Genomic DNA, 57671 nt, shown 5'->3' with positions numbered 1-57671 from the left:
TAGAACGTCGTGAGACAGTTCGGTCCCTATCTGCCGTGGGCGTTGGAAGATTGAGAGGGGTTGCTCCTAGTACGAGAGGACCGGAGTGAACGCACCACTGGTGTTCGGGTTGTCATGCCAATGGCACTGCCCGGTAGCTAAGTGCGGAAAAGATAAGCGCTGAAAGCATCTAAGCGCGAAACTTGCCTCGAGATGAGTCTTCCCTGGGCCTTTAAGGCCCCTGAAGGAACGTTTAAGACTAAGACGTTGATAGGCTGGGTGTGTAAGTGCAGCGATGCATTGAGCTAACCAGTACTAATGATCCGTGAGGCTTAACCTTACAACACCCAAGGTGTTTTAGAGAGATTGAAGTAGATTTTCAGCGAAGTTCCGAGATTGGTTTCGATGGCGACACGAAAGTGAAGCGGTTGGAATGAAACAGAATTTGCCTGGCGGCAATAGCGCGGTGGTCCCACCTGACCCCATGCCGAACTCAGAAGTGAAACGCCGTAGCGCCGATGGTAGTGTGGGGTCTCCCCATGCGAGAGTAGGACACTGCCAGGCATCAATTAAGCCAAGAGGCCATCCACAAGGATGGCCTTTTTGCTATGCGCAGAAAACAGGAAATAACAGTGAAAACCCCTCACCCCAGCCCTCTCCCAGAGTACCCACCGAGAACACCCTGAACACTTGTGTAGGGGGAGAGGGAGCTGTCCGGTTTCGTGGATAAGCCCGTGCAGATTCGACAGTGGTGAGTAATAAGAAATTTGAAGTATTACACAGAGAAACCAGCGGACTCGATCGGTTCCCTCTCCCTGTGGGAGAGGGTTAGGGTGAGGGGACTATGCCTTTGTCTGCTTTAGCCACTGAACGATAAACCCAGCGATCGTTTCAGGCTGGTTGATATCCAGTAACGGCGCAACACCTTCTATCTTCTTATCGCTGGCCACGGCAATAACGTGCTGATCCAACATGTCTGCAAGCGGTTTACCGACTTCCTCGCGATAGAGAACAATTTTGCTGATCGGCTCATGCTTGAACCCTTCCACCAGGATCAAATCCACCTTACTGTGATCGAATATGCTGGCTAGATACTGGAGATCTAAAGGCTGTTGCTCCGGTGTTTCGCTCATTAATGCCCAGCGCCGATCGCTGGCAACCAGCGTCTGGTCTGCACCGGCTTTGCGCAGTTCATAGCTGTCCTTACCCGGCGTATCTACATCCATATCATGATGGGTATGCTTGATCAGGCCAACGCGCACCTGCTGCTGTTTTAATAGCGGGATCAATTGCTTAAGCAGCGTGGTTTTACCTGTGCCGCTATAGGCGGCGATAGCCAGCAAGGGTGGCAATAACTCCGTCATTGATCGCCCCCCTTTTCCTGCTGCCACTGTTGGCAATCTTCCGGGGTATTCAAATTACGGAAGGCGTCTTGCTGCCCACTGAACACCACCTGTTGTGCACCGACAGCCGCCATGAACAGCATCAATTTGCGTTCCCCCCGGGCTAGATAACGGGTGAGTTCCTCTGCCAGACTGGTATGCAGTAAAGCGAAGGTAGGATGTTCACGCTCACCGTCGCTGGCATAGGAGGCCAAGGCATTGCCCTTATGCAGCCAAAGCTGTTCTACCAGGTTGAGAGGGAAGTCGGGTACGTCGCAGGGTGCGCAGACAATCCATGGTGTGCGGGCATAAGTGAGGCCTGCCAATATGCCGGCTAAAGGGCCGGGGTAATCTGCGGTCAGATCGCCGACGACCTCTAAACCGCTTTGCTGATAACATTGCTGATTGCGATTGGCACTGATGATCACCTGGCTCACTTGCGGTGTTAATCGGCCCAGTACGTGCTGGTACAGGGTTTTATCCCCCACTTGCACCAATCCTTTATCTTTCCCTCCCATGCGGGTAGAGCGCCCACCGGCCAGAATAACGCCGGTTATATTTGCATGCATAGTCATCATCCAACCCCTCTCCAATGTCCTGATTGTAGCGCTAAACCTGCTCAGACATCATGATTTACCTTTATTGACACGCTGGTTCTTTCACTACGTAGTCAAGCCTGATACTTTGTGGGTTTATCACTTCACTGGATGATATTTTGATATGAAAACGCATCGCGTAAACGAACTGATTGAGCTTTTGCAGCCGGCCTGGCAGCAGGATCCCGATCTCAACCTGATTCAGTTTCTGCAAAAGCTGGCGCAGGAAGCGGGTTTTCAGGGTGAGTTAGGCGATCTGAGCGATGACATCTTGATCTATCACCTGAAAATGCGCGGCAGTGCGGGCACAGAACAGATCCCAGGCTTGAAGAAAGACTACGAAGACGATTTTAAAACGGCGCTGCTGCGTGCCCGTGGCGTGATAAAAGATTAGCATTCATACGGTGCGGTCATCAGTGGCGGTGATTAGTGCTACTCATTCTTATTCTTGGCACGCTGTTGTCATCTGGCGAACTGAACGGTTGTTATGAACAACTCTGCATTTAATTTTGAAACCCTTTCTCCCGATCTGATTATGGATGCGCTGGAAGGGATAGGTTTGCGTGTTGATTCTGGGCTGACGGCGCTCAACAGCTATGAAAACCGCGTTTACCAGTTTATGGATGAAGATCGTCAGCGTTACGTGGTGAAATTTTATCGCCCAGAACGCTGGAGTGCAGAGCAAATCGGTGAAGAGCATCGGTTCGCGCTGGATTTATCGCACAACGAAATCCCGGCGGTCGCGCCACTGGTATTACAGGGAAATACGCTGCACACCCATGCAGGCTTTTTCTTTACCGTATTTCCGAGCGTCGGTGGCCGCCAGTATGAGATCGATAATCTGGAACAGCTGGAGTGGGTCGGGCGTTTTCTTGGCCGTATCCACCAGGTGGGTAGCGAAAGCCTGTTTACCGAGCGGCCGACCATTGGCATTGAAGAGTATCTCACGGAGCCACGGCAGGTTCTGGCCAGCTGTGATTTAGTCCCCAAGGCCCAGCGCGAGATTTTCCTGCGGGCTACGGATACGCTGATTGACGCTATCAAACCGCACTGGCAGCTGGATTGGCAACCGCTGCGTTTGCATGGCGACTGCCACCCAGGCAATATCTTGTGGCGTGATGGTCCGCTGTTCGTCGATCTTGACGATGCACGCAACGGGCCAGCAATACAGGATTTGTGGATGTTGTTACATGGCGAACGTCGCGATCGGCTGATGCAGCTGGATATCCTGCTGGAGGCCTATGGCGAATTTGCCGAATTTGATCAGCGCGAGCTGGCGTTGATCGAACCCTTGCGGGCCATGCGCATGGTGTATTACCTGGCATGGGTAGCACGCCGTTGGCAGGATCCCGCGTTTCCAAAAAGTTTCCCGTGGATGGCGGAGTCTGATTTCTGGTTATCTCAGACTGCGGCATTTACTGAACAGGTTAAGCTGTTGCAGGAACCTCCTCTGCAGCTCATGCCAATGTATTGAAGCGTTAACATAATGGAGAGTTTAGTGTTATGAAAAAAATTTGGTTGGCACTCGTTGGTATGGTGATGGCATTCAGTGCCTCCGCTGCGCAATTCAGTGACGGTACGCAATACATCACTTTGGATAAGCCGGTAACTGGCGAACCACAGGTGCTGGAATTCTTCTCTTTCTACTGCCCGCACTGCTACCAGTTTGAAGAGACTTACCATATCTCTGATGCGGTAAAAAAAGCGCTGCCTGAAGGCACCAAGATGACCAAGTACCATGTGGAATTCCTGGGGCCATTGGGTAAGCAATTAACTCAAGCTTGGGCAGTTGCCATGGCTCTGGGTGTAGAAGACAAAATTACTCAGCCAATGTTTGAAGCGATTCAGAAAACTCAAACCGTGCAAACGCCTGACGATATCCGCAAGGTATTCGTCAATGCTGGCGTAGCAGGTGAAGACTATGACGCGGCTTTAAACAGCTTCGTGGTGAAATCTCTGGTGGCTCAGCAAGAGAAAGCAGCAGAAGATTTGCAACTGCGTGGTGTGCCAGCGGTATTTGTTAACGGCAAATACATGGTGAAAAATGATGGCCTGGATACCAGCAGCATGGACGTTTACGTCAAGCAATTTGCTGATGTCGTTAAGTTCCTGACCGAACAAAAGTAACCCGTAGCAAGAAATCAACGCCGGTTAACCCGGCGTTTTTTTTAACTTATTAACGCTTGAGCCTGTCAAGCAAACCATCTTTTTCCTGCCACAACGTATTCAGCCAAATCTGGAATTTACGTTTAAACAGTTTGTCATTGAAGTAATCCCCATGCAGCGATCCATCAATCGGCAGGCATTCAATCCTGACGACAACCCTTTGCAAACGGCCACACAACATATCCCTAAAGGGATGTTCACGGTTATCCGGATAGCATAAGGTGACATTCAGGATCTTATCAAATTGCTGACCAAGCGCGCTAAGCGTAAAGGCGATCCCGGCAGCTTTGGGGGCGAGCAAATTGCGATAGGGTGAGCGGCTTTTAATTTTCTTGGCCTCGGTGAAACGAGAGCCCTCAACGAAATTGACGATGGTGGTCGGGCGCAGGCGAAACTTCTCGCAGGAACGCCGTGTGGTTTCGATATCCTGCCCGCTTTTCTCCGGATGTCTGTGCAGGTAGGCCCGCGAGTAGCGCTTCATAAAGGGCATATCCAGCGCCCAGCAGGCAAGGCCGACGAAGGGGATCCAGGCCAGTTGCTGTTTCAGGAAGTACTTATTCATAGGTATATGGTGACGGAATAACACACACAGCACCACAATGTCCGACCAACTTTCATGGTTGCTGATCAGCAAATACCAATTCTTTTTCTCCAGCCCGTGCAGCCCTTGAATATCCCATTGCAAGCGGGGGTTAATTCGTAACAATACCGCCAGGCATTGGCACCAGCACCACATCATCAGGTCAGCAAAGGCTGAAATGTATCGCCAAACCGCGGGTATGGGGATCAAAAGCTTAATGATACCGGCCAAAACAATGGGAATGGAGCACAGCATCGTTACGCCAATGGCAAGCAGCGCAGAAAAGATAAAAATAACAGGGGCTAGCAACTTTGGCATGGGTTTAGTGCTGACGGTTGAAGGAAACATAGTTAGATACGTCAGTACGTACCAACAAAAAAATATTTTAACAGAATCCCGGCCAAGAATATGCGGCTAAAAGTAAGCGATCTTAACCGGGTAGAAATTGCCAGTTGTTTGCCGTTGGCGTGCAGATTTTCAATCTTGTGCTATGGTCATTGAGGTGCCTAAATTGATTAAACGTGCGATTAAACTCCGGCCCCAGTTATATCCACAAATTACCGAAAACACGATAAATAGTAAAATCGCCCACTCCCTCTTTCAACAGTGTGATTTATCTAGGAATTTTATTTCCCATTATAACGATATTATCTTCGTTATAATTCAGTTGCTAAACTATGCACAAAGTTATCCACAGGCAGGATCTTGCGGATCGCTTCACAGGATCTCATCTAATTTGGCCATATTGCACGCTAAGGTTCGTCACCAGCGGCTAGCTATGGCATGCTTACCCCAGTCCTTTTCACGAAAAAGAAACGTTATGGCCCAGATTGCAGAAAACCCATTAATCCTGGTGGATGGTTCCTCTTACCTTTACCGCGCCTACCATGCCTTCCCACCGCTGACAAACTCGGTCGGTGAGCCGACGGGAGCGATGTACGGTGTGCTGAACATGCTGCGCAGCCTGCTGCTGCAGTATACTCCCAGCCATGTGGCGGTGGTGTTTGATGCCAAAGGGAAGACCTTCCGTGACGAGCTGTTTGCCGAATATAAATCACATCGGCCACCGATGCCGGACGATTTGCGAGCGCAGATCGAACCGCTGCATCAGATGGTTAAAGCCATGGGCTTACCGCTGCTGGTTACACCCGGCGTAGAGGCTGATGACGTGATCGGCACCCTGGCGCTAGAGGCAGAAAAAGCGGGTCATGCCGTTTTGATCAGCACCGGCGACAAAGACATGGCTCAGTTGGTGACGCCGAATGTCACCCTGATCAATACCATGAACAACACCATTCTCGGCCCGCAGGAGGTCTGTGATAAATACGGCATCCCTCCTGAACTGATCATCGATTTCCTGGCGCTGATGGGGGATTCCTCAGATAACATCCCTGGCGTACCTGGGGTGGGTGAGAAAACGGCCCAGGCGCTGTTGCAAGGGTTAGGGGGCCTGGATCAGCTCTATGCCAATCTGGATAGCATTGCCACGCTAAGTTTCCGCGGTGCCAAGACCATGGCGGCCAAGCTGGAGCAGAATAAAGAGGTGGCCTACCTCTCTTACAAACTGGCGACGATCAAAACCGATGTTGAACTGGATCTGAAATGCAGTGAGCTGGAAGTGACCCCACCGGATGTCGATCAACTGCAGTCACTGTTTAAGCGCTACGAGTTCAAACGCTGGATGGCCGATGTTGAAGCGGGGACCTGGTTAGAAAACAAAGGGTCAGGCCGTAAGGCCAGCGCGGCGGCCAAGCCAGCCGCAACGGCAGAAGCACCAAGAGCTGCTGCAGAGCCTACCCTGTCGCAGGAAGGCTATGTCACCATTCTGGATGAGGAAACCTTCGCCGATTGGATGCAGCGCCTGAAACAGGCCGAAGTTTTCGCCTTCGATACCGAAACTGACGGCCTGGATACCCTGACGGCCAACCTGATCGGCCTGTCCTTCGCCATTGAGCCAGGCGTGGCGGCGTATCTGCCGGTTGCACACGATTATCTGGATGCTCCCCCACAGCTGGATCGTAACCACGTGCTGGCCACCCTGAAGCCGCTGCTGGAAGACGAGAAGGCGTTGAAGGTGGGGCAGAACCTGAAGTTTGATAAGAGCCTGCTGGCGCGCTATGACATCGATCTACGCGGTATCGCCTACGACACCATGCTGGAGTCCTACGTGCTCGACAGCGTCAGTGGCCGTCACGATATGGATAGCCTGGCCGATCGCTACCTGGGCCATAAAACCATTACCTTCGAAGAGATCGCGGGCAAAGGCAAAAAACAGTTAACCTTCAACCAGATCGCTCTTGAAGAGGCGGGCCCTTATGCGGCAGAAGATGCCGACGTTACGCTACAGCTGCATTTGGCGATGTGGCCGCAGTTGAAAGAGAGTGAAGGCCTGCTGACGGTATTCAATGAGATTGAAATGCCGCTGTTACCGGTGCTTTCCCATATCGAACGCACCGGGGTGCTGATCGATCCTAACATCCTCGCTGCTCACTCCATTGAGTTGACCAAGCGCCTTGGCGAGCTTGAAGTGCAGGCCCATGAACTGGCAGAAGAGCCGTTTAATCTGGCCTCGACCAAGCAATTGCAGGCCATTTTGTATGAAAAGCAAAAGCTGCCGGTGCTGAAAAAGACCCCTGGCGGTGCTCCTTCAACCAATGAGGAAGTGCTGGCCGAGTTGGCGCTGGATTATCCGTTGCCGAAAGTGATCCTGGAATACCGTGGCCTGGCGAAGCTGAAAACCACCTATACCGACAAACTGCCGTTGATGATCAACCCGGTAAGCGGGCGGGTGCATACTTCTTATCACCAGGCGGTCACCGCCACTGGTCGCCTGTCATCCAGCGATCCAAACCTGCAAAACATCCCGGTACGTAACGATGAAGGGCGCCGTATCCGTCAGGCATTTATTGCGCCTGAGGGCTACCGTATTGTCGCTGCGGACTATTCGCAGATTGAACTGCGCATCATGGCCCATTTATCGCAGGACGAAGGCTTGCTCAAGGCGTTTGCTGAAGGTAAGGACATACACCGGGCAACGGCGGCAGAAGTCTTTGGTCTGGCGTTGGAGAAGGTCACCAACGAACAGCGTCGCAGTGCCAAGGCGATTAACTTTGGCCTGATCTATGGCATGAGCGCATTCGGTTTGGCTCGCCAGTTGGGGATCCCGCGCGGCGAAGCGCAGCGTTATATGGATCTGTACTTCGAGCGCTACCCTGGCGTGTTGGAGTATATGGAACGCACCCGTCAGCAGGCTGCCGAGCAGGGCTACGTCAGCACGCTGGATGGCCGCCGGTTGTATCTGCCGGACGTTCGCTCCAGTAACGGTATGCGTCGCAAGGCGGCCGAGAGAGCGGCGATTAACGCCCCTATGCAGGGCACTGCTGCGGATATCATCAAACGTGCGATGATTGAGGTGGATGCCTGGCTGCAAGGGCCTGAGAAGCCTCTGGTGCGCATGATCATGCAGGTACACGATGAACTGGTGTTTGAAATCCACGAGTCGGCCATCGAAGAGGCCAGCCTGCGCATTCATGAGTTGATGGAAAACAGCATGCAGTTGGCTGTTCCGCTGCGGGTGGATATCGGCGTAGGTAAAAACTGGGATGAGGCTCACTGATTACCCTGGGTGATGTGTTATGGCTAGTTTTCGCTAACTGGCGAAAACCTAAGCATTTTTGGTAACTGAGCAACATCCTTCGGCGATTGTTTCGACTAAATTGGCGTTGTTAGTGCCCGGATCGTGTAAGTAAACTACAAAAAATTCTTTTGCAGCGTGAAAAAATGATGTAGAGTTACAGGCGTAGGGTACAGAGGTAAGATGTTCTATCTTTCAGACCTTTTACTTCACGTAATCGGATTTGGCTGAATATTTAGCCGCCCCAGTCAGTATTGACTGGGGCGTTTTTTATTGTAAAAACAACGTCAAAACCATCGATTTTAGTTATCCTCACCTTTCTCTCTCCCGCCGTTCCCTTGGCTGATTTATCTGCATTTATCTCCTGACAGCGCAACATCTGCCATAAGTTTTTGTGATGGTTTTTAGTCAAAATTGTAATTAGATAACGAAATGTGGCCTCGTGCGGTGTGATATCGGGCGTAAAAAAGCCGATGTCTCAGCATCGGCTCATTGGGCGTAGCATGCGGCGCCCCTACGAAATACCCGCAGCGGGTATCATTCCCCGCCGATATCGTCTTCCGGCAGCACTTCCGGTGGGATCTCGTTAAACCAGGTATTCAACTTCTGGCTCAGTTTATCGACACCGATCTTTTTCGGTGACGAGAAGGCTTCTACCTGAATGTCACCCATAAATGGCAGCACGGCCTCACGCACCATATTGAGCTGCGCCTTGCGAGCACCAGAGGCCAGCTTATCGGCCTTGGTCAGCAGGACCAGCACTGGCGTGCCAACGTCGACGGCCCACTGGATCATCTGTTGGTCCAGGTCTTTAAGCGGATGACGGATATCCATCAGCACCACCAGGCCTTTCAGGCAGTTACGCATTTGCAGGTATTCACCCAGCGCTCGCTGCCATTTCTTCTTCATCTCTTCCGGCACTTCGGCATAGCCATAGCCTGGCAGGTCAACCAGGCGAATGCCTTCTTCGACCTCGAACAGGTTAATCAGCTGGGTACGCCCCGGCGTTTTACTGGTACGTGCCAGGCCTTTCTGATTGGTCAGGGTATTCAGTGCGCTGGACTTCCCGGCGTTGGAGCGGCCGGCGAACGCAACTTCAATACCTTCATCCCCCGGCAGGTGGCGAATATCGGGCGCACTGGTGACGAAATGGGTCACATGGTAATTGTAGTTCTTGCTGGTCAAAATTTTTCGTCTCCGTGAGGATGGCTATCTGGTGGGCGATTATAACTGCATCAGCGCTAAAAGGGTGTGTTTCTCGGTTTTTAAGCGTTTTAACCACAGAGTCTTTGTGGCAAAAGGTCGCCTGCCGTGTGAGACATTGACCATTCGAATTGGGGGTAATGTCGCTTTATTCGAAAGCTGTAAATATTTTATTTGTTATAAAACAGTATGTTGTAATTTCGTTAAGTAAAAGATCGCCGTAAGCCGCCTGTAGGTATCTTGAGCACATCCCATAAAAGCGTAAAGTAGGTTGCAAGGCAGGAGGCCAAGGAAACAGGAACATCCAGGAAGGGTGAAAAATCTCAGGGAATGCACAGGCAGTGTAATGAGTACCAGGATGATGGCAGATGGAATTGAAACTATTGGTGCCGGAGCGCACGAATAGTACACGGATGATGAAGTGACTGCAATCAGGACGCCCGCGGGAAGCGCACTCAGGAAGAGTGGAAGCGAACGGATCGCAGCACGGATGATTTTTTCTTTCAGGATGAAAGACGTAGTAGCAGGGAGCGCGGTTATCGCAGATGGAAAAACCGGGATGTTGAGTGTGCGCATGGAGCGCGGAGCAGGAATATCCTTCGAGTGAAGGTGCGAAATAGGCGGCAGGTTTTAACCTGCCGCCTTTTTTCTTTGTCTGCTTTCTGCTAGATTCCGCCGCAACCGTATAGCAATTCTATACTGGATCTACATACCTAAGAGTAAAAGCCATGAACCAGCCATCAAAAGCACCTCGCGGCCCACGCAGCAGCGCGGCGACGTCAAAAAGTAAAAAGAAAAGTCGTGTGGAGCTCGATCAGGAAGCGCGCGAGCGCAAGCGTCTGAAAAAGCGCCGTGGCCTGGCTTCCGGTTCACGTACCCAGGTTGAGTCTGCCAACCAGAAAAATAAAACCGGTGCGCAACCCAAAGATCCTCGTCTCGGCAGTAAAGTGCCGGTTGCGCTGGTGGTTGACGCTAAAGTGAAGGCGACCAAGCCGCAGCCAAAACCGAAGGCAGAAAAACCGCGCCTCACGCCAGAAGAAGAACTGACCAAGCTGGAAAACGATGAGCGTCTGGATGCCTTGCTGGATCGCCTGGATGAGGGCGCCAAGCTGAGCGCGGAAGATCAGGCTTACGTCGATCAAACCCTGGATCGTATCGATGCGCTGATGGAGCAGTTAGGCATCGAACTGGGTGATGAAGACGACGAAGAGCCGGAAGAGAAGCAGGAAGACATTCTGAAACTGCTGAAAGGCGGTAACCCGAAAGACGTATTTTAAGCGGTTATGTGGCTGATCCCGGCAATAGCCCTACTGTTGACATGTTATCTACTGTGGTTATTCGGTAAACTGTGGCGGCTGTCGAAGCGCAAAACGCGTTTTCGCAGCGCTTCCGCGGCCAGACAGCGTAGACAACTGCCCATTTCCCGGCCCGGTAGGAAAAAATATCGGAAGGAGTGAGCAAGCATGTCAGAACAGACCATTGTCTGGGATTTGGCCCTGATCCAAAAATATAACTATTCAGGCCCGCGTTATACTTCATACCCCACCGCGCTGGAGTTTAACCAGGGCTACGACGAAGCTGCGTTCCAACGCGCGGCTACGCGCTACCCTGAGCGCCCACTGTCGCTGTATGTCCATATTCCCTTCTGTCATAAGCTCTGCTATTTCTGCGGCTGCAATAAGCTGGTCACACGCCAGACTCACAAGGCCGATGAATACCTGGCCGTGCTGGAGCGTGAAATCATCGCTCGTGCCCCCTTGTTTGCCGGCCGTAAGGTCAGCCAACTGCATTGGGGCGGCGGTACGCCAACCTATCTCGATAAGCAGCAAATCAGCCGCTTGGTCGCCATGCTACGCCAGCACTTTGATTTCCAGCCAGAAATGGAGATGTCGATCGAAGTTGACCCGCGTGAAATCGAGCTGGACGTGCTGGACCACCTGCGTGCCGAAGGCTTCAACCGCCTTAGCATGGGGGTGCAGGACTTCAATAAAGAAGTGCAGCGTCTGGTTAACCGCGAGCAGGATGAAGAGTTCATTTTTGCCCTGATCGCCCGGGCTAAAGCGCTAGGCTTCAACTCGACCAATATCGATCTGATTTACGGCCTGCCGAAGCAGACGCCAGAAAGTTTTGCCTTCACGCTGCAGCGGGTGGCGGAGCTGAATCCGGATCGCCTGAGCGTATTTAACTACGCTCATATGCCGAACCTGTTTGCTGCCCAACGTAAAATCAAGGACGCCGATCTACCTAGCGCCCAGCAGAAACTCGATATTCTGCAGCAAACCATCGCTTCGCTGACGGAGTCGGGCTATCAGTTTATCGGCATGGACCATTTTGCCCGGCCGAACGATGAGCTGGCCATTGCCCAGCGCGAAGGCAAGTTGCACCGCAATTTCCAGGGGTATACCACCCAAGGGGACAGCGATCTGCTGGGCCTAGGGGTTTCCGCCATCAGCATGCTGGGTGACAGCTACGCGCAGAACCAGAAAGAGCTGAAGGTGTATTACGCTAATGTGGAAGAGCAGGGGAACGCCCTGTGGCGTGGCCTGGCGATGACGGAAGATGACTGCCTGCGCCGTGATGTGATCAAGACGCTGATCTGTAATTTCCAGCTGGCTTATCAACCGATTGAGCAGCAATACGGTATTGCATTTGCGGATTACTTTGCCGCCGATCTGGAATTGCTGGCACCGTTCGAACGTGACGGGCTGGTGGAGCGCGATGAGCAAGGCATCCGCGTCACGCCTCGTGGGCGCTTGCTGATCCGCAATATCTGCATGTGCTTCGATATCTACCTGCGTAAACAGGCCCGCGCCCAACAGTTCTCCCGGGTTATCTGACGCGCAACACCACGGCGGATGTGTAGAGGCGCAGCGTGCTGTGCCCTGTTAACTGAAGAAATTTATCAGTGCGGCGCACAACACCGTGGCAACGGCCGCCTGCGGTGAATGGCTGACGGCAGAGCCGACGTCTGCGCCTTGGGTAAGAAAGACGATGAGTGTATCCAGCATCAAAAGCCTCCTGAGTTTGCGTTTCGATCATACTGCTGCCGCATATCCGGTAAAAGCCTTAAATCGCTGGTTTTTTGTGCGCTGGATTGTATTTTTAATCATCAATTTCCCCTTACCCCAACCCTCTCCCACAGGGAGAGGGAGCTGGTACGGAGTTGATATCAGGTATGGAGTTATTCTGTGGCACTTCTCAAGAACAATGTAGCAGTTGAGCGCAGGGGTAATTTGTAGCACGTTCGGTCCCCTCTCCCTTTGGGAGAGGGTTAGGGTGAGGGGTATTACTTACTCCATCCCTAATTCTTTCAGCTTACGGGTTAGGGTATTCCGGCCCCATCCCAGCAGCCGGGCAGCTTCCTGCTTGTGCCCCTGGGTATGCCGTAGCGCGGTAGTGAGCAAGGTGCGCTCCATTTCCGGCTGAGCTTCGGACAACAGGTTTTGATGACCGGAACGTAACGCGCGGTCGGCCCACTGTGCCAACAACGTGGCCCAACTGTCCGGTAAGCCGTGGCTACTGGCTTGCGGCGCGGCAGTTTCAAACAGTTCCGAGGGCAGATCCTGGATCAGCACTTCTTGTCCGGCGGCCATCACGGTCAGCCAGCGGCAGGTGTTTTCCAACTGGCGTACGTTGCCCGGCCACGGCAGGCGAGTGAGGGCGGTTTCGGTTTCCGGATGCAGGTTCTTCGCCTCCACACCCAACTCTTTCGCGGCCACCTGTAGGAAATAGCGCGCCAGGCGTGGAATATCCTCACGGCGTTCGCGCAGCGGCGGCAGATGTACGCGGATCACGTTCAGGCGGTGGAACAGATCCTCACGGAATTTGCCCTCCTGGACGCGCAACTCCAGGTTCTGGTGGGTAGCGGCAATGATACGCACGTCTACCTTCACCGGCGCATAGCCTCCCACGCGATAGAACTGGCCGTCCGCCAACACCCGCAGCAAGCGGGTTTGCACATCCAGCGGCATATCCCCGATTTCATCCAGGAACAGCGTGCCACCGTCGGCCTGTTCAAAACGGCCCTGGCGGATCTGATTAGCGCCGGTAAACGCCCCTTTCTCATGGCCGAACAGTTCAGATTCGATCAGGTCTTTGGGGATCGCGGCCATGTTCAGGGCGATAAATGGTGATTTGACGCGCGGGCTGTGGCGATGCAGCGCATGGGCAACCAGCTCTTTCCCTGTTCCCGACTCCCCGTTGATCAGCACGCTGATGGAGGAACGCGACAGGCGCCCAATAATGCGGAATACATCCTGCATCGCCGGGGCCTCACCAATAATATCGGCGACGGGATCGTTGGCGGGTTGGTTGCGAGCGGGTTGCTGCTGCTCTTGATAGTGGCTGATGGCACGCTCTACCAACGCGACGGCCTCATCAATATCAAAGGGTTTTGGCAGGTAATCGAACGCCCCTTGTTGATAGGCGCTAACCGCCGCGTCCAGATCCGAATGCGCCGTCATTATGATGACCGGGAGCATCGGGTGACGCTGTTTGATCTGCTTGAGCAGCGCCAGGCCATCCATACCCGGCATGCGGATATCTGACAGCAGCACGTCGGGAGTTTGCGTGGCCAATGCTTCCAACACGGCATTGCCGCTGTCGAAGGTGACGCTGTTCACCCCAGCTCCGGTGAGCGCACGTTCGAGCACCCAGCGGATGGAGCTATCGTCATCGACGATCCAGACTATCCCTCGTTGCATAGCACAAACCTCACTGGCGAATAGGCAGGAAAACCGAGAATTCGGTGTGACCTGGCCAACTGTTGAATTCAATTTTTCCGCAATGCTGATCGATTAGATTACGGGCGATGGATAACCCCAGGCCGGTACCGCCTTCGCGGCCGCTGACCATCGGGTAGAACAGAGTGTCTTGTAACAGGGCCGGTACGCCCGGGCCGTCATCCTCAACATCGATCCGTGCCGCCAGCCGGTAGCGGGTACCGTGCAGGGTGATCTGAAACGCGGTACGCGTGCGCAGCGTGATGGTGCCACCGGTTTCGCTCAGCGCCTGCAGCGCGTTGCGGGTGATATTGAGCAACACCTGCTCGATTTGATCGGGATCGTGCGCCAGTTCCGGCAGGCTAGGATCGTAATCACGCACCAGCGTGACGTTATCGGGTTTCTCCAACGACACCAGTTGGAAGACCCGTTCCGCTACCTGATGGATACTCTGGGTAATATGTTGGCCGGGGCGCTGTGGCCCTAGCAGGCGATCTACCAGATTACGCAGCCGATCGGCCTGTTCGATGATCACCTTGGTGTATTCCGTCAGCGAAGGGTCTGGCAAGGCTTTGGCCAGCAACTGCGCGGCACCCCGCAAACCGCCGAGCGGATTTTTGATTTCATGGGCCAAGCCACGCACCAGATCGCGAGCCGCAACCTGTTGGGCGTGCTGTAACTGCTCCTGGCTGAGGCGACGCTGATTGTCCATTGGGGCCAGCTCAAGCAGAATAAAGCCTTCTGGCAGCGCCTGAGCGGTCAGGGAGAGGATATGGGCACGGCTGTCGACTACCAGGGTAACTTCATTATCGGTAAAGCCCTGGCCGGCATGCAGGCTTTCGCGCATCAGATCGATATTCAGCGAAAAATAACCGAGTAAATCGGGCAGCGGTGTACCGAAAAGTTTACGAGAACTCTGTGCCAGCAGCTGTTGTGCCGCCGGGTTGGCGTAGTGGATCGCCAGTGTGTCATCCAACAGCAAAATGCTGTTGATGAGAGAATTGAGGATCTGCCCAGCATCGGGCAGCTTGCCGGTTGCCATACAGCAGTCTCCTGCACCTTTTTAGTGCATCCATCCTACTCCATCCGCAACCATCACGGTATGAAATAGTTTTGCAGAACATACGGTGGAGAAAAAAGCCCATCCGAAGATGGGCTAAAAGTTTCCACGGCAACAAAAAAACGGCTTAGATAAATAGCGAGCGATGCGCCATCCGCAGACAGCGCGGGTATGGCTTAAACGCTATGACTTAAACGCTATAGTACAGTTCGAACTCAACCGGGTGTGGCGTCATGCGCACGCGATCCATCTCTTCTTTACGCAGTTCGATGTAGGCATCGATCGCGTCGTCGGTGAATACGCCACCGCGGGTCAGGAATTCACGGTCTTCGTTCAGTGCGGCCATTGCTTCATCCAGTGAGCCAGCCACTTTTGGAATCTCAGCTTCTTCTTCCGGCGGCAGGTCATACAGGTTTTTATCCATGGCATCGCCAGGGTGGATCTTGTTGATCACGCCATCCAGGCCAGCCATCAGCAGCGCGGCGAAGCACAGGTATGGGTTAGCCGCTGGGTCCGGGAAGCGAGCTTCGATACGGCGCGCTTTCGGGCTGGCAACCACTGGGATACGGATAGACGCAGAGCGGTTACGGGCAGAGTAAGCCAGCATAACCGGCGCTTCGTAGCCTGGGACCAGACGCTTGTATGAGTTGGTAGTCGGGTTGGCCAGGGCGTTGATTGCTTTAGCGTGTTTGATGATGCCGCCAATGTAGAACAGCGCCATTTCAGACAGGCCGCCGTACTTGTCGCCAGCGAACAGGTTGGTACCGTTCTTGGACAGTGACATGTGGCAGTGCATACCTGAGCCGTTATCGCCGAACATCGGTTTTGGCATGAAGGTCGCGGTTTTGCCAAATGCGTGAGCCACGTTGTGAACCACGTATTTGTAGATTTGGATTTCGTCGGCTTTCTTGGTCATGGTGTTGAAGCGGGTAGCCACTTCGTTCTGACCTGCGGTAGCCACTTCGTGGTGGTGAGCTTCAACTACCAGACCCATTTCTTCCATGGTCAGACACATGGTAGAACGGATGTCCTGTGAAGAGTCGACCGGTGGCACTGGGAAGTAACCGCCTTTGACCGCTGGACGGTGGCCTTTGTTGCCGCCTTCGAGTTTGGTGCTGGAGTTCCATGCGCCTTCGATATCATCAATAGCTACCATAGAGCCACGGATGCTGCTACCGAAACGAATGTCGTCAAACAGGAAGAATTCTGGTTCTGGCCCGAACAGCACGGTATCGGCGATGCCGGAAGAGCGCAGGAAGTCTTCAGCACGCTTGGAGATTGAGCGTGGGTCACGATCGTAGCCCTGCATGGTGCCTGGCTCGAGGATGTCACAACGAATGATCAGGGTAGATTCTTCGAAGAACGGATCCAGAACCGCCGTGCTGGCGTCTGGCATCAGGACCATGTCAGATTCGTTGATGCCCTTCCAACCACCGATTGAGGAGCCGTCAAACATTTTACCTTCTTCGAAGAAGTCGGCATTTACCTGATGAGCAGGGATGGTGACGTGTTGCTCTTTACCCTTGGTGTCAGTGAAACGCAGGTCTACGAATTTCACTTCATGCTCATTCAGCATCGTCAAAACGTGTTCAGCGGACATACTTAACTCTCCCGGATTTATCGTTGTCATCGTCGTGGAACGAATCTGTGTGATGGCCTGTTTTTGCCCTGTGTAGACTAAAGCGAAAACTGTGCCAACTTTATAAAAGCGAAAAAATCGCCGGTTTGTGCGGGTTTTGCTCTTTGCCAGTATGCACCATTAGCGATGCAATGCACTATGGTGGTGCAAATAACCTGGGGTAGGGCACTGGAATGGTGCAAAACATCATCGATTGCTGCTTTTTGCACCGTGAAAGGGATCACAAACTAGCCTGTACACAGTTGTTTATAAGAGAGTGTTGTGATCTTGTTTAGTACCTCGCTTAATACGTGTACAATAGCGCGCTATTTCTAATGCCTGAGGCAAAGCTGTGATCGAAAATTTGCGTAACATCGCCATTATTGCCCACGTTGACCATGGTAAGACCACCCTGGTTGACAAGTTGCTGCAACAATCCGGTACTTTCGGAGAGCGTTCAGAAGCGACAGAACGCGTAATGGACTCCAACGATTTGGAGAAAGAGCGTGGGATTACCATCCTCGCAAAAAACACCGCCATTAATTGGAAAGACTACCGCATCAACATCGTAGACACCCCAGGACACGCCGACTTCGGCGGCGAGGTAGAGCGTGTGATGTCAATGGTCGACTCGGTGCTGCTGGTTGTGGATGCAATGGATGGCCCAATGCCGCAAACCCGTTTCGTGACCAAGAAGGCGTTTGCCAATGGTCTGAAACCGATCGTGGTAATCAACAAGGTTGACCGCCCTGGTGCGCGTCCTGACTGGGTTGTGGATCAGGTCTTCGACCTGTTCGTTAACCTGGACGCTACCGACGAACAGCTCGACTTCCCAATCATCTATGCATCCGCATTGATGGGTATCGCGGGTCTTGACCATAACGATATGTCCGAAGACATGACTCCGCTGTACCAGGCGATTGTCGATCACGTCTCTGCGCCGCAGGTTGAGCTGGAAGCACCTTTCCAGATGCAGATCTCGCAGCTGGACTACAACAACTACGTGGGCGTTATCGGCATCGGCCGTATCAAGCGTGGTAAAGTCAAGCCTAACCAGCAGATCACCCTGATCGACAGCGAAGGCAAAACCCGTAACGGTAAAATCGGTAAAGTGCTGACCCATATGGGTCTGGAACGTATCGAAGCCACCGTTGCCGAAGCGGGCGACATCGTTGCCATCACCGGTCTGGGCGAGCTGAACATCTCTGACACCATTTGTGATGTGAACGCGGTTGAAGCGTTGCCAGCACTGTCGGTTGATGAACCTACCGTAAGCATGTTCTTTAACGTCAATACCTCACCGTTCTGTGGTAAAGAAGGCAAGTTCGTGACTTCACGCCAAATCCTTGAGCGTCTGAACAAGGAACTGGTACACAACGTGGCGTTGCGCGTTGAAGAAACCGAAGATGCTGATGCATTCCGTGTTTCAGGCCGTGGTGAGCTTCACCTGTCGGTTCTGATCGAAAACATGCGTCGTGAAGGTTTTGAACTGGCGGTTTCCCGTCCGAAAGTTATCTTCCGCGAAATCGATGGTCGCAAGCAAGAGCCGTTCGAGAACGTGACGCTGGACATCGAAGAACAGCACCAGGGTTCTGTGATGCAGGCGATGGGTGAGCGTAAAGCTGACCTGAAAAACATGGATCCAGATGGCAAGGGCCGTGTGCGTCTTGACTACGTGATCCCAAGCCGTGGCCTGATCGGTTTCCGTAACGAATTCATGACCATGACCTCTGGTACCGGTCTGCTGTACTCCACCTTCAGCCACTACGACGATGTACGTCAGGGCGAAGTGGGCCAGCGTCAGAACGGCGTGCTGATCTCTAACGGCCAGGGCAAAGCGGTAGCGTTCGCTCTGTACGGTCTGCAAGATCGCGGTAAGCTGTTCCTGGGCCACGGTGCTGAAGTGTATGAAGGCCAGATCATCGGTATCCACTCACGTTCTAACGACCTGACCGTGAACTGCCTGACCGGTAAGAAACTGACCAACATGCGCGCATCGGGTACCGATGAAGCGACTACCCTGGTTCCGGCCATCAAAATGTCTCTGGAGCAAGCTCTGGAATTCATCGATGATGACGAACTGGTAGAAGTGACGCCAATCTCGATCCGTATCCGTAAGCGTCACCTGACGGAAAACGATCGTAAGCGTGCCAACCGCGGTCCTAAAGAAGCTTAATTCGCCGATTTAATCCGCAATACTTAGGGCGTGTCACAGCGCCCTGAGTTTTTTCCTCTGTCTTTCCCCCTTTCTGCGGCGCGCCATGCGCTTTTCACACTGCTCCCTGTTCAGCCTTAACTTTTCCCGTTACAGTAAAATCTCACTGGCCCATGGGAGAGGACTATGCTGTATATCTTTGATTTAGGTAATGTGATTGTCGATATCGATTTCAAACGTGTACTGGGCGTGTGGAGCAACCTGAGCGGCACACCGCTGGCGACGTTGTCCGAACGTTTTAGCATGGGTGAAGTATTCCAACAGCACGAGCGCGGCGAGATTAGCGACGAAGACTTTGCGGCCAAACTTTGTGAGGAGATGGGGATAGCGCTCAGCTTCGAGCAGTTTGCCACCGGCTGGCAGGCGGTGTTTGTCGCCCTGCGCCCTGAAGTGATCGAGATTATGCATCGCCTGCGCAACGAAGGGCATCGCGTGGTGGTGTTATCGAATACCAACCGCCTGCACTGTAATTATTGGCCTCAGCACTACCCACAGGTCGCTGAAGCTGCCGATCACATGTATCTGTCGCAGGATCTTGGCATGCGTAAACCCGATGCCAACATCTATCAGCACGTACTGAAGGCAGAAAACACCCCGGCGGATCAGGCGGTATTCTTTGACGATGTGGCGGCGAACGTAGAAGCGGCCGCGGCACTGGGGATCAAGGCGGTACACGTCATCGATCGCCAGGTTGTGCCGGCTTATTTTGCTCAATGATCACCGTACGTTAAGCTTAAGGCGCCCAGACTGACATTTAGGATGAAGCTATGTCGTTTTTCCGCCGCAAAAAGCTGCCATCGTCGATAAAACCCGGAATAACCTTCGGGCGGCTGCTGTTTAAACGTATTGATGAGGATGGCCTGACCATGTTGGCGGGCCATCTGGCCTATGTCTCGCTACTTTCCCTGGTGCCGCTGATCACCGTGGTGTTTGCGCTGTTTGCCGTTTTCCCGATGTTTGCGGATATCAGCGTGCAGCTAAAAAGCTTTATTTTCTCCAACTTTATGCCTGCCGCCGGTAATGTGCTGCAACGTTACCTGGAGCAGTTTGTTGCCAACTCCAGCAAGATGACCGCCGTGGGGATCTGCGGCCTGATTGTCACCGCGCTGCTGCTGATCTATTCGGTGGATAGCGTGTTGAACACCATCTGGCGCAGTAAGAACCAACGGCCGATTGTGGTTTCCTTTGCCGTTTACTGGATGGTGCTGACCCTCGGCCCGCTGTTGGTGGGGGCCAGTATGGCGATCAGCTCCTATCTGTTGTCGCTAAACTGGTTAGCGCAAAGCGGCGTTAACAGCCTGGTGGATGAGGTGCTGCGCATCTTCCCGCTGATCCTGTCCTGGATCTCTTTCTGGTTGTTATACAGCGTGGTGCCCACGGTACGCGTGCCTGCGAAAGATGCGTTGATCGGGGCGCTGGTGGCCGGGGTGTTGTTCGAGCTGGGTAAGAAAGCTTTTGCGCTATATGTCACCATGTTCCCTTCCTACCAGCTGATCTACGGCGTGCTGGCGGTGATCCCGATTTTATTTTTATGGGTCTACTGGAGCTGGTGTATCGTGTTATTGGGTGCCGAAATCACCGTTACGCTGGGTGAGCACCGCCTTTACCAGCAGCAGAAAGCAGAACAACAGCAAAAACAGGAGCAGGAAGGATCGTTATGATTGCGTTAATTCAACGGGTATTAAACGCCAGCGTTACGGTAGAAGGTGAGACAGTAGGCAAGATTGGCCCCGGTTTGTTAGTGTTATTGGGTGTCGAGCAGGACGATAACGAGCAAAAAGCCCAACGCCTGTGTGAGCGGGTGCTGGGGTATCGCATCTTCGGCGACGAGGATGACAAGATGAATCTCAACGTTCAGCAGGCTGGCGGTAGCCTGTTGGTGGTGTCGCAGTTCACCCTGGTAGCCGATACCCAGAAAGGCATGCGACCAAGTTTTTCGCGCGGTGCGGTGCCGCAGGAGGCCGATCGGCTATACCGCTATTTTGTTGGGCAGTGCCAGGAACGTGGTATTGAAACCCAGACCGGTGAGTTTGCCGCCGATATGCAGGTGGCATTGGTGAACGATGGCCCGGTGACGTTCTGGCTGCAGGTTTAAAGATCACAAGAGAAGGCGTCTATGTATCACCTACGAGTACCCGTTACAGAACAAGAACTGAAAGACTATTACCAGTTTCGCTGGGAGATGCTGCGTAAGCCATTACACCAGCCGGTGGGTTCGGAAAAGGATGCCTACGACGCCATGGCGCACCATCAGATGGTGGTGGATGAGAACGGCCGGATAGTGGCCATTGGCCGCCTGTATATCAATGCCGATAACGAAGCCGCTATCCGCTTCCTGGCGGTTGATCCCACAGTGCAGGACAAAGGTCTGGGAACTCTGGTGGCGATGACCCTGGAGTCCGTAGCGCGCCAGGAAGGGGTGAAGCGGGTGGTGTGTAGCGCCCGTGAGGATGCGGTAGACTTCTTTGCCAAGCTGGGCTTTATCAACCAGGGCGAAATCACTGCGCCGCAAACTACGCCGATCCGCCATTACCTGATGATCAAACCCGTAGCCACGCTGGACGATATTCTTCATCGCCCCGACTGGTGCGGGCAGCTACAACAAGCCTGGTATGAACATATCCCGCTCAGTGAAAAAATGGGGGTGCGCATCAGCCAATATACCGGCCAGCGTTTTGTTACCACCATGCCGGAGGTGGGTAATCAGAATCCACACCATACGCTGTTTGCCGGTAGCCTGTTCTCCTTGGCAACGCTGACCGCCTGGGGGTTGATCTGGCTGCTGCTGCGTGAGCGCCACCTGGGGGGCACGATTATTCTGGCAGACGCCCATATTCGCTACAGCAAACCGATCACCGGCAGGCCGAGAGCCGTTGCCGACCTGAGCTCATTGAGTGGCGATCTGGCTCGTTTGGCGCGTGGTCGCCGGGCGCGGGTGCAGGCAGAAGTGCATTTATTCGGTGACGATGATAAAGGGGCAGTATTTGAGGGCACTTATATGGTGCTGCCAGCCGAACCGGAAGAGCCGTTGGACAAGGGCGGTTCAGAGCCAATAGCGAGCTGAGCATCAAGCTCAGAATAGATTCTGTGACCTAACTTATTCTGGTGGGCGCTGCATGCTGCGCCCACTTAACGGGTTGGGCTTAATTGATGACTTAATCTGTCGTATAAATTGGGCACGGCTGCCGATTATTTTTTTAATCAGAAAAGTCCGCCTCTATTTAGCATAATTGACTGTTTAATTTGCATACATCAAATAAAGTGCAGGCATTAAAACAATTTCAGAATATTTACCCCGCCTCACTCTGAGATTTATGCCAATTACGATGCCTCGAAGTCCCGCAGAGTCACGATCTCTTGCTTGTCTGATGCCGAATTATGTCGTTAGAATGCCGCAAAATCATTAAGGCGGTTTATCTGAATGGACTCAGTAGCTCAGCGGTTGGCAGTATCATTGTTATTTCTTTCTCTCAGTTCGGCTGTTGGCGCCAATATGCTCAGCCCGGCGGATCGAGATACTATCCAACAGCAACAACGTGAATTGTTGCAGCAAAACCAACAACAACGTCAGGAATTGCAACGCAGCCTGACGCCGGTGCTGCCACAAACGCCAGCAGCCACAGCCCCCGGCGGGCCGTGCTTCACCATTACGACCATTCACCTTGATGGTGCCAGCCATCTGCCCGCCCGTGCGCGGCAAGCCTTGACGCAACCCTATCTGCAACGCTGCCTGAATCTGGCCCAGATCAACACCCTGGTGCAGCAGGTTTCCGATTGGTATATCGAACGGGGCTATATCACCAGCCGCGCTTTCCTGACCGAGCAAGACCTGTCCCATGGGGAATTGAAACTGCTGGTGCTGGAAGGGCAGTTGGAAAAGCTCTTGCTGGACCAACGGGATGACCGAATGCTGAAGATGGCGTTCCCCGGCCTGGTGGGTAACATCCTTAACCTGCGCGATATCGAACAAGGCATGGAGCAGATCAACCGCCTGCGCCAGCAACCGGTGCAGATTGAAATCCTGCCCGGCAGCCAACCGGGCTATTCGGTGGTCAACCTGACCGCCAAGCCAGAGTTCCCGGTGATGCTGGGGCTGGGTTTTGACAACAGTGGGCAAAAAAGTACCGGCACCGGGCAGATCAACGGCTCATTGACCGGCAATAACCTGCTGGGGCTGGCGGATCAGTGGTTTGTGACCGGCGCGCGCAGCAGCGATTTTGCCAACGACCACGATGCCCGCAGCGTCCAGGCTGGTGTCAGCTTGCCTTACGGCTACTGGCTGATGGATTACAACTACTCCTACAGCGACTATCTCTCGACGATCGACAATCAGGGTTTTGACTGGCGATCCACCGGCGACAGCCAGACCCATCGCTTCAACGTTTCGCGCGTATTGTTCCGTAACAGTGACATGAAAACCGGCCTGGCACTGGGCCTGACCCACCGTATCAACCGCAACTATCTTAATGACACCCGGCTGGACAGCAGCAGCCGTAAATTGACCAGCGTATCTCTGGGCGTGAGCCATAGCCAAAAACTGTGGGGCGGCTTTGCCACGCTCAACCCCTCCTACAGCCGTGGCGTTCCCTGGTTAGGCGCGGAAGATGACAGCGGTAAGGCCAGTGAAGCCCCTAAGGCGGAGTTTAATAAATACACTCTCTCCGGCAGCTATTACTTGCCGTTGGCGCAGAACTGGAACTACCTCACCAGCCTGTATGGCCAGTGGACGCCTGATCGCCTTTACGGCAGTGAGCGCCTGACCCTCGGTGGTGAAAGTTCGGTGCGTGGCTTCAAGGAACAGTATCTCTCCGGCGACAAAGGCGGCTACTGGCGTAACGAGGTCAACTGGTCGCCGTTCAGCCTGCCGTATCTGGGCGATATTTCCGTATTGGCTGCCGTAGATGGCGGTTATCTGCGCCACGACTCCGTGGACGCCTACGCTTCCGGCACGTTGTGGGGCGGCGCGGTGGGGCTGGGCAGCCGTAACCGCTATTTCAGCAGCCAATTTACCGTGGGCTGGCCGCTGGCGCATCCGAGCTGGTTAGAGCCGGATCGGGTGTCGATTTACTACCGTATTAACATCGTTCTTTAATTGACAGGGAAAGGTTTCAAGGATGACGCAAAAAGACGATCGGCCCATTCATGCCAGCCAGCGTTGGTTGAGCTATACCCTGTGCAGCCTGTTAGCTTGGCAGCCGTTGCTGCCTGCCTTGGCGAACGGTGTTAACGTTGCTGAAGGGAATACCCGGCTCGATCAGGCTGGTAATGGCGTGCCGGTGGTCAATATTGCTACGCCTAATCAGGCGGGCATTTCCCATAATAAATACAATGAATTCAACGTGGGCAAAGAGGGGTTGATCCTCAACAACGCCACCGGGCAGCTCAATCAGACCCAGCTTGGCGGCCTGATCCAGAACAACCCCAATCTGAAGGCCGGGCAGGAAGCCCAAGGCATCATCAACGAGGTTGTCGCCCCGAACCGCTCCCAGCTGCAAGGCTATCTGGAGGTGGCGGGCAAGCAGGCCAACGTGATGGTTGCCAACCCTTACGGCATCACCTGCGACGGCTGCGGCTTCATCAACACCCCGAATGCGACGCTGACGACCGGTAAACCGGTGTTAGGGCCCGACGGCAAACTGCAGGCGCTGGAAGTCACGCAAGGAGCCATCAGCATTCAGGGCAAAGGGCTGGATGCTAGCCAGAGCGGGAAATTTGCCCTGATTGCCCGTGCCACCGAGATCAACGCCCAGCTGTATGCCCAGGATGCCACCATTACACTGGGTGCCAACCGTGTGGATGCACAGGGTAATGTGACCCCGATTGCGGGCCAGGGCGAAGCGCCAAAAGTGGCGGTCGATACCGGTGCGCTGGGCGGCATGTATGCTAACCGTATCCATCTGGTTTCCAGCGACAAAGGCGTCGGCGTTAACCTCGGTAACCTCAATGCCCGTGCCGGGGATATCACCTTGGATGCCAACGGCAAATTGACGCTCAATAATTCGCTGGCGCAAGGCGGTGCATTAACGGCGACAGGGCAAAGTATCAGCATGTTGGGTGACCACAAGGCCACCCAGTCCATCACGTTAAACAGCCAGGGGGACCTCTCCCAGCAGGGCGGCACGCTGGTCAGTGACCAGAATATCGCTCTCACCAGCGGCGGTACGTTGCAGATGAGCAGCGGCAAGTTGACCGCTGGCAACGATGTCACCCTGCGGGCACGTGACGCGCGGGTGGACAGTTCCAGCCAGATTGATGCAGCCCGCCATGTCGACATGACGTTGTTCAATAGCGGCATGACGCAAGGGCAAGTGACCGCCGGGCAAAACCTGACCCTCAGCGGTGCCAGCTTGGTCAACAGCGGCACGCTGGCGGCCAATGGGGCGATACAAAGCACCCTCTCCCATCTGGGGAATAGTGGAACCGTTCAGAGCCAGGGTAACCTGTCGCTGAGCGGTCAGTCGCTTACCAACAGCGGCAAGATACTGAGTGGGGGAGCGCTGGCCCTTACCAGCCAGACGTTGGATCAAGACGGCACCTTGAGTGCCAAAGGCAAAGCCGATCTTACCGTCAGCGATACGTTGCGAAATGGCCGCTACGGCGAGTTGCTGAGCGACGACAGCCTGACGCTGTGGGCTGGAACGCTGCAACAGAACGGCCTGCTCTCCGGCGCGACGGGGTTAACCCTCAACAGCGATACGCTGACCACGGCGGCAGATTCCCTCACCACTAGCCAAGGCAAGATCACGGTTAACGCGGGTAACGCCACGTTAGGCGGGGAATGGAATGCGGGTGGCGATCTGGCCTGGTATGGCAGGACGTTGAACACGCAGCCGGGTGCCCAAATACAAAGCGGGGGCAATCTCACCCTCCAGGCACAACAAGCCACGCTGGCGGGTACCCAAACGGCGAAAGGGGCATTAACGGTAGAGGCTGGCTCACTGCTGCACAGTGGTAAAAGCCATGCCGCAACCCTGGCCCTGAAGGCGGACACCCTGACTAACCAGGGCACACTGGTCGCTCCCGTCTTGAAGATTAACAGCCAGACGCTGACCAACAGCGGCTTGTTACAAGGCAGCCAGACCCTGGAGCTTATTGCCCGCCTGATGGACAACCAGAAGGGCGGCACCGTGTATACGGCCAACGCCCTGTCGCTGACCATCCCGACGCTGAAAAACGCCGGACTGATCACCACCGATCGGGATTTGGTGCTCAGTGGCGATCAACTGCTCAACAGCGGTGAAATCAATGCTGTGAAGCTGACGGCCAAAACCCAGCGGGTCGATAACCAGCAGAGTGGTTTGCTGCTGGCGAAAGATAAGCTTTCACTGAACGGTATGGCGTTGTCCAATGCCGGGCAACTGGCTGCCGATCAACTGATCCTGAATACTAACAGCATCGCCAATAGCGGCACGTTGCAGGGCGATAGCGCCCTTGCTATCAAGGCTACGGAAGTCACCAACCGTGGGCGTGTACTCACCGGTGGTTCGCTAAACCTGATTGCAGACACCTTGACCAATGCCGGGACGATGCAGGCGGTCCTGATGGTCTTGTCACTGGCCAAACAGTTCAGCAACCAGCAAAACGGCACCGTCAACGCGAGCGGATCCCTGGCGCTGGCCACCCCTCAGCTCAGTAATGATGGCCTGCTGGCCGCAACGACGCTGGCCTTGGATACCACGGCCCTGTTCAATACGGGGACTCTGCAAGGCAGCCGTCAGCTCAATATCGGCACCTCCACGTTAGGCAACCAGCTCGGGGGTGTTTTACTCAGTGGCGGAGCACTGACATTACGGGCAGATTCGCTGACCAATAGCGGATTGCTTCAGGGCCAGACACTGGATCTGTCCACCCAAGAATGGCTTAACAACGGCAATGCGCTGAGTGAACAAACGGCGAGCCTGACAGTCGCCAATACGTTGACCAACCAAGGGAAGATCCTCGGCCAGCAAGGGATGACTGTCTCTGCGGGCTCAGTGGACAACGCGGGATGGCTGGCGGCCACCGTGCTCTCTGTCGTGGGCGACGTTATCAACAAGGGGCTGATGCAGGGTAGCCAATCCCTGCAACTTTCCGGCACTCATCTCAATAACGCAGCCACAGGCCAGATGTTATCGATCGGGACGTTGCACCTTGAAGGCCAGCAGTTGGTCAACCAGGGCGCTCTGCAGGGGCAACAACTGGCGGTGAAAGCCCAGACCTGGCAGAACAGTGGTAGTGCCCAGGCGCAAGATCGCCTGACGGCAGACCTGACCGGGGACATGCTCAACAGTGGCCTGTTACTGAGCCAGGATCGGTTTGATCTCACGGCGGCCCATATTCTCAATCAGGGCACCCTGGCGGCAGACAAGGTGGTATTGACCGCGCCAGAGCTAACCAACTGTGGTTTGCTACAGGGCAACAGCCATCTGCAACTGGCTATCCCCAATATCAGTAACCTTGCCAGCGGGAAGCTGGTCAGCGGCGGTGCGCTGGAGCTGGCGCTCGATCAACTGGACAACGCTGGCCTATTGCAGGTGAACGGTGATTTGTCTCTCACCGGCCTGCAATTCACCAACCAGGGCAGCATCCTGGCGAACAACCTGAACCTGGATGTGCAGGGTGGCTTGGTAAACCAGCAAGGCGGCCAACTAGTGGCCCGTGAAAATGCCACCTTCCGCAGCCAATCGGTGAACAATGCCGGAGTCTTGGCGGGTAATACGCTGGCGGTGGATAGTGGCACCGTGACTCACAGCGGCATCATGCAGGGCAATAGCGGGCTGACTCTGAACAGCACCGCGCTGAACGTGCTGGCCGGTGCACAACTGTTGAGCGATGGTGAGCTGGCAGTCAACGGTGGCGCAGTTACCAACGCCGGATCCTGGCAGGGGAATAGCCTGACCTTTGGCGTTGATAGTCTGGATAACAGCGGATCGATAAACGCGGTTGCGGGCCTGACAGGCACGGTGCTCAATACGCTGCAAAACAGCGGGCAGATGGGCAGCCTGGGGACGCTGAACCTGAGCGGCGACTATCTGACCAACAGCGGCAAGCTGGTGGCCAACCGGTTGACGCTGGATGCCGCTACGCTGAATAACACGGGATTATGGCAAGGTAGCGAGTGGCTGAATGCCCACGGTGATGCGCTGACGCTGGGTGCGTCAAGCCGCACGTTGGCCGGAGGCGCATTGTCGCTGAATGCTGGGCAACTTACCTCAGAAGGGTTGGTTCAGGGTGGACAAACCCACGTCACTGCCACTAGCTGGTTGAACAGTGGCAGCCTGCTGGGGAGCGATTCTCTGGCCGTCAACGTCACCGATGAACTGGTGAATGAAGGGTCACTGCTTAGCCAGGGTAACAGCGAAATACAGGCGCAGACGCTGACCAATGACGGTGCCGTCCTGAGCGACGGAAGTCTGTCTTTGGCGGGCGCTACGTTGAACAACCAAGGTGCCGTACAGGGAAACATCCTCAACCTGACGCAGAACTTGGTGAATAACGCAGGTACGCTGATCGGCTTGCAGTCGTTGACGTTAGGCATTCAGGCATTCTCCGTCCCGTTGTTGACGCTGGTGAACCACAGCCAGGGCTCACTCCTGACGCAGGGGACGCTTTCTGTTAATGGCAGTACGGTGACCAATGACGGTCGCTGGCAGGGGCAACAGATCCTGCTGAATGCTCAGACGTTGAATAACAGTGGCGCAATCCAGAGTGCGGATGCGTTGCAAATGGTTCTGTCTGGGGCATTGAATTCGACGGCTGGCAGCAAAATTACCGCCAATGGTGCAGCTGCATTACAGGCACAGTCATTGACCAATGCCGGACAGTGGCTGGCAAAAAATCTCACCCTACGCGCTGACACCCTGAATAATCAGGGAGAAATCAGTGGCGTTGACGGCCTGACGGTCGCGCTGAGCGGAGATTTCACCCAACAGCAAGATAAAACCCTGCTGACGGCGGGTGACCTGAAACTGGATGCGGCCTCGGTCACCAACCTTGGGCGTATCCAGGGGAACGGCGTGTGGGTTAACAGCGGTACGCTAACCAACAACGGTCGTGTGCAAGGTGAAACAGGTCTAACGCTGAACTTTACCGGTGGGTTGACCAATAACGCTACGGGTACCCTTCTCAGCCAGAACGCACTCACCATTACCTCGCCGTACTGGGTCAACAGCGGCCTGATGCAAAGCGGTGCTGACACCCGGTTCGAAGGGACTATATCAGGGCGTAATGACGGTAGCCTGCTTGCTGGTTCCGATCTGTCACTCCATGGCTCGCAATTTACCAACACCGGTTGGCTACAGGCAGGCTCCCTGTTACTGAATGCGGATGCGTTGGACAACAGCGGTACCTTGCTGGCAGAACTGCAGGGAACGTTGACCGCAGGTAGCCTGAACAATCAGGGCACGATCCAGGGAAGCAACCTGGCGTTGAATACCCAGCAACTGACCAACGGTGGCACGCTGCTTGGCACCTCCGGGCTTGGCATCAATGCCAGTCAGGTGGCGCTTCAAGAGACAGGGAAAATATTCAGCGGAGGCGATTTACTGCTGAGCAGTGGCGATTTTGACCAACGTGGCCAGGTCGTGGCGTTGGGCAACCTGACGCTGCAACTGGTGAACGCCTTTACCAGCCAGAATGTGATTGCCGCAGGCCAGAGCCTGAACCTTAACAGCCAGGGGGCGTTGACCAACCAGGGCACTCTGCAGGGGCAGAGCGTCAACCTCACGGCGTACGGCATCTTGACCAACAACGGGCAAATCACCGGCGGAAGTGGGGCCAGCACCCTCAGTGGCAGCGCCATTGCCATGAATGCGGCCGGAACCCTGCAATCAGGGGGCGACGTAACCCTGAACAGCCAGAGCGATATCACCGTTGACGGGTTTACCGGCACGCTGGGCTCGATGACGCTGAATGCGGCTGGCAGCCTGATTAACACCGCCTTGCTGTATGCCGGTAACAACCTGTACTTGCTGGCCAACAGCATCAAAAACCTGCGCGGTGACATCCTGGCGGGCAACAGCCTGTGGATGCAGCGTGATATGGCGGGCAATGCCAACGCTGAAGTGGTGAACAGTTCCGGCACCATCGAGACACAAAATGGTGATATCACCATTAACACCGCCCATTTGCTGAATCAGCGCGATGGGCTGAGTGTGACCCAAACCAACAAGGATCTGACCAGCGAATACCCTTGGTTAAACGGTGCCTTGGTGAAGGTTCCGTTGGATTTCTTCGAGAAAGGTGAACTGGGTTACTACACCATAAGGGTGACCACTCAGCTAGCGGGAGATGCCGGCCGCGAAGTCACTCATATCTACACATACGCCGCGCCTTTTGAGAAAACCAAAGACCTGGCGTTATCCGTTTCCAGTATTGAGGTTAGCAGCAACGGTGGTGCAGGTCGTATTGCTTCTGGCAGAGATCTCTATCTTTCCGCGCAAGCGCTTGATAACCAGGCAAGCAATATTCTTGCTAACGGCAATGCCTACCTGACGGGTAATACGCTGAATAATCGGTCTTGGCTGGCGGGTACCGAAACGCGTTATCAAACCTATCGCACCGATGAATTACCGAAGTCCAGGCCTCAGTACGTGGTGTCCAAGTTACAACCGATGACTGACTATGCGCTTAGCAAGATCGACGATCGTTATGTGACCTATACCTCCAACGGGGAGGTACGTACTGAGCGCACAGAAGGTGAGATCTACCGTTCCGTTATTCAGGCGGGCGGTAACGTCGTGGCCAACTTTGCCAACGATCTGAGTAATACCACCACCTCACCCAACGCAGGTGGTGTAAGTCACACTATCAATGCCCCAACGCTCAATACCCTGAGCCAACAGACAATCGGTAATGCCGTAGAGAAACAGGCGTTGTCAGCCGGTGATAAGGCGGCGGTCAATTCGCCTGAATGGCAAGACAGCCTGCAAAATGCCCTGCAACAGATTAACGGAGGCAGTGGCCTGGATAACGTCACGCCTGAGCTCACCGGGTTAGGAAAATATAGCGACGCTGGCCAGAGCAGCGCCAATCTGGGGGATGGAACCGCGTTACAAAACACCGCCACCGATGGCAAGGACCTGATCGGCACGGATGGTAAGGCCTTAAACCAGTATCAAGGCAAAACGGTCGATACCAGTGCGTATCCTCTGCCTACGGGCGAGAACGGTTATTTTGTGGCGTCTACCGATCCGGACAGCCCGTATCTGATCACCACCAACCCGAAACTTAACGGGCTGGGGCAACTCGATCCGAGCCTGTTTGGCGATCTCTACGCGCTGTTGGGGATCACCCCAGGCCAGAGCCCGCGTGAAACCAACGAACAGTTCACGGTAGAAGACAAATTTATCGGCTCTTCCTATTTCCTTGACCGCCTGAACCTCCACCCGGATTACGACTACCGTTTCCTGGGGGATGCGGCCTTTGACACCCGTTACGTCAGCAATGCCATGCTGAATCAGACGGGCAGCCGTTATCTGAACGGGATAGGTTCAGACCTGGAGCAGATGCAAACCCTGATGGATAACGCCGCCAGGGCGCAACAGTCTCTTGGGCTGAAGTTTGGGGTTTCGTTGACGGCGCAGCAGATCGCCTCTTTGGATCACAGCATCTTGTGGTGGGAAGCGACCAGCATCAATGGCCAGACGGTGATGGTGCCGAAGCTCTACCTGTCACCAAAAGATGTGACGATCAATAACGGCAGCGTGATTTCAGGGAAAAATGTCTCGCTCACCGCCGGTAATATCACCAACAGTGGCAGCACGCTGACCGCACAGAACGCGCTGACGCTTGATAGCCAGAACAGCATCAGCAACCTCAATGCGGGCTTGCTCAATGCGGGCGGCAATCTGCAACTGAGCGCGATTGGCGATATCAACAATATCGGCTCAATCATCAGCGGCAAAACGGTGCAGTTGGAAAGCCTTGATGGCAACATCATCAACCAGACGCTGACGAATCAGTGGAATACCCAGGGTTCCCTGGGTGGCTGGATGCCACAAAGCCTGTCGCTGTCACGCACGGAAATCGGCGATATCGGCACCATACAGGCCTTGGACAGCTTGAGCCTGAGCGCTGGTAACAACATCGATATCCTGGGGGCCAAATTGACTTCCGGTGGTGCGATGGACCTGCTGGCGGGGGGCGATATCAACGTCCTGGCCAACACCACCTACAGCGCCGATAAATATCAGAGCTGGCGGAACGTAAGAGAGAGCGAAACTCACAGCAGCCAGGGCAGCGAAATTAGTGCTGGTGGGCCGCTGACGGCCGATGCAGGCCGTGATGTCAATGTGAAGGCCAGCCAGGTTGGCAGCCAGAGTGATACTACCCTGATGGCAGGGCGCGATATCAACCTGCAAACGCAGGAAGCGAGCACCAGGCAGAAAGATAACGGTACCGAACAGCGCAGTAACGATGCCACGCGCACCACCCTCACCAGCGGTGGCGATTTAACGCTGGATGCAGGCCGGGATGTGAACTCTCAGGCCGCAGCGATGGTGGCGGACAACAACGTCAACCTGAACGCCGGGCGTGACGTGAACCTCAACACCCAGCAAACCAGCGAATACCGCGAGAGCAAGGAAGGTAAACGCCAGCAGGTGGATGAGTCCATTCGCCAGCAAGGAACGGAGATCGCCAGCGGGGGCAACACCACCATTCGCGCCGATCGAGATGCCACCTTGAATGCGGCACAGGTGCAGGCCAGCGGTGATGTTGCGGTAAGCGCCGGACGCGATCTGACGCTCAACAGCGCCACCGAAAGCGACTACTCCTTCTTCGAAGAAACCAAGACCAAGAAAGGGTTCCTGTCGAAGACCACCACCCACACGGTGCGGGAAGATTACGCCACGCAGGAAAAAGGCACGCTGCTGAGCGGCGACAACGTGTCTCTGTCTGCGGGTAACGATCTGACGGTGAAGGGGTCTTCGGTTGTGGGTGACGGCAAAGTTAACCTGCAAGCAGGCAACAACGTCGAGATCGTGGCGGCGACGGAAGAGCAGTCCAGCTATCGGTTGGATGAGAAGAAAAAGAGCGGGCTGATGGGCACCGGCGGTATCGGGGTGACGATTGGTAGCTCCAGCTCTCGCCATCAGGTGAACGAAGACGGTACGACGCAGAGCCAGAGTGTCAGCACTATCGGCTCGACCGGCGGCGATGTGAATATCGTTGCGGGCGGCAAGGCACACATTGGCGGCGCAGATCTGATTGCGAACAAGAACCTGTCGGTGACGGGGGACAGCGTGCAGATCGATCCGGGGCAGGATATTTACCGCCGGGATGAAACCTTCGAGCAGAAGCAAAGTGGTCTTACTGTGGCGTTGTCCGGCCCGGTCGGTAGCGCGGTCAACACTGCCGTCACCACGGCGCAGCAGGCACAAAAAGAGACCGATGGTCGCCTGGCCGCCTTGCAGGGGACTAAAGCGGCCTTGTCGGGTGCTCAGGCCGTGCAGGCGGGGCAGTTGGTGCAGGCACAAGGGGGCGATGCGAAGAGCATGGTGGGCATCAGTGCGTCACTAGGCTCACAAAAATCATCTTCGCAGCAGCATCAGGAACAGAAATCCGTCAGCGGTTCGACGCTGAATGCGGGCAACAACCTGACGCTCAGTGCGACCGGCAAGGGGCATTCCGCCGACAGCGGCGATATCCTGATCGCAGGTAGCCAGTTAAAAGCGGGTGGCGATACCACGCTGGATGCGGCCCGTGATTTACAATTGCTTGGTGCGGCCAACACGCAAAAAACCGACGGCAGTAACAGCAGCAGCGGTGGCAGTATTGGAGTCAGCCTGGGTGTGAGTGGGCCGAGCAGTGGCTTGAGCGTGTTTGCCAATGGCAACAAGAGCCAGGGCAACGAGCACGGCGACGGCACGTTCTGGAGCGAAACCACTGTCGACAGCGGTGGCACACTTTCGATGCACAGTGGTCGGGACACCACATTGGCCGGTGCGCAGGCGAGCGGCGAAACGGTAAAAGTGGATGCAGGGCGTAACCTGACGCTGCAAAGCCAGCAGGACAGCGATAACTACGACGCGAAGCAGACCAGTATCAGCGGTGGCGTCAGCGTCGCGGTTATCGGCAGTGGCGGGTCTGCTAACCTGAGCATGAGCCGTGACAAACTGCACAGTAATTACGACAGCGTGCAGGAGCAAACCGGCCTCTATGCTGGTAAGGGCGGTTTCGATGTTAAGGTGGGTGAGCATACCCAGCTTGATGGCGCGGTGATTGCCAGTACGGCAGATGCTGATAAAAATCGGCTGGATACCGGCACGCTGGGCTTTAACGATATCCACAATCAGGCGGATTTCAAGGCCGAGCATCAAGGCGGAAGCCTGAGCAGCGGTGGCCCAGTAGGTTCAGACCTGCTGACCAATTTGGGCGGTATCGCGCTGTCTGGTCTGGGTAATAAAGGGCATGCAGAAGGCACCACCCAGGCGGCGGTGTCGGGCGGTAGCGTGGTGATTCGTGACCAGGCCAACCAGCAGCAGAATATCGCCGACCTGAGCCGGGATACGGACAATGCCAACGGCAGCATCGGGCCGATCTTCGATAAGGAGAAGGAGCAGAACCGGCTTAAAGAAGCGCAGCTGATTGGTGAGATTGGCGGGCAGGTAGCGGATATCGCGCGTACGCAGGGGCAGATTGCTGCGACCAAGGCGGCGAACGAGAAGATGAAGGATGTTAAGCCTGAAGAGCTCGCCGCCGCAGAAGCCCAATGGAAGAAAGCCAACCCGGGCAAGGAGCCGACCTCTGAGGATATCAGTAAGCAGGTTTACCAGACTGCTTATGATAAAGCGTTCAATGAATCGGGATTTGGTACGGGCGGTCAGGTACAACGTGCGATACAGGCGGCCACGGCAGCGGTTCAAGGATTAGCTGGCGGAGATATGGCGGCCGCACTGGCTAACGGTGCCGCACCGTATATCACTAAACTGATCGCAGATTCGTTGCCGAATGATCCAACAGCCCGCACTCTGGCTCATGCCGCAGTTAATGCGGCTCTAGCGGCAGCACAGGAGAACAACGCGTTGGTTGGCGCGGGTGGTGCTGTGACCGGGGAATTGCTCGGCATGATCGCGGTGAATGCCTATGGCAAGCCAGTTAGTGAACTGAGTGAGTCGGAAAAACAGACCGTCTCAGCGTTGGCTACGTTGGCAGCAGGGCTGGCTGGTGGTCTGATAGGTGACAGCACAGCTGATGTTGTAGCTGGGGCTCAGACCGGTAAGACAGTAGTGGAGAATAACTTCTTGAGTAGCACAGAAGCCAGAGCACTTGATAAAGAGCTATCCGACTGCAAAGCATCGGGTGGTGACTGCAAGTCCGTTGTTGAGAAATATATCGAAATCAGCAACAAAAACAGCAAAGAACTGGTTGATGCCTGTTCCGGTGGTGGCGTTCGCTGTGTTACATGGGAAGAGCTTATTCAAGGAGCGACCAATGTAGCCAATGATGCGCATCCGTCACAAATTCGGCTGGATGAAAAGCTGAAAGATCCGGATGCGGCGGCGTTGGTGAATTACCTGAATGGTACAGATCTTAAGTTCCTGAAGGACAATATCACTACAGGCGATCGTCTGTTGTCTGTTATCAGTGATCCTACGTCATGGCCTGTTGTGGTGATGGGTGGGAAAGCAATAGTTACCAATACTGTAACCAATGGAAAAGAACTGTTGATCGCAGCGGGGGCATCGGCGGCCGGGAGTGCGGCTATCCAATATGGTGCATCTGGTGAAGTAAAACTGTCGGATGTAATCGGTGCGGGGGTTATTGGGGCGATTACTGCGGGTAAAGGCTATAATCCAACGGTAACATGGAATGCAGCAGGTGGATATTACCAAGCAGAACTCAAAGGTGATGATCCGTTCTTGGGTGCGATACTGAGTAAGGCAGGAGCATCGGCTGGCTATGCGGCGGGTAATATACTTAAGGTTCAAGCTGATAAGGTATTTAATCCGATCTCGAAACAGTATGAATGGGTTCCTACTGGCGTTTGGACTATAACAAAGCCTGCACCACAAAGTTCGATACCTTCAATAGTAGGTAATGTGAGTAACTCCGCCACTTCGGGAACATTTACAGAGGGAATAAATGAAGCTTTGAAAAGCAAAGAGGTGGGGCAATGATGAATAGTAGAAATAGATCTTTCATTGTGTTGCTTTATCTATGCTTAGCTCTTTTTATTATGTTGTTCATTATCGCAATGTCATTCAGTTTGCTTGGTTACTGGATTGGTGGCGGAGATGGCATTCTTTTGTTTTTTATAGGAAAGTTATTTTCTTATTTTAAAGTGGCTCTTGCTGGGGTATTGATAGGTTTTATTCTGTGGTTTTTTTACTATCGGAATATTTAAGTTGAAGTTAAGGCAAATCCCGCCCTCAGCAGCGGGATTTTGCTTTTTACCGTACCTCTAGCCCACTTGCCTGGCCACCGTCACCAAACCCCGAAAAGCGGTAATGGCAGGGACGAAAAGCGCTGCTATGATGCTGCGTTGGTTGCTCTTTAACAGCGTTGGGGAAAATGGCGTAACGGGCTGAAAAAACGCGTCTGGGCAAAAAGTTGCCTGGGCCAGAATGCACAGGGAAAAAGTAGTTGTAACCTGCTGAGTGTACAATGAAAAATGCTGTTCGATGACGGGCTCCGCACTGGATAAAGTTGTTGTGGAGAATAATGCGCTGGGCAAATGTACCCCGCTGACGTGTAAGGCGATAGTTGACCCGTTAGAAGGTGGCGGCGGCATTATCGGCGGCGGGGGCCTTAGTGGTGGCGTTGGGAAACCCAAAGATAAACAGATATGATCGGAAACCAAGAAAAAAGAGCCAGTTTCTAATGCTTATGGCCACTGGGATAAGCATAAAAAAGAGTTTCCTGAATATCAAAATTCAAAGCAATACGTGGATGCGGCGCATAATTTTGTTAATAACCCACCATCGGGAACACTGACTAAAGTCCGTCCTAATGGTGAAACCGTATTTTACAACCCAACTACGAATACATTTGCAGTACAAAGAGCTGATGGTGTGCCTAGAACTATGTTCAGGCCCGATCCAGCGGATCACGGGTTTAAGACAAATTTGGACTATTTCAATGCACAATAAGAATGATTTTTATATATGTCGAGTTTGTGGGGCAGAGCAGTTAGATGCCCCATGGGGAGAGGACGGAAAAAATGCAACCTTCGATATATGTGATTGTTGTGGCGTCGAATTTGGATACGAAGATGCAACCCTAGAGGGGATCCGGCGCTATAGAGAGAAATGGATGTCAAATGGTGCAAAATGGAATGTAGTAAAATCTAAGCCTGAAAATTGGTCGTTAGGTGAACAGATAAAAAATGTTCCTAAAGAGTATGTCTAGAAGTATTCGTTAAGAGCAAAGATCCCGGCCTTGTGCCGGGATCTTTGCTTATACGCTTGAAATCCCCCATCTTCCCGCCGCTGCAACCGGATCACACCGGGTGCGGCGGTGATCTCCAGTTGTTCCGCATCGGTGATCCCAGACTCGCTCAACCAATTCCCGCCAATGATCAGCTCGCTGTTCTGCCGTACCCAGTCCGCCCCCAAAGTTATGTTTATGATCCTAGAGTTTCCTTGAATCCTATTCTGAAAGGTGATTGGGAAAAGCACATTAAAGCGATTAATCCAGATGGAATAACTATCTCTGATAAACTACAGGGGTTAAAATGATACCAGAAGAAGGAAAGTAACTGTTTACGGTCATTGAAAAGCTAGGGGATCTAGAATGGCAACGCTGCCATTCTAGATATCCAGTATTTAAATTCAAAGGTCAAGATGAGTTTATGGAGGATAGATCTGCGAGACCACCTGCCACGAGTTTCAGATTCAAGAGTGAAGATCCAAATATCATTGAGCTTTTACAGAAAGCTATTGATTCTTATAAAGGAAAGCTTCAGTGGGTGATGGATGGTCAGAAGAAAGAATATGGCCATGGCATAAATAGGGTTATTTATCCTAAACATGTTCACGAAATGAAAAATAAAGCGATAAAGGTTTACAAACTACCTGTTGAAAAATACATGGCTGAATATGAACCAGAATTTGGCCCATTAGCTTATGACGATCTTAAACATTTAACACAACATGTTATATCAGTTTTAAAAGATGCAGGTATTGATGTTTGAGCTATTATTGTTTTGTCTAGGTAAGATTAATAAATTGCTGGTTACTATTTGGGATACTTCTTAGGTAGCCGACTATGGAGAATAACACTCTGAGTGTATCTGAAAAAGGCAGAGATTGAGTGGGTGAAACAGTCAGAACCCAGAAGAGGGCGAGTAGGTCGAACCTGAACTGGTTGAGCCCCTTCCGAGAAAAGCGTAAAGTGGAAGGGAAATCCTAAAATGAAAAAAGATCGCGTCAAACAGTTGACCATTCTTATTATCAAGCTAAGCTTCAGCAAATTGAATAAATACCTCAAATATCCAATCAAGAGTTATGTCTTAGCTAATTCACTCAAAAACTGAATTGGCAGTTTTATGTATAAAATCAAGCAATTTTTTAGCGTCCTCCTTTGTCATCAGCCAATCACGCTCAAGCTTCATGCCAAAATATGGAACCCTCGCGGAATACATGAGAACCGGCTTGTTATGATACTTTTCATCATTATTCACCGGGCCTTTATTAATATAAGAGTAATTAACAAACCCAGAGGTGATGGCAATATCACTTTTGGAGTTTGAACTATTATTGAAGGCAGTCGCTTTTGATAATCTTTCCTGTTCAGGTAATTCTGACCAAGAAATAAAGTCATTCAAGAAGTTAGTTAGGGGGATGACATCTTTCTGTTCTACGGTATATACCGTAAAGTATCCTGTGCTATCCAGTGATGAAAATTGCACATTAAAATAGTTTTTTCTTGATGATATTCCCAATAATACATCACTACCGAAGAGGCATGTCTGACTGCGTGAAGGGTAAAGATTATCTTTCATGTCATAATAGCATGCTATTTCTTTTAAATCAGTTTTATAGTAATCCCCTATGAATAAAGGGTGCTTGCTTATGGAACATCCCATAAGTAGAAAAGATAGCGTTACAATCTCAAGTAATTTATTTTTTTTAATGTTCCATTTCATTCTCATTATTTCCATTTGTGAGATAAATTTCATAGATATTAAAGCTATTCTTATACTGCCTGAATTATCAGGTCAATATTTATGCATACTATAAAGCCATAACCATTAATTTACTACATAGGTGATGGCTATTGTTCAATCCCTTCCTATCACGGTACCTGCTGCTCCAGTGTCTGCCCATCCTTGCTGGTAGCCTGCAACTGGCCCCGCAAAGACGCCTTAAACGGCCCGTCACTATTGAGTAATCCCTTCAGCTGTAACTGCAGATTTCCATCACCCTCCAGCGGCACATGCTGCCAACCCCATTGTTGCAAGGTATTCACAGGCACCGAGCGCCCGTTAAGGGATAGGGTGAACGGTTTACCAGGCAGTTGGCTGACGTTGGCCTTGGCATCCAACAGGCCATCGGGCATAAAGGCGCTCAGCTCGGTAACGTTGATCTGCTGTGCATCCGCATCCAACGCCAGCGAAGGGCGGCGCACGTCGATCTTGTTAAAGGTGGCACCACCGGCATTGAGTTTCAGCGAGCCGGACCAAATCCCCCACTGATGGTCACTCGCCAACAGCAGATTGCTGCCGTTACCATCCAGCGAGGTGAGCTGGAAGGGGAAATCTGGGTTGATATCGATGATCAGGTTACGGTTGGTGTTCATCTTGGCGACGTACACCTCCGCCAGCCAGCTTGGCAGCGGCTGTAACCAGAGTTCACGCCAGTTGCTAGGCAAGGTGTACTCCAGCGCAGAGACTGCCACCTCGTCAAGTTGCAGGCGCTTATTGGCGCGCAGCCAGTTGCCGGTGGTACGCAGCAATCCACCTTCCCAGCGGGTGCTGAACTGGCCAATGGCAATACCCGCTGGCGAGAGCTGCATATCCATAATTGGGTCGATGAGATGGAAGTTGCCATTGATCAGGTCGTCGGCGGTGAAGTTGATCGCGCCATCCTGACTGCTCCAATCCCCTTGCTGGAAGGTGATATTTTGCATCGACAGATCGAGATCGTTCGCCGCCCAAGCGTTACCTTCCAGGCGGGCGTTAATCAGATCAAAGCGTTTCAACGTAATGGGTGGCAACGTCGTGAAGCGGTCCCAGAACTGTTCTAGCGTCATTGGTACTTGCAGGCGGACGTTGCTTAGCCGCAACCGTTCAACCAACCAACTGCCATCGGCAGCTCGGCTGGCTACACCGGTGAGATCGCCCTGTGCCAGATCGGCACCAAAGTCGCTCAATACCAGCTGGTTTTGTTTGATTTCGCCCTGGATCAACACCTGCGAGGCCGGAATACCGTTGACCACCATCGAACCGGCGCTGAACTGGAACTGATTGTTATCCCCGAGTAAATGGCCTGCCGTTGGCTGCCACGGGTTGATCCCGGCATTGACCTTCTGCGCGTTAAGCTGCCAGCTCTCATCATTAGATTGCAGTGCCATATTGCTCAGTTGCAGCACATCGGCCTGTATTGGCAGCGGTGCGCCCTGCAAAGGCTGAACGTTTAAGGTGCCGTCGCGTAGCGTGATGCTATCGAAATAGCGTGGCTCGGTAATTTGCCGCAGGCTGAAAGCCATATCGACCTGCTTGGCCGCCAAGAGTTGCGGTTGGTTGGCTCGGGCGAGGGTTACGCCCTCTAGGCTGAGCTGCCCTGGTTTGCTCCACGAATGCGTTATTTTTTCTACCGACAGTTGGTAATCACCACGATCGCTGATCCAGTGACTCAACCAGCCTGCGGCCCAGCGGGTTTGCCCCACTACGTAGAGCAGCACAATGGCCAGCACTATCAGCAGCAGCAACGTGATCAATATTTTTCCGATAAATTTCATCGTGTGGATCCGTAGCGGACAGAAAAGATACCCTGTTTATGCCGCAATTAGCCCGCCAGCTCAAGGGCAATGGCCTGAAAGACAATAAAAAAACGGCCAGTAGCGGTTTGCCAATGGCCGTTGGTTTGCTGCGGGAAGTGCTTATTTTTCTTCTGGTGGGAACAGCAGGTTCAGCACAATGGCGGTGATACCACCGGCGGCGATACCGGAAGAAAGCAGGGTTTTCAGCCAGTCCGGTGCAAACTGCAAGATCAGCGGCTGTTGGGAAACCCCCATACCGACGGCCAGCGACAGCGCCATAATCATGATGGCGCGGCGGTTTAACTTCTCACGGGAAACGATACGCACGCCGGAGGCTGCAATGGTACCAAACATCACGATGGTCGCGCCGCCCAACACCGGTTCAGGAATATGCTGCACAAAACCGGCAACGGCCGGGAACAGCCCCAGCAGGATCAGCATCAGTGCCACCACAAAACCGACGTAGCGGCTGGCAACGCCGGTCAGCTGGATCACCCCGTTGTTCTGACCAAAGCAGGAGTTCGGGAAGGTGTTGAACACCGCCGACAGCATCGAGTTCAGGCCGTTGGCCAGCACACCGCCTTTCAGGCGCTTCATATATAGCGGGCCACTGACCGGCTGTTCAGAAACGTCGGAGGTGGCGGTGATATCACCGATGGTTTCCAGCGACGTGACCATAAAGATCAGCATCAGCGGCAGCAACAGGTTCCAGTCAAAGCCCAGGCCGTAATACAGCGGGGTAGGAACGGTGATCAAGGTCGTTTGGGTGGCCGGTTCGGTTTCCGGCAACATGCCCATGGCCCAGGCCAGCAGATAACCCACGGCCATGGCGATCACCAACGAAGCGACGCGTAGGTAAGGGTTACGCTGGCGGTTAAGCAGAATAATCACTACCAGCACCGCGCCTGCCAGCAGCAGATTCTTGGGCGCGCCGAAGGTGTGATCGCCCATCGCCGCATAGCCGCCACCGATAGAGGTCAGCCCGACCTGAATCAGCGACAGGCCGATAATCATCACCACAATGCCGGAGACCAGCGGGGTAATGATGCGTCGTGCCAGATGCAGTACGCGCGACAGCAGGATTTCGGTACAAGAGGCGACCATCAAGGTGCCAAACAACGCAGCCATCATGGTGGGCACGTCTGCGCCGCCGTTTTTCAGCGCCAGCCCGCCCATAATCAGCGGTGAGACAAAGTTAAAGCTGGTGCCTTGAATGGACAGCAGGCCAGACCCCACCGGGCCCCAGGTTTTGATTTGCAGTATCGAGGCCAAACCGGAAGCGAACAGCGACATGCTGATGATGTGCTGCGTATCCTGCGCTGGCAGGCCTAGCGCCTGGCAGATCAACAGGGCCGGGGTGATCACGGCAACAAACATCGCTAGCAAATGCTGACTGGCGGCAAACAGCGTTTGCGGCAGCGGCGGGCGGTCTTCCAGGCGGTAAATCAGTTCACTATTGTGTGAAACGGGGGCTGATGCTTTTTGCGCGGCATCAAGCTCGGCGGTTTGGCTGGACATGGTGTGGCTTTCCCAAAGGCGGCAAAGAAGGCATTTTAATGATCTGCTTCACAAAAGCAAACGGTTGCGCATTAATATTTTTCGCGATGCTGAACCCCTTAATGTCGCATTTTCGTTCATTTTTTCTTGTGTTATTAGCCGTTTTTACTTTTAATCCCCCCTTCATCAAGTTAAAAAACTGAGTAAATTTTATAACTTATTAATTTATTGGATTTAATTACTACACGGAGTAGCTAGATGTTTCATCTCGATACTTACGGCACGTTAGTTGCCGCCACGCTGGTCCTGTTGCTTGGGGGCAAATGCGTGCGCTCCATTCCTCTGCTGAGAAAATATACTATTCCTGCTCCCGTTGCCGGTGGTTTACTGGTGGCGGTCCTGCTCTTGGTTTTGAAGAAAACGGTGAACTGGGAAATCGGCTTTGATATGTCGCTGAAAGACCCATTGATGCTGGCCTTCTTCGCCACTATCGGCCTGAATGCCAACCTGGCGCGTCTGCGGGCAGGGGGCAAGGCATTGGTCGTGTTCCTGTTTGTGGTTCTGGGTCTGCTGTTGGTACAGAATGCCATCGGTATCGGCATGGCGAAAATGCTGGGGCTGGATCCGTTAATGGGGCTGATTGCGGGCTCGATTACGCTTTCTGGTGGGCATGGCACCGGGGCAGCTTGGAGCAAGGTGTTCATCGAGCGCTATGGGTTTGAGAATGCCACCGAAGTGGCCATGGCCTGCGCCACCTTTGGTCTGGTGCTGGGCGGCCTGATTGGTGGCCCAGTGGCTCGCTATCTGGTGAAACACTCTTCAACGCCGGAAGGCACACCGGATGATAGTGTGCAGCCGAGTGGCTTTGAAAAGCCGGAAAGTGGCCGCCTGATCACCTCGCTGGTGATGGTAGAAACCATCGCCATGATTGCCATCTGTCTGAGCCTCGGTAACTTTATTGCCGGGTTATTGAATGGTACCGCCTTCGAACTGCCGACTTTTGTCTGCGTGCTGTTTGTCGGCGTGATCCTCAGTAACACCCTGTCGGCAACGGGCTTCTACCAGGTGTTTGAGCGTGCGGTTTCCGTACTGGGTAACGTGAGCCTGTCGCTGTTCCTGGCGATGGCGTTGATGAGCCTGCGCCTGTGGGAGTTGGCTTCGCTAGCCTTGCCAATGCTGGCGATCCTGGCGGTGCAGACGCTGGTCATGGCACTGTATGCCATCTTCGTGACCTACCGCGTGATGGGTAAAAACTACGATGCTGCCGTGCTGGCTGCGGGGCACTGTGGTTTTGGCATGGGGGCGACGCCAACGGCCATTGCCAACATGCAGGCGATCACCGATCGTTTCGGCCCTTCGCATCTGGCATTTTTGGTGGTGCCGATGGTGGGCGCGTTCTTTATCGATATCGCTAACGCCATCGTGATTAAGCTGTACCTGATGCTGCCGGTGTTCGGTTAAGTGATGATAACCCCTCTTGGCGACAAGAGGGGTTAATTGATTAGGCGTTGGAGTAGCGAGCGGTTTCCGGCAGCCAGCGCTCAATTAAGGCATGTGCATGCTGTGGATACTGCTGGTGAATATGGCGCGCAACGCGCTGAACTTCGGGGATCATGGCCTGATCGCGCAACAAATCGGCCACTTTAAACTCTGCACTTCCAGTTTGGCGCGTCCCCAATAGCTCACCTGGTCCACGGATTTCCAAATCTTGCTGGGCAATCACAAAGCCATCGTTACTGTCGCGCAGCACCTGCAGGCGTTTTTGGGCGGTTTTGCTGAGTGGGGTTTTATACAGCAGCACGCAGTGAGAGGCTACCGCACCACGGCCAACCCGGCCACGCAGCTGGTGCAACTGGGCCAAACCAAGTCGCTCCGGGTTTTCTATGATCATCAGGCTGGCGTTTGGTACGTCCACCCCCACCTCAATCACCGTGGTGGCTACCAGCAATTGCAGTTCGCCCTGCTTGAAGGCCTGCATCACGGCCTGTTTCTCCGCTGACTTCATGCGGCCATGCACCAGCGCTACCTTCAGTTCCGGCAGCGCAATCTTCAATTCTTCCCAGGTTGCTTCTGCGGCTTGGGCTTCCAGCAAATCAGACTCTTCGATCAGCGTGCAGACCCAATACGCCTGACGGCCTTCTTCGATACAGGCGCTTTTCACCCGCTGGATAATATCGGCCCGGCGCGTATCGGGGATCGCCACCGTTGTCACCGGCGTACGGCCCGGTGGCAATTCATCGATCACCGAGGTGTCCAGATCGGCGTAGGCGGTCATCGCCAGCGTGCGCGGGATTGGCGTGGCGGTCATGATCAATTGGTGAGCATGGAACCCTTGTTCTTCGCCTTTCTCCCACAGCGCTAGCCGCTGATGCACACCAAAGCGGTGTTGTTCATCGATAATCACCAGGGCCAGGCCATTGAACTGCACCTGCTCCTGGAAAATGGCATGCGTCCCTACCACCATCGACACCTGGCCGCTGGCAATAGCTTCCTGCTGGGCGAGGCGTGCCTTGCCTTTTTGCTTGCCGGCCAACCAACCCACCTCAATCCCCAAGGGTTCAAACCACTGGCGGAAGTTATTGGCATGTTGTTCGGCGAGCAATTCGGTGGGAGCCATCAGCGCCACCTGTTTACCGTGAGCAATGACGCGTAGTGCGGCCAGGGCAGCAACCAGGGTTTTACCTGAGCCGACGTCGCCCTGCACCAGGCGCATCATCGGGAAACCTTTTTGCAGATCGGCTTCAATATCTGCCACAACCCGCGTTTGTGCACCGGTAGGCGAGAAGGGGAGCAGGGCCAGGAAGCGGTTTTTCAGCCGATCGTCAGGCGTTAGCGATAATGCCCGGTAGCTTTGCGCTCCGGCGCGGACGGCCAACATGCTTAAGTTATGTGCCAGCAGCTCTTCAAGGATCAGGCGTTTTTGTGCCGGGTGCTTGCCCTGTTCCAAATCAGCCAGTTGGATATCCGGCGGTGGACGGTGCAGCATATGCAGCGCCTGTGGCAGGCTCATCAAACCGCCACTTAATTCCGGTGGCAGCAGCTCGGCAATCGCACAGGTATCCAGCAACTCCAGCGCCTGATCGGTCAACTTGCGCAGCGTGGCTTGGCGGATCCCTTCGGTGGTGGGATACACCGGCGTCAGGGCTTCTTGCAGCTCGACCTCGCTGTTTTCCCCCTGGACACGGTATTCCGGATGGATGATTTCTGCGCCGTGGGTGCCGCGTTTGACTTCGCCATAGGCCGTTACGTGGCGGCCGGTTGCCAGGCTGTTCTTCATCGCCGCGTTGAAGTTGAAGAAGCGCATAGTCAGGATGCCGGTGCCGTCGCTGATCTGGCAGGTGAGCATGCGGCGGCGGCCAAAGCTGATATCGCTGCGCAGCACTTCCCCTTCCACCGTGGCAAAAATGCCCGGCAGCAGATCGTTGATTGGGTAGAGGCGGGTGCGGTCTTCGTAACGTAACGGGAGGTGTAGCAGCAGATCCTGGATGGTATTCAGGCCGATTTTGGCCAGTTTCCCCGCCTGGCTGGCTCCAACCCCGGAAAGCGTAGTGAGTGGGACGGCATCCAGCAGGCGGCCTTTCATCGGCGTACCGTCGTTGCCTGCATGGCTGCCCACCATTCGGCGTCGGCAACCACTTGGCCTTGATCGTCAATCTGCGGGCGCGGCAGCTTTTTGCGCTTGGCCACGTTGGCTAACACCGGGTAACCGCCTTCAAACAGCAGGCGTTGCTGTTCCTGCTCATCTAACGCGCTGAGATCGCGGCGATACATACCGGCGTTTTGCCGCTGGCGTTGGGCCTCATACAGGATCAGAGCCGCAGCGACAGAGACGTTCAGCGACTGCACCATACCGATCATCGGAATGATAATGTCCTGATCGGCCAGGGCTAGTGCCTCTTCGGTGATGCCGGTTTTTTCCTGCCCCAGCAGTATGCAGGTGGGGCGGGTATAGTCTATTTCGCGAAAATCGACGGCGCGGGCAGAAAGGTGAGTTGCCAGGATCTGCATCCCTTGGCCTTTCAGATGCGTGACCGCATCGGCGATGGTGGGGTGGGTTTTTACGCTCACCCAGCTATTGCTGCCCGCAGCGGAGGAGACCAGGGTACGCATCCGTGGAGTAGGCCACACGGCATGCACCTGATGTACACCGACGGCATCGGCGGTACGGATAATCGCGGAGACGTTATGCGGTTTGTGAACCTGCTCCAGGCAGACCGTCAGATCGGGCTGCCGGGTAGCCAGCATTTCACAAATCCGCGCATAGCGTTCGGGGCTCATAGGCGCTAGTTTCGGTTACGGTTAACTTTAATCACATCCGGCATGATACGGATCTTACGCATAATATTTGCCAGGTGGATGCGATCGCGGGTGGTCAGGCGGATAAAGGCGCTGTAGACCCGGCCATCTTTCTCTTCGGTATTCAGACTCTGAATATTCGATTCGGCCGCGTTGATCGCCGCCGTGAGGTTGGCCAACGCACCCTGATGGTTGAACATGTCCACCTTGATTTCCGCAATGAACTCCTGCTCGGTTTCCATATCCCACTCGACCGCCATGAATTTCTCTGGCTCTTTCTGGTAGCCGCGGATATTACGACAGGATTCATGGTGAACCACCAGGCCCTTGCCCGGGCTGACATGGGCAATAATCGGGTCGCCTGGAATTGGGCGGCAGCACTTGGCAAAGGTGATCAGGACGCCATCGGCGCCTTTGATGGCCAGGTTGCGCACGCCGTTCGAGGAGCCCAGGCTGGACTGATCGCCCTGCAGGTTCTTCGCGACTACCACGCTCATGGCGTTACCGAGGCCGATTTCTGCCAGCAGATCGTCCAGCGTGGCCAGCTTCATGCGATCCAGCTCATGCTGGATATTCTCTGGCGGCACTTCCGAAAGTTTGCGGCTGCCCCCGAGCGCATGGTTGAGCAAACGGCGGCCGAGACTGACGGAATCATCGCGCTTGAGGTTTTTCAACATCTGGCGGATCTTGGCGCGGGCTTTGGAGCTCACCACAAAGTTCAGCCAGGCGGCATTTGGCCGGGCACCCGGAGCGGTGATGATCTCTACCGTTTGACCACTGGCTAAAGCTTGTGACAACGGATGCGGCTGGCGATCGACCCGTGCACCAACGCAGGCGTGGCCGATGTCGGTATGCACGGCGTAGGCAAAGTCGACCGGTGTGGCACCTGCAGGCAGCTCGACAATGCGCCCTTCCGGGGTGAAAACGTAAATCTCATCGGGGAACAGATCGGATTTTACGCTTTCAATAAATTCAAACGAGCTACCGGCGCTTTGTTGCAGCTCCAGCAGGCTCTGCATCCAGCGCTGGGCGCGGATCTGTGCGGTAGTGCCGCCGGTTTCGCCCTGTTCCTTTTCTTTATAGGCCCAGTGCGCGGCGACCCCCATTTCGGCCATCTGATCCATATCTTCGGTACGGATCTGTACCTCAACCGGCACGCCGTGCGGGCCGATCAGTGAGGTATGCAGCGATTGATAGCCGTTAGCCTTGGGAATGGCGATATAGTCTTTTACCCGGCCCGGGCGCGGCTTATACAGGCTGTGTGCCTGGCCCAGCACCCGGTAGCAGGTATCCACTTCCTTGACGATCACCCGGAACGCGTAAATATCCATGATGGAATGGAAGCGCTGTTCTTTCAGGTGCATCTTGCAGTAGATGGAGTAGAGGTGCTTTTCCCGCCCGCTGACGCGGCAAGGGATACCGGCTTCGGTCAAACGCCCTTCGATCTCGGAGAGGATTTTCTGGATCATCTCCTTACGATTACCGCGCGCGGCTTTCACCACTTCTTTGATGACGCGGTAGCGGTTCGGGTAAAGCGCTTCAAAACCCAGCTCTTCCAGCTCGGTTTTCAGATGATGAATACCCAGGCGGTGGGCCAGTGGGCTATAGATTTCCAGGGTTTCACGGGCGATACGCCGCCGTTTGTCCGGGCGCAGCGAGCCAAGCGTTCGCATGTTGTGGGTGCGGTCTGCCAGCTTGATCAGTACGACGCGGATATCCTGCACCATCGCCATGATCATCTTGCGGAAGTTCTCCGCCTGCGCTTCTTTCTTATCCTGGAATTTTAACTTGTCTAGCTTGGATACGCCCTCAACCAGTTCGGCAACGCTTTTGCCAAACAGTTGTTCCATATCCTGATAGGTGGCCGGGGTGTCTTCGATGACGTCGTGCAGCAGGGCTGCCATCAGCGTCTCATGATCGAGACGCATTTCCGCCAGAATACAGGCCACGGCAACCGGGTGAGTAATGTAGGGCTCACCACTGGAGCGTGTCTGTCCCTCGTGAGCATCACGTGCGACGAGGTATGCCTGTTTGAGGCGCTTAATCTGCTCCTCAGGCAAGTAACGTTGAATCAGCAGATTCAGGCTTTCAAACAGGTACAAGGCAGACTCACAGTCTAATTAACGACGACCTTCAGCAATCGCGGTAACCGCCTGGATCTCTGCGGCTTCCTGCTCTTGCTGCTCCTGGCGCTCACGAACATCGAGGATCTGGCTGTTGATCAGGCCTTCTTCGATTTCGCGCAGAGCGATAACGGTGTACTTATCATTCTCTTCAGGTACCAGTGCATCCTTACCACCGGTCTGGATTTGACGTGCCCGACGAGCAGCGACCAACACCAGGTCAAAACGGTTACCAATTTTCTCTACAGCGTCTTGAACAGTTACGCGTGCCATATTTGTGCTACTCCACAGGTGACGAAAAGACTGGGCATAATACTGAAACTGTCTTCAGTCTGCCAATAGTTTGCTGATTAAAGCATCATGCCGCAGCATTTGACGGCCCAAACGCAAGCGTTCGGCGCGAATAATGGTCTTCAGATCGGACAGGGCCAGATCGAAATCGTCATTCACGATTAAATAATCATACTCCGCGAAATGCGTCATCTCCGCGACGGCCTGCGCCATGCGCTTGGCGATCACGTCATCCGCATCTTGCCCACGGCCACGCAGGCGGCGGCCAAGCTCTTCCTTCGACGGCGGCAGAATAAAGATGCTGCGCGCCTGGGGCATTTTGGCACGGATCTGCTGTGCGCCCTGCCAGTCGATATCCAGGAAGACGTCAACGCCGGTCGACAGTACCTGCTCGATGGCCGCGCGGGACGTGCCGTAATAGTTGCCGAACACTTCTGCGTGCTCAAGAAACGCATCCTGCTCAATCATCCGGCGGAATTCGTCTTTGGAGACGAAAAAGTAGTGCTCGCCGTGATTTTCACCCGGGCGGCTATCGCGCGTGGTGTGTGAAACCGAAACCTGCGTATCGTACAGCGGTTGCGTCTTTAACAAAGCCTGAATCAGACTTGATTTCCCTGCGCCACTTGGGGCAGAGACAATATAAAGCGTGCCTTGAGCCATGATGATGTTCGTTGCTAGCGGTTGATGAGTCAGTTACAGCGGATGTGTAAATTCTCCGCACAGTATACACGGCTAACGGGCGGTATGCAGCGTTAGCTCGCATTTTGGCCGTCGCTTTCTGCTAAAAACAGCGTGAAAAAGTCAATTTGCGCGGCGGATCTGGGAATTTTTGCCGTTTTCAGCAAATGCGCATTCGTTTTGGAAAGCGTTTCGCACCTCCGGTTTTTGGCGTTAGCCAGTAAAGGCGATTGAGTATTTACTGTCGGGAAGCAAGGAGGTGCTCAATGTGGAGAGGTATTTACCGGGCGCTAGTGTTGGTTGGAATGCTGTGTAGCTCGGCATGGGCTGGAGACTGTCCAGCGTGGTCGCCAGAGCGCTTACAGGCGGAAATTACGGCGCTGGATGATCAACTGGGGCGATGGGATGAGGCTTATTATCGCTTGGGCAACAGCCCAATCGACGACGAGCTCTACGACAGCCTGTTGCAGCAACTGCAAGATTGGCGGCGTTGTGTCGGTGCCGTGGAAGAGGATACGCGGCCATTGCCAGCGGGCAAAGTACCGCATCCGGTGGCCCACACCGGATTGCGTAAACTGCGCAACTCGCGTGCCGTAGAACAATGGATGCAGGGCCGTCACGATCTGTGGGTGCAACCCAAGGTTGATGGTGTGGCGGTCACTTTGGTTTACCGGCAAGGCGTATTGGTGAACGCCATTAGCCGGGGGGATGGGCAGAAGGGTGAAAACTGGCTGCAAAAGGTCAAGGCGATCCCCGCTATCCCCAACGTTTTACCGGAGGTTACGGCCAATTTGGTACTGCAAGGGGAGCTGTTCCTGATGGTGAACGATCATCACCAGCAAGCTCAAGGGGGCATCAACGCCCGCTCCAAGGTTGCCGGGATGCTGATGCGTAATCCGCGCACTGCGCAACTTGAGCAGCTTGGCCTGTTCGTCTGGGCGTGGCCCGATGGCCCGCCAACCATGGCCGAACGCTTGCAACAGCTTGCCGCCATGGGTTTTACGCTGCCGCAGCAATATTCACAGCCGGTCGCCACGTTGGCGGAAGTGGAGCAGTGGCGGGCAGCTTGGTACAGCGGCCCTTTGCCGTTTGTCACCGATGGCGTGGTGATCCACCAAGGGCAAGAACCTCAGGGGCGCTATTGGAAGGCCAAGCCTAATGACTGGGCGGCTGCCTGGAAATATCCCCCGGTCCAGCAAGTGGCCAGAGTCACGGATGTTGAATTTGCCATTGGCCGCACCGGCAAAATTGCCGTGATGCTACGCCTGGATCCGGTGCGTATGGACGATAAATGGATCCGGCGGGTTAACGTGGGCTCGCTGGCCCTGTGGCAAAAATGGGATATCGTACCCGGCGATCATATTGCGATTAGCCTGATGGGGCATGGCATCCCGCATTTGAAACAGGTGGTCTGGCGTGAGGTTGCCAGGGCAACACCCATTGCGCCAAAACCGGAGAATTATCATGCGCTGAGCTGCTTTACCTTGCAGCCCGGATGCCGCCAGCAGTTTCTGGCGCGGCTGGTTTGGTTGAGCAGTGCCAATGGGCTGAACATCAACGGGTTGAATAAAGCTGGCTGGCAGGTGCTGGTCGATCAGGGATTGGTGAATAACCTGCTGGATTGGTTGGAGTTAACCCCGGAACAGCTCAGCGCGGTGCCCAGCTTGGGAGCAAAGCGTGCACAGGCCCTTTATCGCCAATTTCGTCAGGCGCGGCGGCAGCCTTTTGAACGTTGGCCGATCGCTCTCGGCGTGCCAATTTCGCCATTGCAGTCGGCCACCCTGCAAAATTGGTCACAGCTACAGCAGATGACGTTGGCACAGTGGCAGGAACTTGCTGGCATGGGTGAGCAAAAGGCCAGAAAAGTGCAGGAATTTTTGCAATATCCCGCCTTTCTGGCACTGGTTCAAACTTTGCAGCAGCACCATATCAGCGGCTTCGATGCGGTTCCCGATGGTGTCGAACCGCTTGGCGATGCGTTCGCTAATTAATGATCGGGATGCTGATAGTTAAATACTGGCAAGCCAAGGCGAAAGCGCAGTGCGATCAGGCGAGCACTGAGGCCAGCAACCAGGGTAATAATTATCACCATGTTATGCGGCAAGTTAAGGTATTGCAGGCCGATATACAGCCAGGCAGCGGCAAAGGCGATGCCCGCATAGATTTCTTTCTGGAAAACCAGCGGGATACGGTTGCAGAACATATCGCGCAGCACGCCGCCGAAAACGCCGGTGATCACGGCGGCAATCGCTGCGATCAGTGGGGCATGGCCCATATCCAAAGCCACCTGCGCGCCGATGATCGAGAATACGATCAGCCCAACGGCGTCCAACACCAGGAACAGATGGCGCAGGTGGCGCATCAGGGGAGCCATCCAGGTGGTGATAATTGCCGCTATGGCTATGATAACAATATACTCAGGGTGTTTTACCCAGCTCAGCGGGAAGTGCCCAAGCAGCATATCACGCACCGAGCCCCCGCCAATGGCGGTAGCGGAAGCGATAAAAATCACGCCAAACAAATCCATTTGGCGGCGGCCTGCGGCTAACGCGCCGGTCATGGCTTCTGCGGTGATACCGATGATATAAAGAATGCTCAGTAACATAGGGGGATTCACAAGGTCGGAGGGTAAAAGTGTCAACACCGGAGGGTAACGAGCCTGGTGGCAACGCACCACTGAGTTTTTTTGTTGGTGTCGCTTTCGAATTAGTTTACCTAATGCTAAATAGGTGATTTTTGCTTATTACTAGTCTCTAGTGATACTTGCGATTTTTATAACGCATTAGAAATTTATCGTTAGTGTCTGTTGATGATTATTTAAGGAATATGAAAGCGAGATGAAAAACACCCCGATATTGGCAGCCGCCGTCGCCATAACTTTGCTGTTGAGCGGCTGCGTAGCGCCTGTACAAAAGGCATCACCGTCAAAACCGGCAGCAACGTGTAGCACCGGCGAGCCGATGACCCAAACCACGCTCTATTTTGGCTTGAATCGCCCGGCAGGGCCGGTAATTACGGCGGTTGAATGGCAGACCTTTGTCGATCAACAGGTAACCCCACGTTTTAAAGATGGGTTATCGGTGTTTGATGCCAAAGGGCAATGGCTCGGGAACGATGGCAAGCTGGTGCGGGAAAACAGCAAGGCGTTGATGTTGATCCATAGCCCTGATGCGGCCAGTGAGCAAAATATTGAGGCGCTGCGCACCCGCTATAAGCAACAATTTGCCCAAGACTCGGTGATGCGTGTCGATGCGCCGGTGTGCGTCGCGTTTTAATGAATTCCCGGCTTGCTGCAAAAGCTTCAAGCCGGGTTAGCGGTTTTACAGCACCAGCCCGGCAACCGCCGCCGAAAGCAGGCTGACCAGCGTTGAGCCGTAAACCAACTTCAGGCCGAAGCGGGAAACCACGTTGCCCTGGCGTTCGTTTAGCCCCTTGATGGCCCCGGCAACAATGCCGATGGAAGCAAAGTTGGCAAAGGACACCAGGAACACCGAGAGAATCCCCAAACCACGTGGGGACAGCTCTGCCGCGATTTTTTTCAGTTCAATCATCGCCACAAACTCATTGGCGACCAGCTTGGTAGCCATGATGCTGCCAGCGCGCAGCGCATCAGGTGCCGGAATGCCGATTAGCCAGGCTAGCGGATAGAACACGTAACCCAGGATCTGCTGGAAACTGATGCCAAAAATGGCGGCAAAAATGGCGTTCACCGCGGCGATCAGGGCGATAAAGCCGATCAGCATGGCGGCAATGATCATCGCAATTTTGAAACCCGCGAGAATATATTCCCCCAACATTTCAAAGAAGCTCTGCTCTTCATGCAGTTTATTCAGCTTGAGTTCCGGCTCGTCGTCCACCTGATAAGGGTTGATGATCGAGAGAATGATAAAGGTGCTGAACATATTGAGGATTAACGCGGCTACTACGTATTGTGCGTCGATCATCGCCATATAGGCACCCACGATCGACATCGAAACCGTCGACATCGCGGTGGCTGCCATGGTGTACATCCGGCGTGGGGAGATATCCGCAATGATGCCCTTATAGGCAATAAAGTTTTCCGACTGGCCCAGCACCAGCGTGCTGACGGCGTTGAAGGACTCCAGCTTGCCCATACCGTTCACTTTTGAAAGCAAGGTGCCCACGACGCGGATCACCAACGGCAAGATGCGGAAGTGCTGCAAAATACCGATCAGCGCAGAAATAAAGATAATCGGGCACAACACGCCGAGGAAGATAAAGGCCAGCCCCTGGTTGCTCATGCCACCGAAAACAAAGTCGGAGCCTTGTGCGGCAAAGGCCAGCAGGATGGCAAAGAAATCGGCCACGTGCTTGATAACGCCCAGACCGCTGGCTGAATGCAGGAAGAAATAGGCCAGTGCGGCTTCAATCACCAGCAACTGAATAATATAACGTGGGCGGATTTTCCTGCGGTCATTACTGACCAATAATGCGAGAACGACAATCACCACCAAGGCTAAAATAAATTGCAAAATTTGCGACATAAACAATCCGAACGGCATACAGGCTAGGAAAGCGCTATTTAGCCACAGCCCGTGGTGCCTTTCATTACCCTGCATGACGATTAGAACAAAATACTTTGGGCGAGAGTTATGCGTTCAGATTATTGCTGGCCATCGGCGGCCAGCAGCGTTTGATCGTGAAATTACCCCTATATCAATAGTGGGTTAAGCTTTATTTCGCCTGGGCCAGCACGTTACCTTCCCAGCCCTGTTGGGCATAGTCGTTAAGATGGGCGATCTTACGTACCGGCTGCCCTTGGCTGAAGTTGATGTCATGCAGCGGAACCCAAACCTGCGAGGCCGCAAAGGCAGACTTGAAGTGATACTCCGCATGGCTCAGATCCGAAATCGCCGTCCAGTAAGTCCCGATGCCTTTGTTCTGGTCCGGGCGCTTGCTGTATTTGGCATACATGTCGGTGACCTTTTGTTCGCTTGGCTCTGCCGGTGAGCCAAGCGGGTAAGCCACATTATTAAGCACCGATAAGATGAAGCCCTGCGCCTGGTTTTTATTGTCCGGCTGCGGCAGATTTTTCAAATCATAGCTGGCGCGCACCAGGCGCTCATCCGCTTCCAAACCACCAGGGATCTCGCTGCGCTTGGCATTCTGATACTTGGCCAGGTTCTGCAGTTGTTTATCGTAAGAAGGGGGATTGGTCATCACCCGATAATTTTTGTCGTGATAGATATTCACTTTGCCGTTATCGATCTCGATGATGGCCGAATCGCCGCTAACGTCCTCGATCGCGATGTGTTTGGTATCCGAAGCGTAATCGATAGGCATATGGGCGGCGGCCAGGCGAACGTCGCTGCGGATGGCTTTAACCGCTTCATCAACGGTGGCGTAATTATCCAGGATGTAACTCAACCAGGCGCGGCTTTCGATCACCGGTTTGTCCTGATTGTCCTGCTGCACTTGGCTGCCATTCATATAAAACAGCGTATGGCCCGCCAGCCCCTTTTCATTCATACCGTCCATTGGGAACACACCATCGGCGTATACCACGACGCTGCCGTAGTGGGTTTGCCACTGGGCGGCGTTCTTCGCATCCCCGCCGTTATGCGCAATACCGCGTGGTGTGATCACCAGTGAGGGATCTACCGGCCCGAAGAAATCCAGATTGCGTGCGCTGACCATATAGCCCGGGTACATATTCATAAAGGCACGGGTGCAGGCTTGCGCCCCGGTTGCCAGGCTGGCGCTGAGTGCGGCACCCACCAGTAGGGCTGATACGCTGTGTGTGAACTTTTTCATGGTTATTTTCCTTACCTGAATGAGGTGAACAAAATAATGGTAAGCCCGCGAACTAATATCGTAGAGTGGATGAACGGGGGGAAATCCCCCGCAATTTTGTGGAGGAGAGATGGGGAAGATAGGTTTTTCGTTGGCGCAGATTGAAGCTTTCGCCAGCGTTTGCGAGACCGGCAATCTCACCCAGGCCGCCAAGCGGTTGGGGAAGGATCGCACCACTGTCAGTGAACTGATCGAAAATCTGGAATTGGATCTAGGCTATTCACTGTGCGATCGCCGTACCCGCCCATTGCAACTGACCGAGGCGGGCCAACGCCTTTACCGGCAAGCTCGGCTGTTTTTGCAGGAGGCAGAGGCCCTTAGCCTGCTGGCTCAGCATATTCCGCAGCAGGTGCGGCAAAAACTGACGCTGTGCTATGACCCGTTTACTCCGCGCGCATTTTTAACGGAACTGGCGATGTTTCTGAGTCAGCGCGGCATTCAGCTTGATTTGCTGATGATGGAGCGTGGTGAGGGTGAGCAGGCGTTGGCAGACGATGTGGCGGATATTGGCGTTTATCAGGCGATCAACCGTTCGATTGGCGAAAAGTTTAGGTGGCGAGCCTTGGGGGCCATTGAGTTGGCCGTCTACGCTCGCGAGGGATTTTTCCCCGTAGGCAGCCCGGTCACCTTACTGTCGCTAGCATCCAGTACCCAACTTATTCCCTTTAATGACCTACCCGAACCGATGGCGAAGCGCCTGCAAATCGCCGATCGCATTCAGGTCGTCAATGAACCGGCTTTGCTGCAAACGTTGTTAACCGCCGGGCTGGGATGGGCATTCCTGCCCACTCATCTGAAAATGCAGCACTTGCCACAGGTTGAGCGGCTCGATACGGAATTGGGGAAACAGGGGTTGATGCACCCGATGGTGGCACTGTGGAAGCCTGGGGCCAATAGCGAGTTGCTGAGCCTGATCGAAAGCATGCAGCAGATCTTTGATGGTTCAGTGGTCGTTTGAGGAGATTGTCGCCCCCTCATGCGAAGGGGCGAATTTCAACGGTTTACTGCTCGTCTTTCTGCTCTTCAGCCTCGACCTTACGGTACCAGCGTGGGTGATGCTTCTTCGCCCAGCGGCGGCTGACCTTGCCTTCAATCATGCCTTTGATCGAGCCTTTCACCCAGAATGCCATATACATATGGATCAGAATGGCGTGGATCAGCACGATCGCCGACGCGGCGTGGATCAACAGTGCATAGCGGATCACCGGGATCGGGAAGTTGTGGGCGAAGTAAGGGCGCCAAATGATAATACCGGTGATCAACAGCACGAAAATCATGCTCATGATGCTCCAGAACATCATCTTCTGGCCGGCATTATATTTGCCGACGTCAGCGACCTTATGCTCATTGCCCTTCAACACTTCCACGATGCCCTTGACCCACGGCAAGTCCTCTTTCTCGGGGATGTTATGCTTCACAAAGCGGAAGAACATAAACATCAGAGCGATAAAGATCAGCACGCCAAAGAAGGGATGCAGGATGCGGCCCATCTGCGGCGTACCAAAGGTCTCGGTCAGCCATTGCAGCGTAGGGAAGAACAGCGCAATACCGGACAGCGACACCAGGAAGAAGCAGATGACCACCGTCCAGTGACAGGCCCGGTCGATAAACTTGGTGCGAACGATCATTTTACTTTTGCTCATGATGGTCCTCCTCGTCTTCATCATCCACTTCCTTGTTCGGGCCAATGCCGATGTAGTGGTAAATCAAACCGGCAAAGGTGGCGATGAAGCCCGCCACGGATAAGGGTTTGAGCACGCTTTTCCACAGCCCGATCGACAGATCGATATGCGGGTCTTTTGGCAGATTGTGGTACAGCTCGGGGTTATCGGCATGGTGCAGTACGTACATCACATGGGTGCCGCCAACGCCTTGCGGGTTATACACGCCTGCCTGGTCAAAGCCGCGTTTCTTC

At 54.1% G+C, this 57671-nt stretch carries 43 protein-coding genes, 2 rRNA genes and 2 pseudogenes (2 of these 47 cut by a window edge); 25 read left to right on the top strand and 22 right to left on the bottom strand.

Features of this window, described 5'->3' with window-relative positions:
• Positions 1-319: ribosomal RNA gene (locus WN53_RS07635) — 23S ribosomal RNA — on the top strand (it extends 2589 nt beyond the left edge of the window).
• A gap of 108 nt (positions 320-427) precedes the next feature.
• Positions 428-543, top strand: a 5S ribosomal RNA gene (rrf, locus tag WN53_RS07630).
• A gap of 278 nt (positions 544-821) precedes the next feature.
• On the opposite strand, the gene mobB is transcribed toward rrf, so the two are convergent.
• Both mobB and mobA read right to left on the bottom strand, forming a co-directional pair.
• The gene (gene mobB, locus WN53_RS07625) at positions 822-1343 is read right to left on the bottom strand and encodes a molybdopterin-guanine dinucleotide biosynthesis protein MobB (RefSeq protein WP_024482974.1); all 522 of its coding nucleotides are present in this window, start codon (positions 1341-1343) and stop codon (positions 822-824) included.
• Positions 1340-1930 carry a molybdenum cofactor guanylyltransferase MobA gene (gene mobA, locus WN53_RS07620; RefSeq protein ID WP_024482973.1) on the bottom strand — a complete coding sequence of 197 codons (591 nt, stop codon included), beginning with the start codon at positions 1928-1930 and terminating at the stop codon, positions 1340-1342. Before mobA ends, mobB begins: the two co-directional genes overlap by 4 nt.
• Before the next feature lie 151 nt (positions 1931-2081).
• Between mobA and WN53_RS07615 the strand changes: the two genes are divergently transcribed.
• The 3 genes from WN53_RS07615 to dsbA all read left to right on the top strand — a co-directional run bounded on the left by WN53_RS07615 (position 2082) and on the right by dsbA (position 4084).
• Positions 2082-2351: a YihD family protein gene (locus tag WN53_RS07615; RefSeq protein ID WP_024482972.1), complete on the top strand. Its 270-nt coding sequence runs from the start codon at positions 2082-2084 to the stop codon at positions 2349-2351.
• A 93-nt stretch (positions 2352-2444) separates the two neighbouring features.
• Positions 2445-3431 carry a serine/threonine protein kinase gene (locus tag WN53_RS07610; protein WP_024482971.1) on the top strand — a complete coding sequence of 329 codons (987 nt, stop codon included), beginning with the start codon at positions 2445-2447 and terminating at the stop codon, positions 3429-3431.
• A 29-nt stretch (positions 3432-3460) separates the two neighbouring features.
• The gene (gene dsbA / locus WN53_RS07605; protein ID WP_024482970.1) at positions 3461-4084 is read left to right on the top strand and encodes a thiol:disulfide interchange protein DsbA; all 624 of its coding nucleotides are present in this window, start codon (positions 3461-3463) and stop codon (positions 4082-4084) included.
• A gap of 49 nt (positions 4085-4133) precedes the next feature.
• Here the strand turns inward: dsbA and WN53_RS07600 are convergent, their stop codons facing one another.
• Positions 4134-5021 carry an acyltransferase gene (locus WN53_RS07600; protein WP_024482969.1) on the bottom strand — a complete coding sequence of 296 codons (888 nt, stop codon included), beginning with the start codon at positions 5019-5021 and terminating at the stop codon, positions 4134-4136.
• 502 nt (positions 5022-5523) lie between these two features.
• Here WN53_RS07600 and polA point away from each other — a divergent pair.
• Entirely contained in the window at positions 5524-8319 is a 2796-nt protein-coding gene (gene polA / locus WN53_RS07595) for a DNA polymerase I (RefSeq protein ID WP_024482968.1), read from the top strand.
• Positions 8320-8520: 201 nt separating this feature from the next.
• Positions 8521-8568: a small protein SpfP gene (spfP, locus tag WN53_RS29200; RefSeq protein WP_071892919.1), complete on the top strand. Its 48-nt coding sequence runs from the start codon at positions 8521-8523 to the stop codon at positions 8566-8568.
• Positions 8569-8874: 306 nt separating this feature from the next.
• Here spfP and yihA read toward each other — a convergent pair whose 3' ends face one another.
• Positions 8875-9522: a ribosome biogenesis GTP-binding protein YihA/YsxC gene (gene yihA, locus WN53_RS07590; RefSeq protein WP_024482967.1), complete on the bottom strand. Its 648-nt coding sequence runs from the start codon at positions 9520-9522 to the stop codon at positions 8875-8877.
• Between the two features lie 746 nt (positions 9523-10268).
• Here yihA and yihI point away from each other — a divergent pair.
• Positions 10269-10817, top strand: coding sequence for a Der GTPase-activating protein YihI (gene yihI, locus WN53_RS07580; protein ID WP_024482966.1), 549 nt, complete (start codon positions 10269-10271; stop codon positions 10815-10817).
• Positions 10818-11003: 186 nt separating this feature from the next.
• The gene (hemN, locus tag WN53_RS07575) at positions 11004-12377 is read left to right on the top strand and encodes an oxygen-independent coproporphyrinogen III oxidase (protein WP_024482965.1); all 1374 of its coding nucleotides are present in this window, start codon (positions 11004-11006) and stop codon (positions 12375-12377) included.
• Between the two features lie 48 nt (positions 12378-12425).
• Here the strand turns inward: hemN and WN53_RS28590 are convergent, their stop codons facing one another.
• From WN53_RS28590 to glnA, 4 genes are all read right to left on the bottom strand, one after another.
• Positions 12426-12548 carry a YshB family small membrane protein gene (locus WN53_RS28590; protein ID WP_137751101.1) on the bottom strand — a complete coding sequence of 41 codons (123 nt, stop codon included), beginning with the start codon at positions 12546-12548 and terminating at the stop codon, positions 12426-12428.
• A gap of 282 nt (positions 12549-12830) precedes the next feature.
• Entirely contained in the window at positions 12831-14243 is a 1413-nt protein-coding gene (glnG, locus tag WN53_RS07570) for a nitrogen regulation protein NR(I) (RefSeq protein ID WP_024482964.1), read from the bottom strand.
• Between the two features lie 10 nt (positions 14244-14253).
• The gene (glnL, locus tag WN53_RS07565) at positions 14254-15303 is read right to left on the bottom strand and encodes a nitrogen regulation protein NR(II) (RefSeq protein WP_024482963.1); all 1050 of its coding nucleotides are present in this window, start codon (positions 15301-15303) and stop codon (positions 14254-14256) included.
• Positions 15304-15511: 208 nt separating this feature from the next.
• Positions 15512-16921, bottom strand: coding sequence for a glutamate--ammonia ligase (glnA, locus tag WN53_RS07560; RefSeq protein ID WP_024482962.1), 1410 nt, complete (start codon positions 16919-16921; stop codon positions 15512-15514).
• Between the two features lie 370 nt (positions 16922-17291).
• Between glnA and typA the strand changes: the two genes are divergently transcribed.
• The 11 genes and pseudogenes from typA to WN53_RS07515 all read left to right on the top strand — a co-directional run bounded on the left by typA (position 17292) and on the right by WN53_RS07515 (position 37484).
• Positions 17292-19115 (top strand): ribosome-dependent GTPase TypA, encoded by a 1824-nt coding sequence (gene typA / locus WN53_RS07555; protein WP_024482961.1) that lies wholly within the window; start codon positions 17292-17294, stop codon positions 19113-19115.
• 165 nt (positions 19116-19280) lie between these two features.
• Positions 19281-19871, top strand: a complete 591-nt coding sequence (gene yihX / locus WN53_RS07550; protein WP_024482960.1) for a glucose-1-phosphatase — start codon at positions 19281-19283, stop codon at positions 19869-19871.
• A 50-nt stretch (positions 19872-19921) separates the two neighbouring features.
• Positions 19922-20815, top strand: a complete 894-nt coding sequence (locus WN53_RS07545; RefSeq protein ID WP_024482959.1) for a virulence factor BrkB family protein — start codon at positions 19922-19924, stop codon at positions 20813-20815.
• Positions 20812-21249: a D-aminoacyl-tRNA deacylase gene (gene dtd, locus WN53_RS07540; protein WP_024482958.1), complete on the top strand. Its 438-nt coding sequence runs from the start codon at positions 20812-20814 to the stop codon at positions 21247-21249. Before WN53_RS07545 ends, dtd begins: the two co-directional genes overlap by 4 nt.
• 21 nt (positions 21250-21270) lie before the next feature.
• A complete protein-coding gene (fabY, locus tag WN53_RS07535) occupies positions 21271-22218 on the top strand; it encodes a fatty acid biosynthesis protein FabY (RefSeq protein WP_024482957.1) in 948 nt (315 codons plus the stop codon).
• A 357-nt stretch (positions 22219-22575) separates the two neighbouring features.
• Positions 22576-24246 carry a ShlB/FhaC/HecB family hemolysin secretion/activation protein gene (locus WN53_RS07530; RefSeq protein ID WP_024482956.1) on the top strand — a complete coding sequence of 557 codons (1671 nt, stop codon included), beginning with the start codon at positions 22576-22578 and terminating at the stop codon, positions 24244-24246.
• Between the two features lie 22 nt (positions 24247-24268).
• Positions 24269-36253 carry a hemagglutinin repeat-containing protein gene (locus tag WN53_RS07525; RefSeq protein WP_024482955.1) on the top strand — a complete coding sequence of 3995 codons (11985 nt, stop codon included), beginning with the start codon at positions 24269-24271 and terminating at the stop codon, positions 36251-36253.
• Positions 36250-36480 carry a hypothetical protein gene (locus tag WN53_RS07520; protein WP_024482954.1) on the top strand — a complete coding sequence of 77 codons (231 nt, stop codon included), beginning with the start codon at positions 36250-36252 and terminating at the stop codon, positions 36478-36480. The genes WN53_RS07525 and WN53_RS07520 overlap by 4 nt, the downstream gene beginning before the upstream one ends.
• A 277-nt stretch (positions 36481-36757) precedes the next feature.
• Positions 36758-36925, top strand: coding sequence for a hypothetical protein (locus tag WN53_RS28585; protein ID WP_158645268.1), 168 nt, complete (start codon positions 36758-36760; stop codon positions 36923-36925).
• Positions 36926-37225, top strand: a pseudogene (locus WN53_RS29115) (VENN motif pre-toxin domain-containing protein); the annotation flags it as partial.
• A complete protein-coding gene (locus tag WN53_RS07515) occupies positions 37215-37484 on the top strand; it encodes a hypothetical protein (RefSeq protein ID WP_024482953.1) in 270 nt (89 codons plus the stop codon). The pseudogene WN53_RS29115 and the gene WN53_RS07515, both read left to right, overlap by 11 nt.
• Here WN53_RS07515 and WN53_RS07510 read toward each other — a convergent pair.
• Positions 37481-37690 (bottom strand): annotated as a pseudogene (locus WN53_RS07510) (hypothetical protein); the annotation flags it as partial. The gene WN53_RS07515 and the pseudogene WN53_RS07510 overlap by 4 nt on opposite strands.
• Positions 37691-37926: 236 nt before the next feature.
• Here WN53_RS07510 and WN53_RS07505 point away from each other — a divergent pair.
• Positions 37927-38268: a hypothetical protein gene (locus WN53_RS07505; RefSeq protein ID WP_024482951.1), complete on the top strand. Its 342-nt coding sequence runs from the start codon at positions 37927-37929 to the stop codon at positions 38266-38268.
• A gap of 327 nt (positions 38269-38595) precedes the next feature.
• Here the strand turns inward: WN53_RS07505 and WN53_RS07500 are convergent, their stop codons facing one another.
• The 3 genes from WN53_RS07500 to WN53_RS07490 form a co-directional block, all read right to left on the bottom strand.
• Positions 38596-39222 carry a hypothetical protein gene (locus tag WN53_RS07500; protein ID WP_158645267.1) on the bottom strand — a complete coding sequence of 209 codons (627 nt, stop codon included), beginning with the start codon at positions 39220-39222 and terminating at the stop codon, positions 38596-38598.
• A 149-nt stretch (positions 39223-39371) separates the two neighbouring features.
• Entirely contained in the window at positions 39372-41036 is a 1665-nt protein-coding gene (locus tag WN53_RS07495) for an AsmA family protein (protein WP_046808037.1), read from the bottom strand.
• Positions 41037-41177: 141 nt separating this feature from the next.
• Entirely contained in the window at positions 41178-42575 is a 1398-nt protein-coding gene (locus tag WN53_RS07490; RefSeq protein ID WP_024482949.1) for a nucleobase:cation symporter-2 family protein, read from the bottom strand.
• 237 nt (positions 42576-42812) lie between these two features.
• Between WN53_RS07490 and gltS the strand changes: the two genes are divergently transcribed.
• A complete protein-coding gene (gene gltS, locus WN53_RS07485; protein ID WP_037411300.1) occupies positions 42813-44015 on the top strand; it encodes a sodium/glutamate symporter in 1203 nt (400 codons plus the stop codon).
• Between the two features lie 40 nt (positions 44016-44055).
• Here the strand turns inward: gltS and recG are convergent, their stop codons facing one another.
• Genes recG through gmk form a run of 5 tightly spaced genes read right to left on the bottom strand, consistent with a single transcriptional unit; the run spans position 44056 to position 49924 of the window.
• Complete coding sequence (recG, locus tag WN53_RS07480) at positions 44056-46137, bottom strand: ATP-dependent DNA helicase RecG (RefSeq protein ID WP_024482948.1); 2082 nt, start codon at positions 46135-46137, stop codon at positions 44056-44058.
• Positions 46134-46832 (bottom strand): tRNA (guanosine(18)-2'-O)-methyltransferase TrmH, encoded by a 699-nt coding sequence (gene trmH, locus WN53_RS07475; protein WP_024482947.1) that lies wholly within the window; start codon positions 46830-46832, stop codon positions 46134-46136. The genes recG and trmH overlap by 4 nt, the downstream gene beginning before the upstream one ends.
• A gap of 5 nt (positions 46833-46837) precedes the next feature.
• Positions 46838-48952, bottom strand: coding sequence for a bifunctional GTP diphosphokinase/guanosine-3',5'-bis pyrophosphate 3'-pyrophosphohydrolase (spoT, locus tag WN53_RS07470; RefSeq protein WP_024482946.1), 2115 nt, complete (start codon positions 48950-48952; stop codon positions 46838-46840).
• Positions 48953-48970: 18 nt separating this feature from the next.
• On the bottom strand, positions 48971-49246 hold the full coding sequence (gene rpoZ / locus WN53_RS07465; RefSeq protein ID WP_024482945.1) for a DNA-directed RNA polymerase subunit omega: 276 nt from the start codon (positions 49244-49246) through the stop codon (positions 48971-48973).
• A 54-nt stretch (positions 49247-49300) separates the two neighbouring features.
• Positions 49301-49924, bottom strand: a complete 624-nt coding sequence (gene gmk / locus WN53_RS07460; protein ID WP_024482944.1) for a guanylate kinase — start codon at positions 49922-49924, stop codon at positions 49301-49303.
• A 284-nt stretch (positions 49925-50208) separates the two neighbouring features.
• Here gmk and ligB point away from each other — a divergent pair, with 284 nt between their 5' ends.
• Positions 50209-51933 (top strand): NAD-dependent DNA ligase LigB, encoded by a 1725-nt coding sequence (gene ligB / locus WN53_RS07455; RefSeq protein ID WP_024482943.1) that lies wholly within the window; start codon positions 50209-50211, stop codon positions 51931-51933.
• Here the strand turns inward: ligB and WN53_RS07450 are convergent.
• Positions 51930-52547, bottom strand: coding sequence for a trimeric intracellular cation channel family protein (locus WN53_RS07450; RefSeq protein ID WP_024482942.1), 618 nt, complete (start codon positions 52545-52547; stop codon positions 51930-51932). The genes ligB and WN53_RS07450 overlap by 4 nt on opposite strands.
• A gap of 232 nt (positions 52548-52779) precedes the next feature.
• Between WN53_RS07450 and WN53_RS07445 the strand changes: the two genes are divergently transcribed.
• A complete protein-coding gene (locus tag WN53_RS07445) occupies positions 52780-53217 on the top strand; it encodes a DUF3574 domain-containing protein (RefSeq protein WP_024482941.1) in 438 nt (145 codons plus the stop codon).
• Between the two features lie 45 nt (positions 53218-53262).
• On the opposite strand, the gene WN53_RS07440 is transcribed toward WN53_RS07445, so the two are convergent.
• Together WN53_RS07440 and WN53_RS07435 are read right to left on the bottom strand one after the other, a co-directional pair.
• Positions 53263-54447, bottom strand: coding sequence for a NupC/NupG family nucleoside CNT transporter (locus WN53_RS07440; RefSeq protein WP_024482940.1), 1185 nt, complete (start codon positions 54445-54447; stop codon positions 53263-53265).
• Positions 54448-54637: 190 nt separating this feature from the next.
• The gene (locus tag WN53_RS07435; RefSeq protein ID WP_024482939.1) at positions 54638-55717 is read right to left on the bottom strand and encodes a linear amide C-N hydrolase; all 1080 of its coding nucleotides are present in this window, start codon (positions 55715-55717) and stop codon (positions 54638-54640) included.
• A gap of 109 nt (positions 55718-55826) precedes the next feature.
• Here WN53_RS07435 and WN53_RS07430 point away from each other — a divergent pair, with 109 nt between their 5' ends.
• On the top strand, positions 55827-56714 hold the full coding sequence (locus tag WN53_RS07430; protein WP_024482938.1) for a LysR family transcriptional regulator: 888 nt from the start codon (positions 55827-55829) through the stop codon (positions 56712-56714).
• 43 nt (positions 56715-56757) lie between these two features.
• Here WN53_RS07430 and fdnI read toward each other — a convergent pair whose 3' ends face one another.
• Both fdnI and fdxH read right to left on the bottom strand, forming a co-directional pair.
• Positions 56758-57399, bottom strand: coding sequence for a formate dehydrogenase-N subunit gamma (fdnI, locus tag WN53_RS07425; protein WP_024482937.1), 642 nt, complete (start codon positions 57397-57399; stop codon positions 56758-56760).
• Positions 57386-57671 carry the end of a formate dehydrogenase subunit beta gene (gene fdxH, locus WN53_RS07420; protein ID WP_024482936.1) on the bottom strand. 608 nt of this gene lie beyond the right edge of the window, so the window shows 286 of its 894 coding nt (coding positions 609-894); its start codon lies beyond the right edge, outside the window — the gene reads right to left on this strand; it ends in the stop codon at positions 57386-57388. Before fdxH ends, fdnI begins: the two co-directional genes overlap by 14 nt.

This window comes from Serratia fonticola, assembly GCF_001006005.1.
Taxonomy (GTDB): Bacteria; Pseudomonadota; Gammaproteobacteria; order Enterobacterales; family Enterobacteriaceae; genus Chania; species Chania fonticola.
The sequence above is the reverse complement of the archived record's forward strand: the minus strand, read 5'-3'. Positions and strand labels throughout refer to the sequence as shown.

Bases quoted from the DNA above. Each gene is read 5' to 3' on its own strand.
- mobB (WP_024482974.1), bottom strand. From the start codon at position 1,343: ATGACGGAGTTATTGCCACCCTTGCTGGCTATCGCCGCCTATAGCGGC.
- mobA (WP_024482973.1), bottom strand. From the start codon at position 1,930: ATGCATGCAAATATAACCGGCGTTATTCTGGCCGGTGGGCGCTCTACC.
- WN53_RS07615 (WP_024482972.1), top strand. From the start codon at position 2,082: ATGAAAACGCATCGCGTAAACGAACTGATTGAGCTTTTGCAGCCGGCC.
- WN53_RS07610 (WP_024482971.1), top strand. From the start codon at position 2,445: ATGAACAACTCTGCATTTAATTTTGAAACCCTTTCTCCCGATCTGATT.
- dsbA (WP_024482970.1), top strand. From the start codon at position 3,461: ATGAAAAAAATTTGGTTGGCACTCGTTGGTATGGTGATGGCATTCAGT.
- WN53_RS07600 (WP_024482969.1), bottom strand. From the start codon at position 5,021: ATGCCAAAGTTGCTAGCCCCTGTTATTTTTATCTTTTCTGCGCTGCTT.
- polA (WP_024482968.1), top strand. From the start codon at position 5,524: ATGGCCCAGATTGCAGAAAACCCATTAATCCTGGTGGATGGTTCCTCT.
- yihI (WP_024482966.1), top strand. From the start codon at position 10,269: ATGAACCAGCCATCAAAAGCACCTCGCGGCCCACGCAGCAGCGCGGCG.
- hemN (WP_024482965.1), top strand. From the start codon at position 11,004: ATGTCAGAACAGACCATTGTCTGGGATTTGGCCCTGATCCAAAAATAT.
- WN53_RS28590 (WP_137751101.1), bottom strand. From the start codon at position 12,548: ATGCTGGATACACTCATCGTCTTTCTTACCCAAGGCGCAGACGTCGGC.
- glnG (WP_024482964.1), bottom strand. From the start codon at position 14,243: ATGCAACGAGGGATAGTCTGGATCGTCGATGACGATAGCTCCATCCGC.
- glnL (WP_024482963.1), bottom strand. From the start codon at position 15,303: ATGGCAACCGGCAAGCTGCCCGATGCTGGGCAGATCCTCAATTCTCTC.
- glnA (WP_024482962.1), bottom strand. From the start codon at position 16,921: ATGTCCGCTGAACACGTTTTGACGATGCTGAATGAGCATGAAGTGAAA.
- yihX (WP_024482960.1), top strand. From the start codon at position 19,281: ATGCTGTATATCTTTGATTTAGGTAATGTGATTGTCGATATCGATTTC.
- WN53_RS07545 (WP_024482959.1), top strand. From the start codon at position 19,922: ATGTCGTTTTTCCGCCGCAAAAAGCTGCCATCGTCGATAAAACCCGGA.
- dtd (WP_024482958.1), top strand. From the start codon at position 20,812: ATGATTGCGTTAATTCAACGGGTATTAAACGCCAGCGTTACGGTAGAA.
- fabY (WP_024482957.1), top strand. From the start codon at position 21,271: ATGTATCACCTACGAGTACCCGTTACAGAACAAGAACTGAAAGACTAT.
- WN53_RS07530 (WP_024482956.1), top strand. From the start codon at position 22,576: ATGGACTCAGTAGCTCAGCGGTTGGCAGTATCATTGTTATTTCTTTCT.
- WN53_RS07525 (WP_024482955.1), top strand. From the start codon at position 24,269: ATGACGCAAAAAGACGATCGGCCCATTCATGCCAGCCAGCGTTGGTTG.
- WN53_RS07520 (WP_024482954.1), top strand. From the start codon at position 36,250: ATGATGAATAGTAGAAATAGATCTTTCATTGTGTTGCTTTATCTATGC.
- WN53_RS28585 (WP_158645268.1), top strand. From the start codon at position 36,758: ATGACGGGCTCCGCACTGGATAAAGTTGTTGTGGAGAATAATGCGCTG.
- WN53_RS07515 (WP_024482953.1), top strand. From the start codon at position 37,215: ATGCACAATAAGAATGATTTTTATATATGTCGAGTTTGTGGGGCAGAG.
- WN53_RS07505 (WP_024482951.1), top strand. From the start codon at position 37,927: ATGGAGGATAGATCTGCGAGACCACCTGCCACGAGTTTCAGATTCAAG.
- WN53_RS07500 (WP_158645267.1), bottom strand. From the start codon at position 39,222: ATGAAATGGAACATTAAAAAAAATAAATTACTTGAGATTGTAACGCTA.
- WN53_RS07495 (WP_046808037.1), bottom strand. From the start codon at position 41,036: ATGAAATTTATCGGAAAAATATTGATCACGTTGCTGCTGCTGATAGTG.
- WN53_RS07490 (WP_024482949.1), bottom strand. From the start codon at position 42,575: ATGTCCAGCCAAACCGCCGAGCTTGATGCCGCGCAAAAAGCATCAGCC.
- gltS (WP_037411300.1), top strand. From the start codon at position 42,813: ATGTTTCATCTCGATACTTACGGCACGTTAGTTGCCGCCACGCTGGTC.
- recG (WP_024482948.1), bottom strand. From the start codon at position 46,137: ATGAAAGGCCGCCTGCTGGATGCCGTCCCACTCACTACGCTTTCCGGG.
- trmH (WP_024482947.1), bottom strand. From the start codon at position 46,832: ATGAGCCCCGAACGCTATGCGCGGATTTGTGAAATGCTGGCTACCCGG.
- rpoZ (WP_024482945.1), bottom strand. From the start codon at position 49,246: ATGGCACGCGTAACTGTTCAAGACGCTGTAGAGAAAATTGGTAACCGT.
- gmk (WP_024482944.1), bottom strand. From the start codon at position 49,924: ATGGCTCAAGGCACGCTTTATATTGTCTCTGCCCCAAGTGGCGCAGGG.
- ligB (WP_024482943.1), top strand. From the start codon at position 50,209: ATGTGGAGAGGTATTTACCGGGCGCTAGTGTTGGTTGGAATGCTGTGT.
- WN53_RS07450 (WP_024482942.1), bottom strand. From the start codon at position 52,547: ATGTTACTGAGCATTCTTTATATCATCGGTATCACCGCAGAAGCCATG.
- WN53_RS07445 (WP_024482941.1), top strand. From the start codon at position 52,780: ATGAAAAACACCCCGATATTGGCAGCCGCCGTCGCCATAACTTTGCTG.
- WN53_RS07440 (WP_024482940.1), bottom strand. From the start codon at position 54,447: ATGTCGCAAATTTTGCAATTTATTTTAGCCTTGGTGGTGATTGTCGTT.
- WN53_RS07435 (WP_024482939.1), bottom strand. From the start codon at position 55,717: ATGAAAAAGTTCACACACAGCGTATCAGCCCTACTGGTGGGTGCCGCA.
- WN53_RS07430 (WP_024482938.1), top strand. From the start codon at position 55,827: ATGGGGAAGATAGGTTTTTCGTTGGCGCAGATTGAAGCTTTCGCCAGC.
- fdnI (WP_024482937.1), bottom strand. From the start codon at position 57,399: ATGAGCAAAAGTAAAATGATCGTTCGCACCAAGTTTATCGACCGGGCC.